Here is a 54,504-nt window from a genome sequence, read left to right on the forward strand (position 1 = left end):
AATTTGGCGGCGGTAAGTGGTGGCGGAATTTGGTGACGTAATCCGGCGTTCATTTTTGGTGGCCGATTCTGGGTGCGGTTTTCGGTGCTGAGCGTGCCAACAACAAGGGCCCCGTCAGGGGCCCTTGTTGTTGGCGCGGGAGACTCGTTGGCGCTCAGAACGGCAAGTCCGTGTCAAAGTCTTCCAGTGAATCAGTGGTCACGCGCTGCGCACGCAGCAGATCCTGGATGACCCCTCCGTAATGGGTCCAGACGCGATCGCGCAGATCATCGAGCAACTCCATCACCGCCACGGCTTGTTCCGGTGTCCAGGTGTCGTCCACCGCGAATGGCAGCCCTTGGCGCAGTCCTGAAGGCGGATGCCACGGTTTCATACGGTCTCCTTTGAAGGCTTGCGCTTTACCGTGCGCGCCCGGGCATGTTCTTGCGCCTCCTTGTGCCGGTACGAGTTGCCCTTGATGCCAACAATTTCGGCGTGGTGAACTAGGCGGTCCACGAGGGCGACCACGCAGGCCGCGTTGGGGAACACTTCGCCCCACTCGGCAAAGGACTTGTTCGTGGTGATCAGCGTGCTCTTGTGCTCGTGGCGCCGGCTGATCAACTCGAACAGCAGATCGGCATACCGGCTGGAATACGACAGATACCCGACCTCATCAATGACCAGCAGCGCGGGTCTGGCGTAGTGGCGCAGTCTTGTACGCAGTGCCGAATCGCTGTCCAGGCTGGCCAACTCGCCCAGCAGCTTGCCGGCGGTGGTGAACATGACGGTGTGCCCTTGCAGCACCGCCTGATGTGCAATGTTCTGGGCAATGGTTGTCTTGCCCACGCCAGAAGGGCCCACCAGGATGGCATTGCTGGCACTGTGCAGAAACTGCAGCGTCATCAGCTCGCTCACGCTGGCCTGGTCAATCTGCTCGGGCCAGCTCCAGTCGTAATCCACCAGGGGTTTGAAGCGCCCGATGCGCGCACTGTGCAGCCGGCGCTCCATGGAGCGGCGACTTCTCTCGTGCTCCTCCCATTCCAGCAACGTGCCCACCCAGGGCTCTGTGCAGCAGGTATCCCAGTGGGACAGCACCCCGTGTAGTTGCAGCGCCTGGGCTCGGAGTTTGAGTGTGGCCGAATCAGTTGTTGGCATCGTCACCCTCCTGCGTGAGGCGGTCATAGCCGTCCAGGCTGTGGGGGCGCACGGCGATGTCGCGCGCGCGCACCTGCGCAGACAGGGCCACGCCCAGCGGGGGCGGGGTTTGCTGCTGGCTCTTGCTCTGACGCTGGCGCTCAAGCGCCAGACGAACCGCATGGGGGTGCGGCACACCGCGGCTCATGGCGTCCGTGACGGCGGCCATCATCTGCGTGCGTCCATGCACGTCCAGGAGCTCCTGCAACTCACGGGCGATCCGCCCCAACGGCTCACCCCGCTTGGCCGCCTCTGTCAGCAAATCCTGCACCTGAGGAAGCGCGTGTACCAGGCGGTCCGTGTCGCGGTGCGCTCGCGCGCCTCGCTTGTGCTGCACCAGGTCCTGCACATGGGCCTCGATCTCGATCTGCTGAGCCTTGTCCCAGCAACGCGGGTGCGAGGCCAGCGCCTGCTGGCCGTCCAGAATACGCACCTCACGCAAGCTGGCGTGCACGGTGAGGCTGCGCTGAACGTGGGTGTGGGGGATGGAATAGTCGTTCAGATCGAACCGAACGTAGGGTGTCTTGGCCGCTGTAACGCCGCGGATCTCATCGCAACAAAACGGTGTGGCCGGGATGTCCATCAGGTGCGAGCGCTCTTGGTCAAAGGCCTGCTGCACCGACAGCTGGGAGTCCTCGGGGCAGCGCCGAGCGCTGGCAGGACCAGCCACCCAGGCATCGGCCTGGGCATTGAGATCGTCGATATCGGTGAAGCTGCGTCCCTCAAAGAAGGCGGTGCGGATATAGCGGATGGCCCGCTCCACGCGCCCCTTCTCATTGCCCCGGGCCGGGGCCACGGGCCTGGCCTCGAAACGGTAGTGCGCCGAGAGTGCCAGCAGCGTGGGATTGAAGCGGATGGCCTGCCCCTTGCGTTCGAGCACCGCGCTCTTGAGGTTGTCGTACAAGACGACCCTGGGAACGCTGTGCCAGGATTCAAAGGCCTGGACGTGCCCGCGCAGGAAGCTCTCCATGTGCGCGCCCAGGAAGAAGCGCAGGAAGATGCGTCTGGACCAGGAAAGGACCATCACGAAGGCCATCAAGGGTCGGCGGGCTTGCCCGATCTGGATGTGGCCGAAGTGGCCCCAGTCGCATTGCCCCTGTTCACCGGGCAAGGTGCGCAGGCGCAAGTAGGCCTGTGCTGGGGGGCGCGGACGGTGGCGGGCGACGATGTGGCGAAAGTGGTCGGGGCGCCCCTCGTAACCGCGCTCGGCGGCCATGGTGTGCAGCCGGCTGGCCGTGAGGTTGGGGAACTGCTTCAAGGTCTCCTGGATAAAGGGCAGGTAGGGGGTCACGCCCGAAGTGCGTTGTGCGGGCACGATTGGGGCCGCGCCGGCCTGGGTGAGCACGCGCATGACGGTCTCGCGGTGCACGCCCAGCTGGGACGAGATGGTTCCCACCGGCCAGCGCTCGGCGTGGTGGTAGCGCAGGATCTGCGCCTTGAGTTCAGGTGAAATGGCCATGTGAGTCGGTACTCCATACGGAAGGTTGGGATGGATGGCGAAAGCGGCATCGCAGAAAGTCCTGACGCACAAAAGCCGAGACCGAACGGCCGCAAAACTGGCACTTGCAGCGCTGGCTTGCGTCTGGATTCAGAGCGGTTGCGTCGCTGGATGGGAGTACATCAGCGCAGGGCGGTGGTGGGCCACCCTGATGCGTCACTATTTGTTGGCGCGCGCGCCATTGCCCCTGGCGTGTGGCGTGAGCGTGGCGGCCCTTGCGGCTGTCCTGGTAGCGTTTGGCAGCGGCGCGCTGGGCGCAACTTCTGGCCTGGAGTGAGCAGACTGCGCTGCAGTAGCGCTGGCCGCGGTCGCAGTGGCTGCAGATGAGCACAGGGCTGCGACACAGGGCGCACAGAAAACGTCTGGGCGGTGGTGACGGCGGCTGTGGTGGTGCGTGTTGGGCAGTGGGCATGGGCGGTCCATTCCCATGCGTGGGCCCACGCTGCTGGACAGCCACGCCCGCTTCGTGAATACTGACAGCGGCAACGGCGCCCTCCAAAGCGGTGGGTCTCGGGGCGCGACAGTGGGTTTACCGGAAAGTGACTGTCACTGTCGCGCCTGCTTCTTACACAGGTAGGCGATATGTAACGCAAAACACCAGCGCTGCGCCATACCCCTGCGCTGGCTCAAGCCCGCTCGCCATGGCCAAAGCAGGCACGCTCAGGACACGTCTGTGCCCTGTGCAACGGGCACCCTTCGATTCAAAGGAAATTCAAAGCAGTCAGCTGACTGCCGCGGATGACCGCCACCGACTGCTTGCCGACACCAGATTTACGCGGGTTTAGAGCGCCGCTAAGGCAACGCTGAACAAGCGGTCGATCCAGCGACCCGTTGCCTCCTGATTGCGCCATGCGAGAAGCAAGGTCAAATCAAGTGGATTTCGTACCGTTTCAGGGCCATTTCGACCTTGTGCACGCGTTTGGCGTGCGCTGCAGACGCACTCATCCCATGAGGCGCTGACGCGCCAGGTAGATGTTGGCCAATCCCAGCGCCACGAACGAGCGCGTGGCGTTCTTGGCCAGCCCCCGGTAGCGCACCTTGGCAAAGCCCCACAGCCGCTTGACCACTGCAAAGACGTGTTCGACCCGCGCCCGGATTCTGGACTTGTTGCGGTTCTTCGAGCGTTCGGCTTCATCGACTTCACCGCCCTTGCGCACGCGCTGGTTGGTGAAGTCTTTGGCCTTGGGCGCCCTGGAAGCGATCAGCGTCTTCTGGCTAGCGTAGGCGCTGTCGCCGTACACGCGCTGCTCGTTGCCGTGCAGCAAATCGGGCAGCGGGTGTTTGTCGTGCATGTTGGCCGCTGTCACCACGGCGCTGTGCGCCAGCCCGCTGCGACTGTCCACGCCGATGTGCATCTTCATCCCGAAATACCACTGCTGACCCTTCTTGGTCTGGTGCATCTCGGGGTCACGTTGCTTGTCTGCGTTTTTGGTCGAGCTCGGTGCGCCGATGATGGTGGCGTCCACGATGGTGCCGGTACCGACCTTCATGCCCTGCGCCTGCAGCACCTCTCCCACTTTGGCAAACAAGGCCTCGCCCAGTTGGTGCGTCTCCAGCAAGCGGCGAAACTTCAGCAGCGTGGTCGCATCGGGCACGCGCTCGCGCCCGAGGTCTATGCCGACAAAGCGCCGCAGCGCGGTGCTGTCGAGTAGCGCATCCTCGCAGGCCTCATCGGCCAGGTTGAACCAGTGCTGCACGAAGTACATGCGCAGCATACGCTCGAGCCCGATCGGTGGACGCCCGTTGCCGGCCTTGGGGTAGTGAGGCTCGATCACCGCGCACAACGCCTGCCAGGGCACGATCTGCTGCATCGTGGCCAGGAAGGTATCGCGCCTGGTCGGCCTGCGGTAAGGCTCAAAACCTTCAGCTTGATCGGCGGCCATGGCAAGGGTTTGCTGTTTCATCTTCATCTGCCTGTTCGTCTGTACTGCAACGGTACAGGTAAACACCACGCTCGAGCAGTACTTAATCAGCGTTGCCCTAACACGGAATCAGCTTGAGCGAGACGGCCAGGTTCACCGTCTGCGCGAGCAGCTCCTCCACGCCTTCTTCGCCGAGCAGGCGGCGGAACTTGACCAGGGTGGTGGCGTCGCATGGCAGGCGGGGTTCAAAGTAGGCCTGACCCGAGAAGAACTGGAAGTTGGGCGAATCGCTCCAGCGCTCGACCACGGCCTCGTCGCTGAGGTTGAACGCATGTTTGAGGTAGAGCAGCGCAATCATGGTGCGCAGGGGAACGCGCGGGCGCCCGGCGTTGGACTTGCGGCCCACGGGCGCTGGCGCCTCACCGAACAGGTCCAGATCGGGCAACGCCTCACCGGTGTGTGCGCGGCGGGAGAACAGATGCGCCACAGAAGCCTCGATCTGCTGCCACGGCATGCGAGAGGCCAACACCGCCAGCGAGTGGCGCAGGTCGATCATGTGGTCCAGGCGGGCGCGAAAGAAGTCGTCGGTAGCGGCATCAGCGAACATCAAAATCTCCCAGAAACTGATGCCTATTGGAATTCAAACCGGGAGTTCTGGGTATCCGTGATCACCCCGAAACACCAGCATTCATGCGGGCTGCAGGGGTATTGCAGGGGCGACTTCTTACCTCCCCCATCCACCACCACAGCAATCGGCCAGATCCGCTCGACAGTGCAGACCCTTCAACAGACCCGACGCGCCCGTTGGCCAGTCACGGCGGCGCTCTTGATGGTCGTGATCACGCTGGCACTGCTGAACATTGTCAGCATGCAGGTGCTTTCCGCCGTGAGGGCCTATGTGGGCGGGGAAAGTCTCTGGTCCAAGGGTCAGAAAGACGCCAGCTTCAGCCTCCTTCTCTACGCTGAGACCCACGACACGGCGGACTTCGCACGATTCGAAAGAGCCCTGTCGATCCCCTTGGGCGACCGCATCGCCAGAGAAGCCCTGGACGCGGCGGTTCCGGATCGTGCAGCCGCCCGGCGTGGATTCTTGCAAGGGGGCAACCAGCCCGACGATATCGAGCCGTTGATCGACCTCTTCCTGCGCTTTCGCCATGTTGGATTCATGGCCCGCACCATTGCCATCTGGGAGGAGGGTGATGTCGAACTGGATCGGCTCATGCTGATCGCCGAACAGTTGAGAGACGCAGTGCGTGCAGGATCGGACAAGAGCGAGTTTGCCGATCTGCGGGAACGCTTGCTCCAGTCCAACGCCCGTTTGACCGTTGTTGCCCAGAGGTTCTCGGACTCATTGGGTGAGGCTTCCCGTTCCACCCAGCGCATCGTTGGTTTTTTCACGGTCGGACTGTCCTTGCTGCTCGCCGGGGGCGGATCGCTGTTGGTCCACGCGATCTTCGGCCGGGTTGCCAAGGTCGAGCGGTCCCTTCGCGACAGCAATGACCGCTGGACCCTGGCGGCAAAAGCGGCCAAGGTGGAGCTCCTCGAATGGGATCTCGCGACCAATGTGGTCACCTCACATCAAGAGGGCGGCGTTCGAGCCATTGCACACGCCGACTTTCTGGCGAAACTCTCCGCAGAAGACCGCACCCGGCTGGACAGCGCACTGGCCGAAGCGCGTACGACACGAAGCCCGTTTGTCAGCAACCAGCAGGTGCGTGGGGATGACGGCGTCGAGGTGTGGATGGACTTCATCGGGCAGTTCTTGTACGACGACGAGGGAGCGCCGTATCGACTCATCGGCGTGCGGATCGACATCACCGACCGAGTCAACGCCGATGCCGTTCGCCGGGTGTTGCTTGAACAGCTGCGGCAGTCGCAAAAGATGGAGTCGCTCGGCACGCTGGCGGGGGGCATTGCGCACGACTTCAACAACATCGTCGGAGCGATTCTGGGCAACGTATCGCTGGCACGCGAGGATCTGGAGCCGGATCATCTCGCCCGCGAGAGCATCGACCAGATAAGCAAAGCCGCACTGCGCGCACGTGACCTCGTGAGCCAGATATTGGCATTCAGCCGCCGACAACCGCCCAAGCTCGTCCATCAGTCCCTGCAGCCCATTGTTCTTGAGACTTTGCAGCTGTTGCGCTCAACCTTGCCCGCCAGCGTCGTGCTGGAGTCCAGGATGCCGACCGAGCCGACGCACGTGCGCGTCGATGCGACTCAGATCGAGCAGGTATTGATGAACCTGTGCACCAACGCCTGGCATGCCTCCAAGGCAGGCGAGGCGCGGGTCGTGATCAGCGTCGATGAACATGTTGTCACGCTGGACGGACTGAACCCCACCGACGGGCTGACGCCAGGGCCCTACGCACGGCTCTCGGTGGCTGATGACGGGGCTGGAATGGACGCCGCCACCCGCGCGCGCATCTTCGAGCCCTTCTTCACCACCCGCAAGGTGGGTGAGGGCACGGGACTCGGATTGTCTGTCGTGCACGGCATCGTCATCGCGCACGCAGGGGCCATCACCGTGGAGAGCGCAGCGGGTCGCGGCACCACGATGTGCGTCTACCTTCCGCTTCAGACCGAGGACGCCGGAACCTGCGCACCAACGCCTGTGATCGCAGCGGGCGTGCCGCGCGGTCGGGGCGAGCACATTCTCTACATCGACGATGAAGACTTGATGATCCAGATGGTCAGCCGCCTGCTGCACCGAGCCGGCTACCGCGTGACGGCGGTGCAAGACCCCCAGGCCGCGATTGAAACGCTCAAGAAGGACCCGCATTGTTTCGACCTGGTGCTGTCCGACTTCAACATGCCCGACATGTCGGGCTTGCACATTGCCCGATCGGTGGTGCAACTGAGACCTGATCTGCCCGTCGTGATCATTTCCGGGGACATCTCCGAGCAACTGAGAGACGAAGCAGCGCAGGTGGGGGTGGCCAGGCTGATTCCCAAACAGGACGCTTTTGAAGGGCTTGCAAGCGTCGTGCAAAAGCTTCTGGCTGCCCAGCATGAGAAGCCTTCCCTGGATCGGGCGTAGGGCTATGAGAGGCAGGCGCTTCAACTGAAGAACCGCGCTCCTGTCAGAGCGTGTTCTTGTGGATCTTGCCGTCCTTCATGATCACGCGCAGGTTCTTCTCCGGGTCCGCCAGAAAATCGAGGTTGGCAGCGGGATTCCCATCGGCCACCAGCAGATCGGCCCAGGCGCCTGACGAGATGCGCCCCAGCGCGCCTGGGTAGGGGTTTCGCATGCCCGACAGGGCCAGCAGCTCGCCATTGGTGCCCGTGGCCTGGCCCAGCAGCGTCAGCGGGTCATAAAAGCGGGTCAGTTTGGCCAGTTGGCGGCCCTGGGAAGCGGTGTTTTTGGGGCTGAACAAAACGTCGGTGCCCCAGCCCGTCTTGACGCCGTGTTTCTGCGCCATGGCGTAGGCGTTGACTGTGCCTTCGGACACCTGCTTCTGGCTGGCCCGGCGGGCAGGGTCGGGGTAGACGTTGCTGTCCTCGTCCTGCAAGAACGGCTGCAGGCTCCACCACACACCTTCGTCGCGCATCATGCGCACGCTGGCCTCGTCGGCGAGTTGCCCGTGCTCGATGCACTTTACCCCCGAGCGAATGGAGCGCTGAATGCCTTTGGGCGTGTAGACGTGCGTCATCACATAGGTGTTCCAGTCGCTGGCCGCTTCCACGCCGGCCCGCAGTTCGCGTTCGGAAAACTGCGTGCTGTCCAGTGGGTCGTACAGGGAGGCCACACCGCCACCGGCCATCATCTTGATCTGCGTGGCGCCCAGCATCAACTGCTCGCGCACGCGGCGCAGCACCTGGGTTTCGCCGTCGGCAATCATCGCCACACCGGTGCTTTCCACCAAGCTCAGCGGAGCGTTGTCAGGGCGTGGAAGTTCGCTGCGCAGGCGGAAATCACCATGGCCCGAGGTCTGCGAAATCATGGCCCCGCTCGGGAAGATGCGCGGCCCGGCCACCAGACCTTCATCGACGGCGCGCTTGAGCGCAAACGCCGGCCCACCAGCATCGCGCACCGACGTGAAACCGCGCATCAGCGTGCGCTGCGCCTCCTGGCCCGCTGCCAGGTAGAGGTAGCCCAGATCCGACGTCATGGCGGCTACCTGGGGAATCGCGGCCAGCATCGTGTGCCAGTGAACATCGATCAGACCGGGCATCACCAACTTGCCCTGACAGTCCAGCACGCGCGCGCCTTCCACCGTGGCCGACGCGGGCAGCAGCTCCTTGATGCGTTGGCCCTGCACCAACACCTGCACGCCGTCCCTGACGGCCTTGCCGGAGCCGTCAAAGAGGCGCAAATTCGTCAGGAGCAGGGGGCGTTGATCATCCGCCTGGGCCGTTGCCGCCACTGCATTTGTGGGCAAAGCGAACGGCGCCAGCATGGCAGCCACGCCACCCAGAAAATTGCGTCGCGACAGATCGTCGGTCACACGTTGGTGCAGGCGCTGGCACATGGCGCTGTCGCATGCACACGCCTTGGCGCGGATGGGGCCGAAGCCCCAAGGAAAGGATGGAGGCGCCTGCCTGGAGGACGTCATGTGTGCAAGTCTCCTGTGTAGAACATAGCGCCAATGACAAAGAAGCCCTTCCGGGTCTTCAGCCTTGTTGCGCTCCAGCGCGACGATAGCGCCGAAGTTTGCTTCTTGAAGTCAATGCACCAGCGTTTTTGTCGTGTTAGCTGCGACATCCCACGCCCTCGCGCAACCGCCGGGAAGTGGCTCTCAGGGTTCTGGCGGAGCGGTTCACACGGATCCTGGACGTTCGTCAACGGCACCAACGGCGCAGGCTCCTAGGGTTTCCATGGGGTCACATGACCGATGTCACCCCAATGTCGCTGCAGGGACAAGGCAGGACTTGGGCGGTCGATATGATGACCCCACCACAAGGCAATCAGACGGTGATCTGAGTCCACATGGTGGCGCGCGGCAGCAAGACTGGGCGCGCAAATCTGGTCATTGATCCCTGTTGTCGTTGCACCGCAGGGCCGTGCTGGTAGTCGAAACAATCAGGAGACAAGTGATGAGACGGAACAAACTGTTGGTGAAGCTGTCGGCGGTCGCTGCGGCCATGTTGCTCGGGGCTGGCTTGTCCGCTCAGGCGCAAGCGCAGGAAACTTTCAAGGTCGGTATTGTCAGTTTCCTCTCGGGCCAGGCGGCGGACAGCTTCGGCATCCCGGCTGTGAACGGAGCCAAGCTGCTGGTTGAGGCCTTCAACAATGGCCAGGCCCCGGCGCCCTACAACAACAAGGGCTTTGGTGGAATGCGCATCGAGGCCGTCTACGTGGACGAGGCCGGTGGTGCCACCAAACAGGTGCAGGAACTGCGCAACCTGTACGACCGCGAGAAAGTGGATGCCGTGGTGGGTTATGTCGGCTCGGGCGACTGCCTGGCGGTGGCACCTGTGGCCGAGGAAATGAAACGTTTCCTGATCCTGTACGACTGCGGAACCCCCCGTATTTTCGAAGAGCGTGACTACAGCTATGTCTTCCGCACAGCCGCGCACGCCGCGATGGACAACGTCTCGCTCGGTCGCTACTTGAAAGCCAAAAACGCCAAAGTCGAGACCATCAACTACATCAACCAGGACTACGCCTGGGGTCACGATTCGCTCAAGGATTTCCAGCTGACGGCGGAGCAACTGTTCCCGCAGGCCAAGACGGGCCAGGACCTGCGTCCCAAGTTCGGTGCGGGCCAGTACGGCACGGAAATCTCCTCGCTGCTGTCTTCGCCTGCCAGCGTCACGCACTCCAGTCTCTGGGGTGGCGACCTGCAGTCGTTCATTCTGCAAGCGGGTCCGCGCGGTGTCATGCGCCGCTCGCAGCTGGTCCTGTCGGCGGGTGACCATGTGCTGCCGGGCCTGGGCGACAAGATGCCCGATGGCGTGATCCTGGGTGCTCGCGGTGCTTATGGCCTGATGTCGCCCGACACCCCGCTCAACCGCTGGTGGTTCAAGCTGTACGAGGACCGCGAGAAGGTCATCCCCGTGCAGGCTCCTTACCGCATGGCTCAAGGCCTGCTGGGCCTGAAGCTGGCGGTTGAAAAGGCCATGGCCGCCAACGGTGGCAAGAAGCCCAACCCCGAGCAGCTCGCGGCAGCCCTGCGCGGCTCCTCCTGGGAGTCCCCCGCCGGCATGATCCGCATGACCAATGGCAAGGGCCAGCAGGCCATCCAGGACACCGCCATCGGGACCACCAAGTACAACCCCGAGAAGAAGCGGGTCGATCTGGTGGACATCATGCGATTCCCCGCCGAGTGCGTGAATCCGCCCGCCGACATGAAGACCGAAGACTGGATCAAGAGCGGCTTCAAGGGCGCCAAGTGCTGACCTGAGTCGTTTCAACGACCTTGCCGATCGCCTGTGCCGTGCCCCCTCTGCTCGCAGGGGGGCACGGCCAGACGCGTGAGTTGTCCCGGCCGGCAGCGAGGGTGCTGCGTCCGGTTCCAGCGGTCCTCCACCCGGGGCGGAATCCCACATGCTTGCACTCACCATACTTTTTGACGGCATCATTTATGCCTCCTGGCTCTTCATCGTGGCCCTGGGGCTGACGCTGATTTTTGGCGTCCTGAAAATCCTGAACATTGCGCACGGCAGCTTCTACGCGGTCGGGGCTTACGTCACCGCATCCTTTGTTTCGTGGTCGGTGGGTGCCGGCATGTCACCCGTCTGGTCCCTGCTGTTCATGCTGCTGGCGGCGCTGGCCGTGGCGCTCTTGCTCGCCCCACTGGTGGAACGGGTGTTGCTGCGCTCTTTCTATGGACGCGATGAAGTGTTGCTGGTGCTGGTCACCTACGCGCTGTTCCTGATCCTGGAAGACGTGACCAAGCTGATCTGGGGCGCGGTTCCGTACTACGTGACAGAGCCCTACATGCTGTTCGGTGTGCTCGATATCGGGCTTATGTCTTACGTGGGCTACGACTTCATCCTGATCGGTTTCGCCGTCGTCTGTGGTCTGGGCGTCTGGTGGGGACTGAACCGCACCCGCACCGGCAAGATTGTGCTGGCGGTGATCCACAGCAACGAGATTGCGGCCAGCATGGGCATCAACGTGTCGCGGGTCTGCACCCTGGCGTTCATGTTCGGCATCTTTCTGGCGTCGCTGGCTGGCGCCCTGACGTCGCCCATGATTTCCGTCCAGCCGGGGCTGGCCTCCGGCGTCATCATCGTCTCGTTCGCGGTGGTGATCATTGGTGGCCTGGGCAGCATCGAGGGTGCGGCGATTGGTGCTGTGATCGTCGGGCTGGCCCGTGCACTGGCGGTGCACACCTGGCCTGCGGCCGAACTCTTCAGCATCTACATCGCCATGGCCATCGTGCTCATGTTTCGGCCTGAGGGTCTGTTTCATCGCATCCAGGCGAGGAAAATCTGATGGCCAACAGCCTGAAAAAAACGCTTCTGATCGGCTTGCTGCTGACCGTGCTGTTTCTGGCGGCCGGGCTGGTGATGCCCAAGTGGTTGCTCTTTTTGTCGACCATGGCGCTCTCGCACGGTCTGGTGTCCCTGGGCATCGTGCTGCTGATGCGCATCGGTGTGGTGTCCTTCGGTCAGGGTTTTGTGTTTGCCGTGGGCGGCTATGCCAGCGCCATGGCCGCCAACCACCTGGGCATCACCGATGCCTTTCTGATGGTCCTCATCGGTGGTGGTGCATCGGTGCTGTGTGCACTGCCGTTCGCCCCCCTGCTGTCGCGCTACCGGGGCATCTTCTTCGCCATGTTGACGCTGGCCATTTCCATGGTGCTCTACGGCATCCTGGTGAAGACGGAAGCCCTGGGTGGTTCGGATGGTTTCAACGTCAGCCGACCCACCTTGTTTGGGCAGAGCATTGCGTCCGAGCAGTCCAACTGGCTGCTTTACAGCGTTGCCGTGCTGGTGGTGGGTGTGCTGGCCACCCTGGCGCGCATTTATGTGGACTCGGTGCGCGGCCTGGTGTCGCTGGCGATTCGTGAAAACGAGTTGCGGGTGGAGTACCTGGGCGCATCGGTGTCGCAGGCGGTGGCGCTGAACTACTTGCTGGCTTCGTTCATGGGGGGTGTCGGTGGCGCACTCACACTCATGTCGCTGGGCCACATCGAACCCAACTTTGCCTACTGGACGACGTCGGGCGAGTTTGTGTTTGTCGCCATCCTGGCGGGGCACCACAGCATGCTGGCGGTGTTCGTGGGCTCGTTCGTGGTCGAGGTGGTGCGTTCGTTCTCGAACCTGTATTTCCCCAACACCTGGCAGCTGGCCATGGGGCTGTTCTTGCTGGTCGTCATCCGCTTCCTGCCCCTGGGGCTGGGAAGTCTCTGGACGAACAGACGCAAAAAGAAGACCACCGGCCAGGAAGGAGGCTCCGCATGACCACCGCCCAGACTCAGACGATGCTGTCGGCACGAGGCCTGATGAAGTCCTTTGGCGCGGTGACCGCCGCCGACAACGTCAACATTGAAATCCCCACCGGCCAGCGGGTCAGTCTGATCGGCAGCAACGGAGCCGGCAAGACCACGTTCGTCAACATGGTGACGGGCTACCTCAAACCCGACGCCGGCACGATCGAACTGGATGGTCAGCCCATCGCGGGCCTGGGACCCAGGCGGATCACCGGCATGGGTGTTGCGCGCTCGTTCCAGATTCCGCAACTGGCGCTGGACATGAGCGCCCTGGACAACATGCTGGTGGCCGCGGCCTGCAACGATGGCCACCAGTCGTTCTGGCGCCCGGCCCACGCTTCCGACCGGATCGACCGGGCCATGGCGATGCTCTCCAAGTTCAACCTCGAGGAGCACGCAGACCGCCGGGTGTCGGAATTGCCCGGCGGTGTGCGCAAGCTCCTGGACATTGCCATGGCGCTGACCGGGCGGCCCAAGTTGCTGCTGCTCGACGAGCCCACCAGCGGCGTGTCGGTGGATGAAAAATTCCCGATGATGGACACCATCAGCGCGGCCCTGGCGAGCGAGCGGGTGACGGTTCTGTTCGTCGAGCACGACATGGAGATCGTCACCCGGTATTCGGACCGTGTGATCGCGTTTTACAGCGGCCGCGTGATTGCCGACGACCCTCCCTCGACCGTGCTGGACGATCCCCAGGTCCAGCGGTATGTGACGGGTTCGCTCAAGCGGGGACATTGACATGCTGCAAATTGATTCGGTACACGTCACCATTCAGTCCGTCCAGGCGCTGCGAGGCTTCTCCCTGAACGTGCCCGTGGGCCAGATGGTGGGGCTGGTCGGGCGCAACGGGGCTGGCAAGACCACCCTGCTGCGCACGGTCATGGGCCACCTGAAGCCCACGCAGGGCCGCCTGATGTGGGACGGCAAGGACCTGGCAGCGATGCCGCCCCACGCGCGTGCAGCCATGGGCATTGGCTACATGCCCGAAGACCGTGGTCTGGTGCCCGAGCTGACGGTGGAGGAGAACATCCTGATTCCCGTCTGGGTCTCGCCCACCTTGCAGCCGCAGGCGTGTCTCGCGATGGTGTACGAGGTGCTGCCTGAGCTCAAGGAGATGAAAGACCGACGCGCCTTGCTGCTCTCGGGCGGTCAGCAAAAGCTGGTGGCGCTGGCCCGCGCACTGGCGGTCGGCACCCGCCTGCTGTTGCTGGACGAGCCGTTTGAAGGGGTGGCACCCGCCTTGTCACAACGCCTCTCGGACGTGATTTTTGGTTTGCGCGGCAAAGACATGACGGTGGTGATCGCACAGTCTGAACTCAATCACGCAGCTTCCATGCTCGACCAGGAAGTGGTGATCGAGCGGGGATCCAATGCAGCGCCTCGTCGCGCAGTGGCATGACCACAGGTGCCTCTGCACCCGAAGCTGACCCGGGCTTGCAGGGCCCCTGGGCCGGATTCGCGGTGCCGGCGCGCCGCCGGGAAGCCCATTTTGGTGACCGTGTGCTGCCGTGTTTTCCGGACCGCGTGGGCAGTGTGCACGCCATGCTGCAAACCACCGTGGCGCGCCACGGTGAGCGCCTGGCGATGGTCTTCGAAGCGCAGCGCTGGACCTGGCGTGAACTCGCCGAACTTTCAGCGCGTGCTGCCAGCGGATTTTTGAAACTGGGTCTGCAGCCCGGCGACCGGGTGGTTCTGTACCAGAGCAACCACCCGGGTTTTGTGGTTGCCCTGCTGGCATTGCAACAGTTGGGTGCGATCGCCGTGGCCGTGGGCCCGCGTGAACAAAAGGAAGGCCTGGCCTGGATCATTCAGCACTGCGGCGCTCGCGGCGTGGTCTGTGATGCCAACCTTCTCGAGCGCCTGCCCCCTGCGACCGATGCGCCCGAATTGCACTGGGCGGTCTGGGTCGACGACCAGGCTGCCGAGCAGGTCGACCACCTGCGCCCCGGGGCTGGCCAGGCCGCTGTTGACCAAAGGCTTCATTGCGGATTTGGCGCGTTGCTGCTGGAGCCACCGTGCAGCCATGTGCAGCCTGTGCAGGAGGAGGACACGGCCATCGTTCTGTACACCTCGGGCACCACCGGGCGCCCCAAAGGCGCGATGCTGACGCATTTCAACGTCTTGCACTCGGTTCAGCATTTCATCAGTTGCATGGCACTGACCGCGTCAGACCGTTCCATGCTGGCGGTGCCGGTGACCCACGTCACGGGCCTCATCGCCAACCTCATGACGGTCGTCGGGACGGGCGCCGCACTGCTGGTGTTGCCGGTCTTCAAGGCAGAGCATTTTTTGCAACTGGCCGCCAGGGAAGGGATGACCCACACCCTGATGGTGCCGGCCATGTACAAGCTCCTCTTGCTCGACCCCCATTTCACCGGGTTCGATCTGTCGAAGTGGCGCATCGGCGGCTTTGGTGGTGCACCCATGCCCACCTCGACCATCGACGACCTCGCAAAGTGCCTGCCGGCCCTCCAGTTGCTCAACGCCTACGGCGCCACCGAAACCACATCACCCACCACCTTGATGCCCATCGGCCAGACCCGTGCCCACGCCGACACGGTGGGCATTGCATTGCCCTGCGCTGCGGTGACGGTCATGGACGAGCAGGGGTGTGAGCTGCCCGCTGGCGAAGTGGGGGAGCTCTGGATCAGCGGGCCCATGGTCGTGAAAGGCTACTGGAACGATCCGGCCGCCACAGCCCGCGAATTCACCGCAGGGTGGTGGCACTCGGGCGACCTCGGTTCTGTGGATGAAGAGGGGTACGTCCGGGTTCTGGACCGCAAAAAGGACATGATCAATCGGGGCGGTTACAAGGTCTTCAGCACCGAAGTTGAGAACGTGCTGCTGCAGATGCCTGGCGTCATTGAAGCCGCAGTCGTGGGTGTGCCGTGCCCCGTCCTGGGTGAGCGCGTACACGCCTATGTTCACACGCAGCGCCATGATCTGGACGTGGTGGAGCTGAAGGCTTTCTGTGCCGAGCGTCTGGCCGATTACAAAGTGCCCGAGCACCTGACCGTGAGCCCCGCAGCCCTTCCGCGCAACGCCAACGGCAAACTGATGAAGCGGCATTTGCGAACAACGCCGACGGACGCTACTCCGTAGGCCGGGCGCATTGCCGGTGCTTCAACACCGGGCCATTTCGGGACGTATTCGGGTTGAAACCAGAGCCGCGTTGCCGCTCCTGGCCGTGGATCCGAGGCCTCCCGAACCCCGCATGTTGCCGCCGCCCGAAAACTGACCCACCCCAGGCCACTGTGCCGACTGAAAACTGACCCAGGTGTTTAACTTGCCTTGCTCAATTATTGGGCAGGGGGCAAAGAGGGTGATCACCATGGAAATGTTGGGAAGAATTCGTCGGATGTACCTGCGCGACAAGATGTCGTTGCATGAGATCGCCAAGCGCACGGGCCTGTCGCGCAACACGGTACGAAGCTGGCTGAGGACGCCAGAAGAGGTGAAGGAGCCGGTCTACAAACGCAAGCCGGGATTCAACAAGCTCGGTGCCTATGTGGCCGAGCTGGTGCTCTCGCTCAAGGCCGATGCTCAGCGGCCCAAGCAGGACCGGCGAACGGCGCGCGCGCTGTTTTCGCAAATCAAGGCCAGCGGCTATGAAGGTGGCTACACCCGCGTCACGGATTTCATTCGAGGCTGGCGTGCCGATGCAGGCAAGGGCGTCCAGGCGTTCGTGCCGCTGAGGTTTGAAATGGGCGAGGCGTTTCAGTTTGACTGGAGCGAAGAGGGGCTGGTGGTGGGCGGCATCTACCACCGCATGCAGGTGTCACACATGAAGCTGTGTGCCAGCCGTGCTTTCTGGTTGGTGGCCTACCCCAGCCAGGGGCACGAGATGCTGTTTGATGCCCATACGCGTTCGTTCGCGGCGCTGGGCGGCGTGGCCCGCCGGGGCATTTACGACAACATGAAGACAGCGGTGGACAAGGTCCAGCGAGGCAAAGGTGGACAAGGTGGTAAAGGCCGTGTCATCAACGCCCGCTTTGCCGTGATGTGTGCGCATTACCTGTTTGACGCCGACTTCTGCAACGTCGCCAGCGGCTGGGAGAAAGGCGTGGTGGAGAAGAACGTGCAGGACAGCCGCAGGCGCATCTGGCTGGACGCGCAGCAGCGCAAGTTTGGCAGCTTTGCCGAACTCAACGCCTGGCTGGGCGAGCGCTGCCGCAGCCTGTGGGATGAGGTGCGCCACCCCGAGCACAAGGCGTTCAGCGTGGCCGAGATGCTGGAGCAGGAGCGTGCAGAACTCATGCCGATGCCGACGGCCTTTGATGGCTATGTGGAACGCTCGGCCAAGGTGTCGAGTACCTGCCTGGTGGCGGTGGCGCGCAACCGGTACTCGGTGCCGTGCGAGCTGGTCGGCCAGCGCGTGAGCACCCGGCTGTACCCGGGCCGGGTGGAGATCGCGAGCTGCGACGAGGTGATTGTGGCCCGGCATGAGCGGCTGCCCAACCGGGGCCATATCTGCTATGACTGGCAGCACTACATCACGCTGATCCAGCGCAAGCCCGGCGCGCTGAGAAACGGCGCGCCCTTTGCCGACATGCCGGCTCCCCTGCAGCGCCTGCGTCAGGGCCTGATGCGGGTTGAAGGCGGTGACAAGACCATGGCCCAGGTGCTCAACTGCGTATCCAGCCACGGGCTGGACGCTGTGCTGGTGGCGGTCGAATTGGTCATCGAGTCCGGCGCGCTCAGCACCGAGCACGTACTCAACGTTTTGGCGCGTCTGAACGCCGTGGAGCCGCCGCCCAATGTGCAGAGCACTCTGGAGCTCAAGGAGGCGCCGTTGGCCGACACCGGGCGCTACGACAGACTGCGCGGTGACGCCATGGAGGAAATCAGCCATGCGTGATGTCGCTGCCGAACTGAAAGAGCTGCGCCTGAACGGCATGGCTGAGGCCTGGGCAGAGCTGATGACGCAGGAGGGGCCGCCAAGCGATGTTGGCGTTCAAACGTCGCGCTGGTTGATCGAGCACCTGCTGAAGGCTGAGCATACGCAGCGGGCCTTTGCGTCGGTGCGCCACCAGATGAAGGCAGCGAAGTTCCCGTTGCATCGCGACCTCGCAGGCTTCGACTTTGAGGTCTCCAAGGTGGACCAAAAGCTGGTGCATCAACTGGCCACGATGGCGTTCACGGAGGCGGCACAAAACGCGGTGCTCATCGGCGGCCCGGGCACAGGAAAGACGCATCTGGCCACCGCCATTGGCGTGACCGGCATTGTGGCCAAGGGCAAGCGTGTGCGCTTCTATTCCACGGTTGATCTGGTCAATGAACTGGAGCGTGAAAAGCACGAGGGCAAGGCCGGGCGCATCGCACTGGCGCTGAAGCGTCTGGACCTAGTCATCCTGGACGAATTGGGGTACCTGCCCTTCAGCCAGGCGGGCGGTGCGTTGCTGTTCCATTTGCTCTCCAAGCTGTACGAGCACACCAGCGTGGTCATCACCACCAACCTGAGCTTCTCGGAATGGTCGGCGGTGTTCGGCGACGCCAAGATGACCACGGCGCTACTGGACCGGCTGACGCACCATTGCCACATCGTGGAGACCGGAAACGAGTCCTACCGCTTCAGGCACAGCACCCTGGAGGCCAAGTCACGCATCAAGGCCCGGGAGACCTCACGCAAAGGCCGCTCGACCACACCAGTACCCCCGGGGGCGGACGAGCCGTTATGAAAGGGCCAATCGCTACACTTATCCACAATTGCTGAAAGAAAATTCAGCAGTCCGCCCTGGGTCAATATTGGATCGGCAGGGTGGGTCAATATTCAATCGGCGCCAACAACCCCGACCATCTGTATTGCTCTGCCGTTCGAATGACCTACCGCGAGTGGAGTGCCCGATCGCTGGCAGCCTGCTTGACGAAGCACTCCAAGAACACGACCGCGTCCTGCGGTCAAGATGGGATGGCCGCGCACAGGGCGGTCGTTAGTCATTGCGACTGATGTGCCGTCCCTGATGCCTTTGACATGGTGACTATGGTCATTGGCGAGCACCAGGTTTCAGAGGAAGACCGGATTTTTAGCCCGCTGAAGCTCTGAGCGACAGCTTGATGCGAGTTGCCGGCGTTCAGCAGTGGGCTATGTCCGACCGCAACCAGCCTATGACGGCCCTTCAGCGACGCCCCATGAGTAATCTATCTACGCACACAGCGCGGGTAGAACTGCCCCGAAAGATATTCGGGACTGAGGACATCTAGCAGCACCAGTCAACACATCTGGTCTAGTCACATCTGACACCCAAAGGTCACAAACGGCATGCCCCAGAAAGGAAGTGTCTACGGTGGGCTAGAAATGGGCTACAGATGGGCTACAACGAAAAAGCCCACGTTACCGTGGGCTTTTTGACAAGCTAAGTGCTTGATTTTATTGGTTGCGCGGGCAAGATTTGAACTTGCGACCTTTGGGTTATGAGCCCAACGAGCTACCAGGCTGCTCCACCGCGCGTCAAGAGTTAGATTATATCACGCTTTATCTGCTTCAGGTGCCACTGCAGCATCTTCTGCGCGATCGACGAGCTCGACCAATGCCATGGGAGCGTTGTCGCCCACGCGGTAACCCATTTTCAGAATGCGCGTGTAACCACCTGGGCGCGCTGCAAAACGAGGACCAAGTTCGTTGAACAGCTTCACCACCACGTCGCGATCGCGCAGGCGGTCAAATGCCAGACGGCGGTTGGCCACGGTAGCAACTTTGGCCAAGGTGATCATGGGTTCAACCACGCGACGCAGCTCTTTGGCCTTCGGCACCGTGGTCTTGATGACTTCGTGGGTGAGCAGCGAATTCATCATGTTGCGCAACATGGCGAGGCGGTGCTCGCTGGTGCGGTTGAGTTTACGTAGTCCGTGTCCGTGACGCATTTTCTATTCCTTTCAGTTTTTTGCCTGCAGCCGTACCAGGTACTGCAGGTTCGTCATTTGCCGACCTTTCGGTCGGCTCTCTTGGATTTCAGTGCTTGTCCAAGCCTGCAGGAGGCCAGTTCTCAAGCTTCATGCCCAAGGTCAGCCCGCGAGATGCCAGGACTTCCTTGATTTCGTTGAGTGACTTTCGACCCAGGTTAGGGGTCTTGAGCAACTCGTTCTCGGTTCGCTGAATCAGGTCACCGATGTAATAAATGTTCTCTGCCTTGAGGCAGTTTGCAGAACGGACGGTGAGTTCCAGCTCATCGACAGGGCGCAAGAGAATTGGGTCAAACTGCTGCGAGCTGCGCTGCGCGGGAGCGTCAAAGGCCGACAATTCCACGCCTTCGAGCTGTGCAAACACCGCCAACTGCTCCACCAAAATCTTGGCAGATGCACGAACAGCTTCTTCAGGGCCGATGGAACCGTTGGTCTCAATTTCCAAAACCAGCTTATCCAGATCGGTGCGCTGTTCGACCCGAGCGCTTTCGACCGTGTAGCTCACGCGCTTGACCGGAGAAAAAGATGCGTCAAGCACGATACGTCCCAGCGAGCGGGACTGATCATCGTTGCGGCGAAGGCTACCGGGCACATAACCACGGCCTTTTTCGACCTTGATCTGCATGTCCAGTTTGGCGCCTGCAGACAAAGTAGCAATCACGTGCGAAGGATTGACGATCTCGACATCATGCGGCGTCTGAATGTCAGCCGCGGTGACGAGACCTTCTCCGTCTTTGCGCAGGCTCAGCGTCACCTCGTCGCGGTTGTGGAGCTTGAACACCACGCCCTTGAGGTTCAACAGCATGTTGACGACGTCTTCTTGCACACCATCAATAGACGAGTACTCGTGTACCACGCCGGCAATGGTGACTTCAGTGGGCGCATGACCAGTCATGGAGGAGAGCAGGACCCGACGCAGGGCGTTGCCCAGCGTGTGACCGTAGCCGCGCTCGAATGGCTCAAGGGTCACTTTCGCACGGTTTGTCGAGACTTGCTCGACGTTGATGGTTTTGGGCTTCAGCAGATTGTTCAGCATTCAAACTTCCTTCAGTACCCTCGGCTCGTTACACCGATAAGGCAGACGGAGCATGGCCCGACCACCACCCTGGGGCGGTCGTCGGGAACGAAATTAACGGGAATAAAGTTCGACGATCAACGATTCGTTGACGTCGGCAGCGAATTCGTCGCGGTCAGGTGACTTCTTGAACACGCCTTCTGCCTTGTCCACAGCGACGTCCACCCATGCTGGGAAGCCGATTTGCTTGGCCAGCTCCAGAGCCTCCAAGACGCGCGCCTGCTTTTTAGACTTTTCGCGCACAGCGATCACGTCCCCAGCCTTCACGGAGTAGGAGGGAATATTGACCGACTGGCCGTTGACCAGAATCGCCTTGTGCGAAACGATTTGGCGCGCTTCGGCACGCGTCGAGGCGAAGCCCATACGGAACACGACGTTGTCGAGGCGGGCTTCCAGCAAGAACAACAAGTTCGCACCGGTGTTACCACGGCGACGATCGGCCTCTGCAAAATAGCGACGGAACTGGCGCTCCAAAACACCGTAGGTGCGTTTGACTTTTTGCTTTTCCCGGAGCTGCAGGCCGAAATCGGAGGTGCGCTGACCGGACGTGCGGCCGTGCTGACCCGGCTTGGAGTCAAATTTGGCCTTGTCGCTGATGGAGCGGCGAGCGCTCTTGAGCAACAGGTCGGAGCCTTCACGGCGGGAGAGTTTGGCCTTGGGGCCGAGGTAACGTGCCACGTTAATTTCCTAGGTTTCACTGCCGCAAGCTGCGTTGCGGGAGCCATGTCTGACGAGAGATGGCGGTGGGCTTAGCAAAAAATGCCACCGCAGGCGACTGCGGTGGCGCTCAAAAAAGCTTTCGATTGTACCGCGATGTGCGGCACCTCATCAAATGCGGCGACGCTTCTGCGGGCGGCAGCCGTTGTGAGGCACGGGCGTCACGTCGGCGATCGAATTGATGCGGATACCAAGGGCACCCAGGGCACGCACCGACGATTCGCGACCTGGGCCTGGACCCTTGATCTCGACGTCGAGGTTTTTGATGCCTTGTTCGATAGCAGCACGACCAGCCACTTCGGAAGCAACCTGGGCGGCAAAAGGCGTCGACTTGCGCGAACCCTTGAAACCCTGACCGCCAGAAGAAGCCCAAGACAACGCATTGCCTTGGCGATCGGTGATCGTGATGATGGTGTTGTTGAACGAAGCGTGCACGTGTGCAATGCCGTCAGCAATGTTCTTGCGGACTTTCTTGCGCACACGAGCTGCTGCGCTGCTGGATTGTTGCTTAGCCATGGAAATCCTTCAAACCGATTATTTCTTCAGCGACTGTGCTGCCTTGCGCGGGCCCTTGCGGGTACGTGCGTTGGTCTTGGTGCGCTGACCGCGAACTGGAAGACCACGGCGGTGACGGAAACCACGGTAGCAGCCAATGTCCATCAAACGCTTGATGTTCATGGTGGTCTCACGGCGCAGGTCACCCTCGATCGTGAAAACGCCGACCTGGTCGCGAACTTTTTCAAGTTCAGCGTCGCTGAGGTCTTTAATCTTCTTGGTGTAGTCAATGCCACAAGCTTCGCAGATCTTGCGAGCGCGGGTGCGACCGATACCGAAAATTGCCGTCAAGCCGATTTCGGCGTGCTTGTGCGGCGGAATGTTGATGCCTGCAATACGAGCCATGTTGGTCCTCTAAACTTCAATCAGCCTTGACGCTGTTTGTGACGTGGGTCGGTGCAGATAACCCGCACCACACCATGCCGCTTGATGATCTTACAGTTGCGGCACATTTTTTTGACCGAAGCCGAAACTCTCATAATCTTCTCCTAGATATTCCAAAAATATTCAACAACTGACAGATCACTTGGAGCGAAAAACAATTCTCGCCCTTGTAAGGTCGTACGGCGTGAGCTCCACTTTGACCTTGTCGCCAGGCAAGATGCGGATGTAATGCATCCGCATCTTCCCCGAAATATGCGCCAGAACCATGTGCCCGTTTTCGAGCTTGACCCTGAAAGTTGCGTTGGGTAGGTGTTCAACAACCTCACCCTGCATCTCGATCACATCGTCCTTAGACATCTCAAAACTCAACTGCCGATAGAGGTCTTAAAGTTCGCCTTTTTGAGCAGCGATTCATATTGCTGCGACATCATGTAGTTTTGCACCTGAGCCATGAAGTCCATGGTCACCACCACGATGATGAGCAGCGATGTGCCACCAAAGTAGAAGGGGACGTTGTACTTCAGAATCAGAAATTCGGGGAGCAAACATACAGCAGTGATGTAGATGGCACCTGCAAACGTCAACCGAAGCAAAATCTTGTCGATGTAGCGAGCGGTCTGATCGCCTGGGCGAATACCCGGAATGAATGCACCGCTCTTCTTCAGGTTGTCTGCCGTTTCGCGGCTGTTGAAGACCAACGCCGTGTAGAAAAAACAGAAGAAGATGATCGCGGCAGCATACATGGCAACGTAAATCGGCTGGCCAGGCGAGAGCGCCGAAGCGATGTCGCGCAACCAACGGGTGGAATCGCCCGTGCTAACCCAACTCACAATGGTCGTCGGCAACAAGATGATGCTGGAGGCAAAGATGGGTGGAATCACACCTGCCATGTTCAGCTTGAGCGGCAGGTGCGACGACTGACCGCCATACACCTTGTTGCCCACCTGACGGCGTGCGTAGTTCACGAGAATCTTCCGTTGCCCACGCTCAACAAACACCACAAAGTAAGTCACCAAGACCACCAACGCGATGATGAAGATCGACACCAGGATGTTCATGGCGCCGGTGCGAACCAGTTCGAGGAGCCCGCCGACTGCGCTGGGCAAGCCCGCAGCAATACCGGCGAAAATCAAAATGGAGATACCGTTACCCAAACCCCGCTCGGTGATCTGTTCACCCAGCCACATCAAAAACATCGTCCCTGCGACCAAGCTCACGACAGCGGTAAAGCGAAAAGCCATACCCGGATCGATGACCAAGCCGGCCTGGCTTTCGAGCGCTACCGCAATGCCGATAGACTGAAAGATGGCCAAACCCAGCGTTCCGTAACGGGTGTACGACGTGATCTTGCGACGACCAGCCTCGCCCTCTTTCTTCAGCTGCTCAAACGTGGGAACCACGTGAGTCATGAGCTGCATGATGATGGAAGCCGAGATGTACGGCATGATTCCGAGCGCGAATACGGTGAACCGTGAAAGCGCACCACCGGAAAACATGTTGAACAGGCTCAGAATACCGCCGGCCTGACCCTTGAAGAGCGCCTCCAGCTGAGCCGGGTCGATACCGGGCACAGGGATATGCGCCCCGATGCGGTAAACCACCAGTGCCAACAACAGAAATACAAGTCGACGACGAAGGTCGCCGAACTTGCCTGTTTTGGCTAGGGTCGTTGATCCAGTTGCCACAAATTGCTTCCGCTTGTTTCCGGTCAGACCAGCGAGCCGCCGGCTGCTTCAATAGCTGCTTTCGCACCCGCTGTTGCACCGATGTTCTTGAGCGTCACAGCGCGGGTGATTTCACCCGTTTTGATGACCTTGACACGCTTTGCCAAGTGCGGCACGAGACCCACTTGCTTCAGCACCAGCATGTCGATTTCAGAAGCTTCGAGTGCACTGATATCGGTCAGCGTCACTTCAGCGTTGAACTGAAGTTGAGCAGATTTGAAACCACGCTTGGGCAAACGGCGCTGCAGAGGCATTTGTCCGCCTTCGAAGCCCACCTTGTGGTAGCCACCCGAACGCGACTTTTGACCTTTGTGACCCCGGCCGGCGGTTTTACCCAGACCCGAGCCAATGCCACGACCCACGCGACGCTTGGCGTGCTTGGAGCCTTCTGAAGGCTTGATAGTATTGAGTTCCATGTCTTGCGCCTGTGGTTCAGAGTACCTTGACCAGGTAGCTGATCTTGTTGATCATGCCGCGCACTGCAGGGGTGTCCTGCAATTCACTGGTGCTGTTGAGCTTGCGCAGGCCCAGGCCGCGAACGGTGTCGCGGTGCGACTGCTTGGTACCGATTGGGCTACGCACCAACTGGACCTTGACGGTATTTTGTGTGGTCATGACTGTTCCAATCAACCCAGAATGTCTTCAACCGACTTGCCACGCTTCGCAGCAACGCTGGCAGGGGTGGTCGAGTTTTTCAGTGCGTCCAGGGTAGCGCGCACGAGGTTGTAAGGATTGCTCGAGCCATGGCTCTTGGCCACAACGTCGGTGATACCCAGAACTTCGAACACGGCACGCATCGGGCCGCCAGCAATGATGCCGGTACCCTTGGAGGCGGGCAGCATCATCACGTTGGAGGCGCCGTGCTCACCGTGCACGCTGTGGTGCAAGGAGCCGTTCTTCAGCGAAACCTTGATCATGTTGCGGCGAGCCGCTTCCATGGCTTTTTGCACAGCAACCGGCACTTCACGCGCCTTGCCCTTGCCCATGCCAACACGACCATCGCCATCGCCCACCACGGTCAGTGCAGCGAAACCGAGGATGCGACCGCCCTTGACCACTTTGGTCACGCGGTTGATCGCGATCATCTTCTCGCGCAAACCGTCGTCGTTCGCTTCGTTCTTGATGTTTGCGGTAAATTTAGCCATTTTGTGTATTCCGTTTGATCAGAACTGCAGACCAGCTTCACGTGCTGCGTCTGCCAGGGCTTTCACCCGGCCGTGGTAAGCGAAACCGGAACGGTCAAACGCGACCTTTTCGATGCCTGCTGCTTTCGCTTTTTCAGCGATACGCTTCCCAACCAACTGGGCTGCAGCGGTGTTGCCACCTTTGCCTGCACCACCGATTTGGGCGCGCACTTCGGCTTCGGCCGTGGAGGCAGATGCCAACACACGGGAGCCGTCGTCGGAAATGACGCTGGCATAGATGTGCAGGTTCGTGCGGTTCACGGTCAGGCGGACGGCGCCCTGCTGCGCAATCCGGATGCGCGTCTGACGGGCCCGGCGGAGACGTTGCTCTTTTTTCGTCAACATGATCCTGATCCTTATTTCTTCTTGGTTTCCTTGATCACGACCTTTTCATCCGAATAACGGATGCCCTTGCCCTTGTAAGGCTCGGGGGGGCGCACAGCGCGCACCTCGGAAGCAATCTGGCCCACGCGCTGGCGATCGGAACCCTTGATCAGGATTTCGGTCGGCGTCGGGGTTTCCACCTTGATACCAGCAGGCATATCCATCACCACAGGGTGCGAATAGCCCACGGTCAGGTTGAGCTTGGCGCCTTGTGCCTGGGCTTTGTAACCCACGCCAATCAGCGTCAACTTCTTTTCGAAGCCTTTGCTCACACCGTTGACCATGTTGTTCACCAGCTGACGCATGGTGCCCGACATGGCATTGGCTTCGCGAGACTCGTTTGTTGGCACAAACGTGAGCGAGCCGGCGTTGTTTTCAACTTTGACCAAGGCGTTTTGCGCCAGCGCCAGCGCACCCAGGGTGCCCTTGACATTGATCAGACCGTCGTTGACAGCCACTTCGACCCCTGCGGGGACGGTGACCGGTTGTTTTCCAATACGTGACATTCAGTAGCTCCTCAATGCCCGCATCAGGCGACGTAACACAGGACTTCACCACCGACACCGGTAGCGCGCGCCTTGCGGTCCGTCATCACACCCTGGGGCGTGGTAACGATAGCCACACCCAGACCGTTCTGGACCTGGGGGATGGCGTTGCGGCCACGGTAGACGCGCAGGCCAGGACGGCTCACGCGCTCGATGCGCTCGATCACAGGACGACCGGCGTAGTACTTGAGAGCAATCTCAAGTTCATTTTTGCCGTCGTTGCTCTTGACCTGGAACCCATCGATGTAACCTTCGTCCTTCAGGACTTGGGCAATCGCGGTTTTGACTTTGGACGCTGGCATCGTGACGCTGGCTTTTTCAACCATCTGTGCGTTACGGATGCGGGTCAACATGTCGGCAATAGGATCACTCATGCTCATGTGGGGTTCTCCTAGTGCTTACCAGCTGGCTTTGGTGATGCCGGGGATTTCACCGGCAAACGCCATCTCGCGAACCTTGGCACGGGCCAGGCCGAAGTGGGCAAAGGTACCGCGCGGACGACCGGTGATTTCGCAGCGGTTACGCTGGCGGGTCGGGTTCGCGTTGCGGGGCAGTTTTTGCAGACCCATGCGGGCTGCATCACGCTCTTCGTCGGTACGCTTCGCGTCGTTGGCGATTGCCTTCAACTCGGTGTATTTCTTGGCAAACTTGGCGGCGAGTTTCTCGCGCTTGAGTTCACGTTGCAGTAGTGCTTGTTTAGCCACGCGCCACCTCAGTTCTTGAACGGGAAACGGAAACCAGCCAGCAGAGCTTTGCACTCGGCATCGTTCTTGGCGGTCGTCGTGATGCTGATGTTGAGGCCGCGCAAGGCATCAACCTTGTCGTACTCAATCTCAGGGAAAATGATCTGCTCTTTGACGCCGATGTTGTAGTTGCCACGGCCGTCAAAAGCCTTGCCCGAAATGCCGCGGAAGTCACGGACACGCGGCAAAGCCACGGTCACGAAACGATCCAGGAATTCGTACATGCGAGCACCGCGCAGGGTGACCATGCAACCGATGGGCTGCTGCTCGCGGATTTTGAAACCCGCAATGGCCTTGCGAGCCTTGGTGACAACTGGCTTCTGGCCAGCGATCTTGGTCAGGTCGCCCACGGCGTTGTCCATGACTTTCTTATCAGCAACAGCTTCGCTCACGCCCATGTTGAGGGTGATCTTGGTGATGCGCGGGACTTCCATCGTCGACTTGTAGCCAAATTTTTCAACCAGGCTAGGGGCGATTTTGTCGCGGAAAATTTCTTGCAAGCGTGTCATGTTTATGCCGCCTTAATTTCTTCGCCGCTGGACTTGAAGACGCGCACTTTTTTGCCGTCAGCCAGGAGCTTGATGCCCACGCGATCCGCCTTGCCCGTGGCGCCATTGAAAATGGCCACGTTGGACTGGTGGATTGGCATGGTTTTTTCGATGATGCCGCCAGTGATGCCCTTCATGGGATTTGGCTTGGCATGCTTCTTGACGGTGTTCACACCCTCGACAACCAGCTTGCTGTCGTCTGCACGCAGAACAACCTTGCCGCGCTTGCCCTTGTCACGGCCTGCAATCACGATGACTTCATCGCCACTACGAATCTTGTTCATGATGATTCCTCAAAGAACCTCGGGTGCCAGCGACACGATCTTCATGAACTTTTCGGTGCGCAGCTCGCGCGTCACCGGTCCGAAGATGCGGGTGCCAATAGGCTCCAACTTGGCGTTAAGCAACACTGCTGCATTGCCGTCGAATTTGATCAGAGCACCGTCTTGGCGACGAATACCTTTGGCGGTGCGAACCACCACAGCGTTGTAAACCTCGCCTTTTTTGACGCGGCCACGGGGCGCTGCTTCTTTGACAGTGACCTTGATGACGTCGCCCACACTGGCGTAACGACGCTTGGAGCCACCGAGCACCTTGATGCACATCACGGACTTGGCGCCCGTGTTGTCAGCAACATCGAGTCGAGTTTGCGTTTGAATCATTTGATTTATGTCCCAACTTGAATCCTCTCAGCCACCACGGCCGAAAGTGATCAGTCTTGGGCCCGTCGTTGCCGGCTGCACCTGCCTGCAGATAATCTGCAGCCTTGGCGCAACCCGCGTCGGTGGGCGGATTACCCCGCTTTTTTAGAGCGAAGCCGCAAATTATGGCACCGCACACCCGGCGTGTCAACAGCTCCTTGGACTTATTTTCAAAATCGGCATGTCCCAAGTGTCGGTTTGGGCTCAGCAGAGGTTCAGATCACCCGAACCGGCAATGCGATGGACCACGCACTCGGGCCGCACTCGGGGGCTCTACACTGCGGCACATGTGGGGCCTGAGCGACCTGGTGGAGGACTTTAGGCGCCACCGCATCCCCCACCAAGACCTACCCGCGCTCGAAACTATAGTGTCAACCAACCAAGATACATGCGGCATGACCTATCTGCTCGCCCTTGACCAGGGCACATCCAGTTCGCGCAGCATCGTATTTGACCGCTGTGGCCATGTGTTGGCCATGGCACAGCGCGAGGTTCGCCAGATGTATCCGCAGCCAGGGTGGGTGGAGCACGACCCGCGCGATCTCTGGACTACCCAGCTGGAAACGGCGCGGGATGTGTTGCAAAAAGCCGGGCTGGCGGCCAGCGCCATACACGCGGTGGGCATCACCAACCAGCGCGAAACCACCGTGGTGTGGAACCGGCGCACCGGTGAGCCGGTGTACAACGCCATCGTCTGGCAAGACCGCCGCGCCGAAGCCACCTGCGCCGAACTCCGCTCGCGGGGTTTGAACGACACCGTGTTGCAGAAAACCGGCTTGCGCATTGATGCCTATTTTTCGGGCCCCAAACTCAAGTGGATCCTGGACCATTTGCCGGGCGCCCGCGCGCAAGCCGAGCGGGGTGAGCTGGCGTTTGGCACGGTGGACAGCTGGCTCATCTGGCAGCTCACCGGGGGCGCGGTGCACGCCACCGATTTCAGCAACGCCGCGCGCACGATGCTGTTCAACATCCACACCAACACCTGGGACGACGAACTGATGGCCGCGCTGGACATACCGCCCAGCCTGATGCCACATGCACGCCCTTCAGCGGCGTATTTCGGCACCCTCCAGTCCGAATGGCTGGGCGCGGCGCTTGACATTGGCGGCGTGGCGGGCGACCAGCAGAGCGCGCTGTTTGGCCAGGCCTGCTTTTCAGCCGGCATGGCGAAAAACACCTACGGCACCGGCTGTTTCATGCTGATGAACACCGGCGAACGCTTTCAACTGAGCCAGAACGGGCTGATCACCACCGCTGCGGCGCAGGCACCGGGACAGCCGCAATACGCTCTGGAAGGCAGCGTGTTCATTGGCGGCGCGGTGGTGCAGTGGCTGCGCGATGGCCTGCGGGCCATACAGTCCAGCAGCGAGGTGCAGGCGTTGGCCGAGAGCGTGCCCGACGCGGGCGGCGTGGTGATGGTGCCCGCCTTCACCGGCCTGGGTGCGCCGTACTGGCAGCCCGACAGCCGCGGCAGCATCGTGGGGCTTACAAGGGGAACCACCATGGCGCACATTGCGCGGGCGGCGCTGGAGAGCATTGCCTTCCAGAGCACCGCCCTGCTCGACGCCATGAGCCGCGACGCCGTGGCAGCGGGTGGTGTGGCGGTGAGCGAACTGCGGGTGGACGGGGGTGCCTGCGTGAACGATTTGCTGATGCAGATACAGGCCGACTTGCTGGGCATTCCGGTGGTGCGGCCAGCGGTGATTGAGACCACCGCCCTGGGCGCGGCCTACCTGGCCGGGCTGCACACGGGCCTGTATGGCGGGCTGGATGGCAGATAGTGTGGGCAAAGATCCAGAAATGATGTAAGGCCTGGGTCAACGATACCTTCTTCAGCCAGGATTGCAGCCACAGCGGGAGCCAATGCGGCTGCCAAGCGGGCATCCAGAAACAAGACCCGCCAGCGTCTCGCCAACACGTCTTCGACCGTACAGGCGTATTCGTGACGAACGGCGTAACGCACCATTGCCTCTGTCAAACCCATCCCCAACTCACGGCGGTTTCCTGGACACAGGTTCACCTGCTCTGCTTCACAGCCATACAGGTGGAGCCCCGGCGACTCATGCAAGGGCGACGAAGACCGGCCAGCCTTCGGTGCCCCCACCAGGGTGTGCTGTGCGCTGGCACTGCTGGGTCGGCGCTCCAGCAAGCCGCTGTCGAAACAGCGAGCCAGCACGTCCTCGGCCATGGCCCGGTAAGTGGTCCATTTACCACCAGTGACGGTCACGAGGCCATCGTGATCGACGACGATGGTGTGCTCGCGAGAGAGCACCTTGGTGCCACCTTGCACCGTTTCGGGCGGTGCCACCAAAGGGCGCAGGCCGACCCAGACGCTGCGAATGTCCTGTTCGCGTACCGGCCGACTGAGTGCACGGCTGGCCTCACCCAATATGAAGTCAAGCTCGGCGGCAAAGGGGGCGGGCTCTCTCGGCAGGTCCTGGCGCGGTGTGTCGGTGGTGCCGAGGATGAGCTTGCCCAGCCAGGGCACGGCAAAGAGCACGCGACCGTCTTGCGTCTTGGGCACCAGCAAGGCGTGGCTGCCCGGAAGAAATTCCCGATCAACGACAACGTGCACGCCTTGGCTCGGACTGACCATACGTGCCGGAGCGCCCTGATCGGGTCCGCCATCGGTCAAACCAGCGTGCGCCCGCAACGCGTCGACCCACACGCCCGTAGCGTTGACGACGCAGCGTGCGCGCGCCCGGTGAAAGGTGCCCGTGAGCGTGTCTGTGAAATCGAGCGTGGAGACGGCGGCGTTATCGGGCTGTCGCCGCACTGCGGTGACGGATGCGTAATTCAGCACCTGTGCGCCGGCGGCCTCTGCGGTGCGAGCCAAGGCCAGCGCCAGGCGGGCATCATCGAACTGACCATCCCAGTAGCGCACACCGCCGCGCAGGTGCAACTGATTCACACCTGGGAGGGCGGCAAGCGTCTGTTCACGCGACAGGAAATCGGTGCGTCCGAGGCCCGCCTGGCCGGCCATCAGGTCGTAGAGCTTCAGCCCAATGCCGTAGAACGGCGTTTGCCACCATCGGTAGGATGGCATCACAAAACGCAGGGGCTGAGCCAGGTGTGGAGCGATGCGCAGCACGGTGGCACGTTCAGCCAGGGCCTCTCGCACCAGGGCAATGTTGCCTTGCGCCAGGTAGCGCACGCCCCCGTGCAGCAGCTTGGTAGAGCGTGAAGAGGTGCCGCCCGCGAAGTCGTGGGACTCCAGCAGCAAAACGGAGAACCCGCGCAAGGCGGCGTCGAGCGCCACACCCAAGCCGGTGGCGCCACCGCCGACCACGGCCAGGTCAAAGAGTGGCTGAGCGGTCAGCGATTGGAGCAGGTCTGCGCGGGTCATGAAATAAGGGGGTAGTCGCTGGCGCCAGGGCGCCAGCGACGGTTTTCAGAAGTTCAGACGCGAGGCATTCAGCGCACCCGGCCGGCTTTCCAGGCATTGAGCAGCTGGTCGTAGGCGATGGTTTCGCCTTTGGGCTTCTCGTTGGCCAGTTTCTTCCACGGCGCGGCCTTGTCGCTCAGGTACTTATTGGAATCCCCTTTGGCGTTCAGCTTGGGCGCGCAACGCTCCATACCGGCGCGCTCTAGGCGGGCCATCACCTGGTCCATCTGCTCGGCCAGGTTATCCATGGCCTGCTGCGGCGTCTTTTCACCGGTCACAGCCTCGGCCACGTTCTGCCACCACAGTTGGGCCAGTCGCGGGTAGTCGGGCACGTTGGTGCCGGTGGGCGTCCAGGCCACGCGCGCCGGGCTGCGGTAGAACTCGACCAGGCCACCCAGCTTGGGCGCCATGTCGGTCATGGCCTTGCTCTGGATGTCGCTCTCGCGGATGGGCGTCAGACCGACGATGGTCTTCTTCAGGCTGGTGGTCTTGGCGGTCACGAACTGGGCGTACAGCCAGGCGGCGGCGGTGCGGTTCTCATCGTGCTTCTCGAAGAAGGTCCAGCTGCCCACGTCCTGGTAACCGTTCTGCATGCCGGGCTTCCAGTACGGGCCATTGGGACCAGGTGCCATGCGCCATTTGGGTGTGCCATCGGCGTTAACCACCGGCAGACCAGGTTTGGTCATGTCGGCTGTGAAGGCGGTGTACCAGAAGATCTGCTGGGCGATCTGACCTTGTGCGGGTACGGGCCCGGATTCGCCAAAGGTCATGCCGGTGGCTTCCCTGGGCGCGTACTTCTTCATCCAGTCGATGTACTTGGTGAGTGCATAGACAGCCGCTGGCGAATTGGTTGCTCCACCACGTGACACCGAGGCGCCCTGCGGGTTGCAGCCGTCGGCCGACGCGCGAATGCCCCACTCATCCACCGGTTTGCCGTTGGGGATGCCCACATCAGCGGTGCCAGCCATGGACAGCCAGGCATCGGTGAAGCGCCAGCCGAGCGACGGGTCTTTCTTGCCGTAATCCATATGGCCGTAGATGGGCTTGCCATCGATGGTCTTCACGTCTTCGCTGAAGAAAGCGGCAATGTCTTCGTAGGCGCTCCAGTTCAGCGGCACGCCGAGGTCGTAGCCGTACTTGGCCTTGAACTTGTCCTTCAGGTCCTGGCGTGCGAACAGGTCGGCGCGGAACCAGTACAGGTTGGCGAACTGCTGGGTGGGCAGCTGGTAGAGCTTGCCGTCGGGGCCGGTGGTGAAGCTGGTGCCGATGAAGTCCTTGATGTCCAGCCCCGGGTTGGCCCACTCCTTGCCTTTGCCGGCCATGTAATCGGTCAGGTTTCGGACCTTGCCATAGCGGTAGTGCGTGCCGATTAGATCGGAGTCGGTGACCCAGCCGTCGTAGATCGAACGACCGGACTGCATGGAGGTCTGCAGCTTCTCAACCACGTCGCCTTCCTGGATCAGGTCGTGCTTCACCTTGATGCCAGTGATCTCTTCGAAGGCCTTGGCGAGCGTCTTGCTCTCGTACTCGTGCGTGGTGATGGTTTCGGACACCACCGAAATTTCCCGCACACCCTTGGCCTTGAGCTTTACGGCCGCGTCGATGAACCACTTCATCTCTGCGGCCTGCTGCGCCTTGGTCAGCGTGGAGGGCTGGAACTCGCTGTCGATCCAGCGTTTCGCGGCGGCCTCATCGGCCCAGGCCATGGGTAAACCCAATGCAGTGGCGGCGGCCACGGCGAGCACTGTATGGCGGAACTTCATGTCTTTGTCTCCTTCATCGATACGCTTCCCCGGTTTCTCACAAACCTGCTCGGCCCCGGGGAAACAATGGGCCGAATCCATAAATATCCGATTGAGCGTGGGGTCTCAGCCCTTGCGCATAGCAAGAAAGAGCCACGCCATCGAAATCACGAAGCCGATCCAAATGCTGGGCTCCTGAGACAGCGAAAACCATTCCGTGAGCTTGCCGGCCACCCCGACAAAGCCGAGATTGACGTAAGCCGCGCCGAGCAGACCGATGAATAGGCGGTCACCACGCGTCGTCACCATGGGCAGGAAGCCCTTGCGTTCCACCGTGGGCGACTTCATTTCCCACACGGTCATGCCGATCAGCATCAACACGATGCAGGTGAAAAATATGGCCACGGGGGTGGTCCAGACCATCCAGTCAAACATTTGATTGCTCCATGAACGTTAGTCCACACAAGGGAAAATGGGCAAAGGGAGAGGCGCCGAAGGCGCATCGGGGGTGTGCCATCACACCCGCCCCATGGCAAAGCCTTTGGCGATGTAGTGCCGCACGAACCAGATCACGATCGCGCCGGGCACGATGGTGAGCACGCCGGCGGCGGCCAGCGTCGCCCAGTCCATGCCGCTGGCGCTGACCGTACGCGTCATCGTCGCCACGATGGGCTTGGCATTCACGCTAGTGAGGGTGCGGGCGAGCAGCAATTCGACCCAGCTGAACATGAAGCAGAAGAACGCCGCCACGCCCACGCCTGCCTTGATGAGGGGCAGAAAGATGGTGAAGAAGAAGCGCGGGAAGCTGTAGCCGTCCACATACGCGGTTTCGTCGATCTCGCGCGGGATGCCGCTCATGAAGCCTTCCAGGATCCACACCGCCAGCGGCACGTTGAACAGCAGGTGCGCCATGGCAACCGCAATGTGCGTGTCCATGAGACCCATGGTGGTGTAAAGTTGAAAAAATGGCAGCAGGAACACTGCGGGCGGCGTCATGCGGTTGGTGAGCAGCCAGAAGAACACGTGCTTGTCACCCAGGAAGCGGTAACGCGAGAAAGCGTAGGCAGCCGGCAGTGCCACGGTGAGCGAAATCACCGTGTTGATGCCGACGTAGATCAGGCTGTTGATGTAGCCCGAGTACCACGACGGATCGGTGAAGATGGTCTGGTAGTTGGCCCAGGTGAAGTCGGTCGGCCACAGGGTGAACGAGGACAGAATTTCCTGGTTGGTCTTGAAGCTCATGTTGACCATCCAGTAGATGGGCAACAGGGCGAAGATCAGATAAGCGAACAGAAACAGGGTGCGTTTCTTGAAACGGCGTTCGATCATGACTGGACCTCCTTCTGGGTCGTGCCCAGGCTTTGCATCCAGTTGTAGAGCACGAAGCAGAACAGCAGGATGATGAAAAAATAGATCAGGGAGAAGGCGGCGGCAGGACCCACATCGAACTGGCCCACGGCCTTGGTGGTGAGGTACTGCGACAGGAAGGTGGTGGCGTTGCCCGGCCCGCCACCGGTGAGCACAAAGGGCTCGGTGTAGATCATGAAACTGTCCATGAAGCGCAGCAGCACCGCGATCATGAGCACGCCGCGCATCTTGGGCAGCTGGATGTAGCGGAACACAGCCCACTTGCTGGCGCCGTCGATGCTGGCGGCCTGGTAGTAGGCGTCGGGGATGCTGCGCAGCCCGGCAAACGCCAGCAGGGCCACCAGCGGCGTCCAGTGCCAGACGTCCATGGCCAGCACCGTCCACCAGGCGTGCGAGGCGTTGCCGGTGTAGCTGTAGTCAAAGCCGGCCTGCTGCAGGTAGTAGCCGAGCAGGCCAATGTCGGCCCGGCCAAAGATCTGCCAGATAGTGCCCACCACGTTCCAGGGAATCAGCAACGAGAGCGCCACCAGCACCAGCACGGCCGACGAGCGCCAGCCTTGCGCCGGCATGGAGAGCGCCAGCGCGATGCCCAGCGGAATCTCGACCATCAGCACCGCGAGCGAAAACTGGATCTGACGCCACAGGGCCTGGTGCAGGTCCTGGTCGCGCATGACAGCGGCAAACCACTCGGTACCGACGAAGATGCGGCGGTCGGGCGACAGGATGTCCTGCACCGAGTAGTTGACCACCGTCATCAGCGGCAGGATGGCCGAGAAGGCTACACAAATGATGACCGGCAGCACCAGCCACCAGGCTTTCTGATTGACAGGTTTGGTGGTGGTGCTCATGTGCGGCTCCTCATGGCGGGGGTGGCATGAGCCACGGTTTCAAGGGAATGTGTGTTCATGCCACCAGCACCTCGTCGCGGTAGAAGCAGGTGTGATCGCCCAGCACGCGCAGGTGCACGCGCTCGCCCACCGCCGGTGCCGGAGTTTCGGGCTGCAGGCGGCACTTCATGCTGTGCCCGGCCTTCTCACTCATGCTGCAGGTGACCATGACGTAGGTGCCGATGTCCTGCACGCGCGTCACGGTGGCGGCGAGCGTGTTGGCCTCCCCTGCCCCACCGAACGCCAAGTACTCGGGTCGGATACCCAGGGTCAGCGCGCCGTCGGGCAAGTGCTGTCCGGGCGGCAGCGCAAGTGGCTGGTCCAGCACGCGCAGGCCTCCCGATTGATGCAAAGCCGGCAGAAAGTTCATACCCGGTGATCCAATGAAGTGGCCCACAAAAGTGTGGGCCGGCCGCTCGAACAGCGCCTCGGCCGGGCCCACCTGCACGGCGCGGCCCTTGGTCATCACCACCACTTCGTCGGCAAAGGTGAGCGCCTCCACCTGATCGTGCGTCACATAGATGAGCGTCAGCTTGAGCTCGTGGTGGATCTGCTTGAGCTTGCGCCGCAGCTGCCACTTCAGGTGCGGGTCGATCACGGTCAGCGGCTCGTCGAACAGCACGGCCGACACATCGGATCGCACCAGCCCTCGCCCCAGCGAGATCTTCTGCTTCTGGTCGGCACTCAGGCCGGCCGCGCGCATGTCGAGCTGGTGGCTCATTTCCAGCATTTCGGCAATTCGGCCAACGCGCTGCGTGATCTCAGCTGCCGGCACCTTGCGGTTCTTCAGCGGAAAGGCTAGGTTCTCCGCCACGGTCATGGTGTCGTAGATCACCGGAAACTGGAAGACCTGCGCAATGTTGCGCTGCTGCGGGCTAAGGCGGGTCACGTCGCGGCCGTCAAAGAGCACCGTGCCCTGTGAGGGCACCAGCAGGCCCGACATGACATTGAGCATGGTGGTCTTGCCGCAGCCCGAGGGGCCAAGCAAGGCGTAGGCGCCGCCGTCCTCGAAGCACATCTTCATGGGCAGCAAGGCGTAGTCGTCGTCGGCCTGGGGATTGGGTTTGTAGGCGTGTGCCAGATCCAGTTCGATGCGGGCCATGTCAGTGGGCCTTTCCGTTGCGCGCGGGCGCCAGCAGCAGGGGACCGGCAGCGTCGAACACGAACAGGCTGGCGGGGCTCAGGTAGAGGGTGATGGCTTCGCCGATGGCGCAGTTGTGCACACCGGTAAGCTGCGCGACGAGTTCGCCCACGTCGGCATGCACATGCACAAAGGTGTCGGACCCGGCGATTTCGGCCAGCTCCACGCGCCCGGTGATGGCGATATCGCCGGGGCGCTGCACCATTCGCAGGCCACCGGCGCGAAGTCCCAGCGAGAGCGCGGCCGGGGCGGCGGGTGGCAAGGCCAATGGCCAGACCGCGCCGCTCGGTACCTGCACGCCAGCGGTCACCGCAGAGGCGTCGATCAGGTTCATGGGTGGGTCGCTGAACGCCCGGGCCACGCGGATGTTCTTCGGAGCGTGGAAGACCTCAGCGGTCGGGCCGTACTGCAGCAGCTCACCAGCGTCCATCACGGCGGTGTAGCCGCCCAGCAGCAGGGCCTCGCCCGGCTCGGTGGTGGCGTACACCACGGTGGATTCGCCGGTGGCAAAGAGCTGCGTGAGCTCTTCGCGCAGTTCTTCGCGCAGCTTGTAGTCCAGGTTCACAAGAGGTTCGTCGAGCAGCATCAGCGGCGCCTGCTTGGCCAGCGCGCGGGCAAGCGCCACCCGCTGCTGCTGACCACCCGAGAGTTCGGCGGGCAGGCGATCCAGGAACATCTGGATGTGCAGGCGTTCAGCCAGTTCGCGCACCCGTTGGTCCACGTCGCGGTCCCCACGCAGACGCATCGGCGAGGCGATGTTGCGCGCCACCGTCATCGACGGGTAGTTGACGAACTGCTGGTAGACCATGGCCACGTTGCGCTGGCGAACCGAGTGGCGCGTCACGTCCACGCCGTCGACCACAACACGGCCGGTGCTGGCCGTGTCCAGACCAGCCATCAGGCGCATCAGGCTGGTCTTACCCGCCTGGGTGGCGCCCAGCAGGACCGTGACCGCACCCGGCGCCAGGGTGAGGCTCTGGGGGTAAAGATGGACCTCGGGTCCAACGGTCTTGCCCACGTTTTCCAGAGAAAGCTGCATCAGGGGGTTCCATCTAAGGTCCGGCCCACAGCGGGCTCGGATTTTTTTCGGTTGCTGGATTTTATTGTTCGTTTATGTTCTTTTCTATTCGGTATTAACCCTAAGCCTGCCGTCAATGTTTTCCGTTATGTTCGGGTTGACCCCTGTTCGCGCTCCGTCGCGGCCCATCCGCTCCTCAAAATGAACCTGAACCCCCGCCATACCCAATTGCTCGACGAAGTGCGTCATCAAGGGCCACAGACCATCGAAGCACTGGCCGAGCGTTTCGGCGTCACGTTGCAGACCGTGCGGCGCGACGTGCAGCGTCTGGCCGAAGCCGGTCTGCTGTCGCGCTTTCACGGCGGCGTACGCTTGCCCGGCTCCACCACCGAAAACATCGCCTACCGACAGCGCAAGGCCATGCTGTCGGAGGCCAAGACCGGCATCGCCCGCGCCATCGCGCAACGCGTGCCCAACGGCTGTTCGCTGATCCTGAACATCGGCACCACCATCGAGGCGGTGGCACACGAGTTGCTGGGGCATCGCGGCCTGCGTGTGATCACCAACAACCTGCACATCGCCGCCCTGCTGAGCACCAACCCCGACTTCGAGGTGATCGTCGCGGGCGGCTTGGTGCGCGGTGCCGATCAAGGCATCGTGGGCGAGGCCACGGTGGATTTCATGCGGCAGTTCAAGGTCGACATCGGCCTCATCGGCATCAGCGGCATTGAAGCCGACGGCACGCTGCGCGACTTTGACTACCGCGAGGTGAAGGTGGCGCGCACCATCATCGAGCAATCGCGCGAGGTGTGGCTGGCCGCTGACCACAGCAAGTTCAATCGTCCGGCCATGGTCGAGCTGGCGCGGCTAGACGAAATCGACGTGGTGTTCACCGACCAGGCCCCGCCCCCATCCTTTGGCGAACTGATGGTGCAGGCCCACGTGGAATGCGTGCTGGCTGGTGGCGATGCCCCCACACGTCCCCACGCCACATGAGAACCAACCAGATGACCTACTTGCTCGCCCTGGACCAGGGCACCTCCAGTTCACGCAGCATCGTGTTTGACCGCAGTGGCCGTGTGTTGGCCATGGCACAGCGCGAGTTTCGCCAGATGTATCCGCAGCCAGGGTGGGTGGAGCACGACCCGCGCGTTCTATGGACTACACAGCTGGAAACGGCGCGGGAAGTGTTGCAAAAAGCCGGGCTGGCGGCCAGCGCCATACACGCGGTGGGCATCACCAACCAGCGCGAGACCACTGTGGTGTGGAACCGTCGCACCGGTGAGCCTGTGTACAACGCCATCGTCTGGCAAGACCGCCGTGCAGAAGCCTCCTGCGCTGAACTGCGCTCTCGAGGTTTGAACGACACCGTGTTGCAGAAAACCGGCTTGCGCATTGATGCCTATTTTTCAGGGACCAAACTCAAGTGGATCCTGGACCATGTGCCGGGCGCCCGGGCGCAGGCCGATCGGGGTGAGCTGGCGTTTGGCACGGTGGACAGCTGGCTCATCTGGCAGCTCACCGGGGGCGCGGTGCACGCCACCGATTTCAGTAACGCCGCGCGCACGATGCTGTTCAACATCCACACCAACACCTGGGACGACGAACTGATGGCCGCGCTGGACATACCGTCCAGCCTGATGCCACAGGCACGGCCTTCAGCGGCGTATTTCGGCACCATCCAGTCCGAATGGCTGGGCGCGGCGCTTGACATTGGCGGCGTGGCGGGCGACCAGCAGAGCGCGCTGTTTGGCCAGGCCTGCTTTTCAGCCGGCATGGCGAAAAACACCTACGGCACCGGCTGTTTCATGCTGATGCACACCGGCGAACGCTTTCAACTGAGCCAGAACGGGCTGATCACCACCGCTGCGGCGCAGGCACCGGGACAGCCGCAATACGCTCTGGAAGGCAGCGTGTTCATTGGCGGCGCGGTGGTGCAGTGGCTGCGCGATGGCCTGCGGGCCATACAGTCCAGCAGCGAGGTGCAGGCGTTGGCCGAGAGCGTGCCCGACGCGGGCGGCGTGGTGATGGTGCCCGCCTTCACCGGCCTGGGTGCGCCGTACTGGCAGCCCGACAGCCGCGGCAGCATCGTGGGGCTTACAAGGGGAACCACCATGGCGCACATTGCGCGGGCGGCGCTGGAGAGCATTGCCTTCCAGAGCACCGCCCTGCTCGACGCCATGAGCCGCGACGCCGTGGCAGCGGGTGGTGTGGCGGTGAGCGAACTGCGGGTGGACGGGGGTGCCTGCGTGAACGATTTGCTGATGCAGATACAGGCCGACTTGCTGGGCATTCCGGTGGTGCGGCCAGCGGTGATTGAGACCACCGCCCTGGGCGCGGCCTACCTGGCCGGGCTGCACACGGGCCTGTATGGCGGGCTGGACGAGCTGTCCGCACAGTGGCGCACTGAGCGCGTCTTTCAACCCCAATGGTCGCGCGAACACGCTGCCGCGCACATGGCGCAGTGGGAACACGCGGTGCGGCAAACCGTGGCGAGGTGAAGATTCCCCCCGCGCCGCTTCGCGCCCCCCAGGGGCGGTGCGAGTGGCCCGGCCGGTTCCACCGCATCCTGGGTGGAAAGGCCCATCGCTCCGGAAGCATTGCTCCGATCCACCAAGCCACGGGCGACAATCGTGGCATGAACACATCCACCCACCCCATCATCACCTTCATCGGCGGCGGCAACATGGCCAGCGCCATCATCGGCGGCCTGGTTCGCCAGGGTCATCCAGCCAACGCCATTCAAGTGGTCGAACCCTGGGACGAGCAGCGCACCCGCCTGGCGCAGCAGTTTGCCGGCACGGCCGTGCTGGAAACGGCCAGCCCGGCGCTGCAGCCCTCGGGCCTGGTGGTGTGGGCGGTGAAACCCCAGACATTCAAGGACGCTGCGGCACAGGCACGGCTATTTCTGGGGGACACGCTGCACCTGAGCGTGGCCGCCGGCATCACCAGCGACAGCATCGCCGCCTGGCTGGGCACGCCACGCGTCGTGCGCGCCATGCCCAACACCCCCGCCCTGGTGGGGTTGGGCATGACGGGCCTGTTTGCCCGCCCCGATGTGAGCGCCGCCGAACGCTCACTGGTTGAAACCGTGGTGAAAACCACCGGCGACCTGGTGTGGGTGGACGCCGAGAAACAGCTGGACGCGGTGACCGCGCTGTCTGGCTCGGGCCCAGCCTATGTGTTTTATTTCCTGGAAGCCATGCGCGACGCAGGCACCCAGATGGGCTTGCCGCCGGAAGTGGCTCAGCAGCTGGCTGTGAGCACATTCCTGGGCGCGGCCACCTTGGCTCAGCGCTCCAGCGAGCCGCTGCAGACCCTGCGCGAACGCGTCACGTCCAAGGGTGGCACCACGTACGCGGCCATCACGTCGATGGAAGCGGCCGGGGTGAAGGCCAAGTTTGAAGACGCGATGCTGGCCGCCCAGAAACGCGCTGAAGAACTGGGCCGCGAGTTCGGCAAGTGACCCCGATCAAACACCCAGCACGACGCCGACAAACACCGTGAAGCCCAGCCAGTGGTTGAGGCGGAAGGCTTTGAAACAGCCTTCTCGGGTGCGGTCCTTGATGAGCCGGAAGTGCCCAAGCACTTGCGCGAGTGCCACCACCAACATGGCGCTCCACACCCATGGGTTGACCGTGTTCCACAGGGCTGCGGTCCAGATGGCCAGAAAGACCAGGTAAAAGGCAACCACCAGCGGCACGTCGCGGTCGCCCAGGGTGATGGCCGAGGTTTTCATGCCGATCTTCAGGTCGTCGTCGCGGTCCACCATGGCGTATTCGGTGTCATAAGCCAGCACCCAAAACAGGTTGCCCACCATCAGCAGCCAAGCCAGCGACGGCACGCTGTGCCAGACGCGGCTCCAGAAGCCGGGCGCAGCCCACGGTGTTGCTGAACCCAACAGCTCCAAAGTTGGGCCGCCGTTCACCGCCGCAAACGCCATGGGAATACCAAAGCTGAACGCGACGCCCAGCACGGCCTGCGGCATGGACACGTAGCGCTTGGCGTAGGGGTAGACCAGCGCCAGCACCAGCCCGAGGAACGACCAAACGATGGTCGCCACATTGGTGGTGAGCACCAGCAAAAACGCCACCAGCGCCAGCACGGCACCCACACCCAGCGCTTCTTTCACCCCCACGCGCCCACTGGTGACCGGACGCTGCGCGGTGCGTTTGACGTGTTTGTCAAACTCGCGGTCGGCCACGTCATTGACGCAGCAACCGGCGCTGCGCATGAGGATGGTGCCCGCCACAAACACGGCCAGCAAGTGCACACCCGGAAAACCCTCAGCCGCCAGCCAGAGTGCCGATAGCGACGGCCACAGCAGCAGCAGCCAACCGGCGGGACGGTTCCAGCGGATCAGGTCGAGATACAAAGACAAACGAGAGGACATGCGCAAACGCGGACGAGAAAGTCGGTGTGGACGCCGTTCAAACGGCGCCGGGCTGGGTCACTCTTCGAGGATCGAGCGCAACATCCACGCGGTCTGCTCGTGCACCGTCAAGCGCTGCGTCAGCAGGTCGGCGGTGGGTTCGTCACCGGCCTTGTCCACCACGGCGAACAGCTCGCGCGCGGTGCGTGCCACCGCTTCGTGGCCCTGCACCAGGATGCGCACCATCTCCATGGCTTTCGGCGGTGTGGCCGGGGCATCGGGCACCGAGCTGAGCTTGCCGAACTGGGCGTAACTGCCCGGTGCGGCGTGGCCCAGCGAGCGGATGCGCTCGGCCACCGGGTCCACGGCGGTCCACAGCTCGGTGTACTGCGCCATGAACATCGCGTGCAACGAATTGAACATGGGGCCGGTCACGTTCCAGTGGAAGTTGTGCGTGGTCAGGTACAGCGTGTAGGTGTCGGCCAGCAGCCTGGACAGGCCTTTGGCAATCGCCGCGCGGTCCTTTTCGTTGATACCGATGTTGATGGTGGGCGCGGCGACTTTGCTGGCGGTTTTGGCCATGGGGAAGCTCCTGAAATTGAAAAAACGTTAAGAGAGGCGTTTGACGCCCGGCAGCTCGCAGGCATAGATGGCGTTGCGCAATTCGGCAATGGCTTCGTAGCGGGTGAAGCTGCGGCGCCAGGCCAGCACCACGCGGCGGGTGGGCGCCTCGCCTTTGAACGGCAGATAGCGCACATAGGACGAGTCGCCAAAGTCCTGCCCCGGGGTGGCTGAGCCTTCGAGCGCCGATGACGGCACCGACAGGCGGGGCACCAGCGTCACACCCATGCCCGCGGCCACCATGTGCTTGATGGTTTCCAGCGACGAGCCCTCAAAGCTCTTGCGGATGCCTTCGGTGTCGCTGGAGAAGCGTGCAAACTCGGGGCACACCTCCAGCACGTGGTCGCGAAAGCAATGGCCGGTGCCCAGAAGCAGCATGGTCTCGCGCTTGAGCTCTTCGTTGGTGATGTCTTTGTTTTTGGCCAGCGGGTGCGTGACTGGCACGGCGGCCAGAAAAGGCTCGTCGTAGAGTGGCGCAATGGCCAGGTTGGTGTCGGGAAACGGCTCGGCCAAAATCGCGCAGTCAATCTCGCCCAGGCGCAGCTGTTCCAGCAACTTGACGGTGAAGTTCTCCAGCAACATCAGCGGCATTTGCGGCGTGCGGTCGATGACGTGGCGCACCAGGTCGGGCAGCAGGTAAGGCCCAATGGTGTAGATCACCCCCAGGCGCAGCGGGCCGGTGAGCGGATCTTTGCCGCGCTTGGCAATCTCCTTGATGCTCGCTGCCTGCTCCAGCACGGTTTGCGCCTGGCGCACGATCTCTTCACCCAGCGGCGTGACGGCGATTTCGCTGGCGTTGCGCTCGAAGATTTTCACTTCCAGCTCTTCTTCCAGCTTTTTGATGGCCACAGACAGGGTGGGCTGCGACACAAAACAGGCTTCAGCCGCCTTGCCAAAGTGCTTCTCGCGCGCCACAGCCACGATGTATTTGAGTTCGGTGAGCGTCATGGTTCTATTGTGCCCCCAAGGCACGGAATCGCCTCACACCGCCTGCGGCGCGGGGTGTCTCAAGCCTTGAGGTATTCGGCCTTGGTGCCGAGCCAGCGGGCAATGTGCTTTTCGGCCGCTTGCGGGTGCTGCGCCAGCATGTGCACGGCAGCCTGGCGCGCCCAGTCCAGCAGGTGGCCGTCGGTGGCCAGGTCGGCAAACCGCAACATAGCCGCGCCGGACTGCCGAGCCCCCAGAAACTCGCCGGGGCCGCGAATCTCCAGGTCGCGCCGGGCGATCTCGAAGCCGTCATTGGTTTCGGCCATGGCTTTGAGGCGCTCGCGGGCGGTCTCACCCAGGCGCCCGCCGTCGGGCGGGGTATAGAGCAAAACACAAGCCGACGCCGCTGCGCCGCGCCCCACCCGCCCGCGCAGCTGGTGCAACTGGCTCAGCCCAAAGCGCTCGGCGTGCTCGATCACCATCAAGGACGCGTTGGGCACGTCCACGCCCACTTCAATCACCGTGGTGGACACCAGCACCCCCATGTGGCCGGCGCTGAACAAGGCCATGACGGCTTTTTTCTCGGCCACCGGCATGCGAGAGTGCAGCAGCCCCACCAACACGCCCGCCTCCCCGGGCGGTTCTGCGGGCTGTTCAGCCGCCTCGGCCAGCAACGGCAACGGCGCGGCCACCGCCGTGTTGCGGTTCAGCGCCTCGCTCAATTCGGCGTGGGTGGCCGTGGCGTTGGACAGGTCCAGCGCCTCGCTCTCTTCAATCAGCGGGCACACCCAATACACCTGCCGCCCTTGCGCCACCTGGGCGCGGATGCGCTCAATCACTTCGTGGCGGCGCTGGTCCGACACCACTTTGGTGACGATGGGCGTGCGCCCTGGCGGCAGCTCGTCAATGGTGGACACATCCAGGTCGGCGTAGTAGCTCATGGCGAGCGTGCGCGGAATGGGGGTGGCCGTCATCATGAGCATATGAGGTTCCCCCCCGTCGCTTGCGCGCTGCGCGTCGCCGCTCCGCCCCTCAATGGGCAACGCCTGCGGCCCGGCAAAGCCGGTTCCGTGGCGTTCTGGGTTGGGATCCCCCTCCGCTGCCGGGCTCATCTTGCTTCTCAGCGCCAAGCGCTGCGCCACACCAAAGCGGTGCTGTTCGTCGATGATGGCCAGCGCCAGGTTTTTGAACACCACCTGGTCCTGGATCACGGCGTGCGTGCCTACCACCAGCGCAGCCTCACCGCTGGCAATCAGCCCCAGCATCTCGGTGCGCTGTTTTTTCTTCTGGCTACCGGTGAGCCAGGCCACCCGTTTGCCCAGCGGAGCCAGCACGGGCTCCAGCCAGCCAATGAGCTTGGCGAAATGCTGCTCAGCCAATATTTCGGTCGGTGCCATCAGCGCGCACTGCCAGCCCGAGTCGATGGCAATAGCGGCGGCCAACGCAGCCACCACGGTTTTGCCCGAACCCACGTCGCCCTGCAGCAACCGGTGCATGGGCACGGGGCGCGCCAGGTCGCGGGCAATGTCTTCGCCCACACGGCGCTGGGCTTGGGTGAGGTTGAAAGGCAGCGCACCCAGCAGTTGCTCGTGCACGCCACCCGGCACGGTGTGCAGCGCCGGGGCGCGCAAGGCATCGCGCTCGCGCTTGGCCGTCAACTGCGACAGTTGCTGTGCCAGCAACTCTTCGGCTTTCAGGCGCTGCCAGGCCGGGTGGCTGCGGTCTTCCAGCGCCTCCAGCGACACGTCGGGGCCCGGCTGGTGCAGGTAGCGCAAGGCGTCGCGCAGCGTCCACGGCGCGCGCACCACCGCTTGCAAGCTGCCCAGCAGTTCGGGCGGCAGGGTTTCGCTCAGGTCGGCCCGTGCCAGCCCACTGGCCACCACCTTGCGCAAATACACCTGGGGCAGTTGCGCGCTGGTGGGGTACACCGGCGTGAGCGCGTTGGGCAGCTCACCGCCGGCGGCATGAAAGGCGGGGTGCATGATGGTGCGGCCCATGAAGCCGCCCCGGATTTCGCCGCGCACCCGCACCCGGGCACCCACCGCCAGCGCTTTCTGGTGCGAGGGGTAGAAGCTGAAAAAGCGCAACGTGCAGGTGTCCGAACCGTCGTCCAGCGTCACCAGCAGCTGGCGGCGTGGGCGCAGGGTGATCTCGCTGTGGGTCACCGTGCCTTCCACCTGCACCGTCTGGCCCTCGCGCGCATCGGTCATCCGCACGATGCGGGTTTCGTCCTCGTAGCGCAACGGCAGGTGCAAGGCCAGGTCGATGCTGCGCACCAAGCCGAGCTTGTGCAAGGCTTTTTGCGGGGCAGAGAGCTCTTTGCGGGGGGCTGGCTTGGGCGCGTCGGCGGTCATGGGACAATTCTGCCTGTCTTTTTATCCACCTTTTTCAGTCTTGTTCTCCCACTTTTTCTTGGAACGGGCCTCGTCCGGCCCTCAAGCAACATGAACGCTTCATCCCCTGACCCGACACGCCCCTTTGTGGTGGCCGACTTCGATTTCCAGCTGCCCGAGCACCTGATCGCCCAGCACCCCGCCACCGAACGCAGCGCCTCGCGCCTGCTTGACGCCACCGGCCCGCAGGCCGTGGACCGCATCTTTCGCCACCTGCCCAGCCTGCTGCAACCCGGCGACTTGCTGGTGTTCAACGACACCCAGGTCGTCAAGGCCCGTCTGTTTGGCGAAAAAGCCAGCGGCGGCAAGTTTGAAATCCTGATCGAGCGCGTGCTGCTGCCGCACGAGGCGCTGGACGGCTCGGGACAAGAGGTGGTGGCGCACATTCGCATGAGCAAAAAGCCGCAGCCCGGCGGCTTGCTGCACCTGGCCGGTGGGCTGAAAGGCGGTGGTTTTGATGCCGTGTTCCTGGGCCGCTGGCCCGACGAAAACGGCCAGCTGTTTCGCCTGCGCCTGCTGGGGGCCGCCGACGAAACGCCTTACGACCTGATGGCGCGCCACGGCCATGTGCCGCTACCGCCTTACATCACCCACAGCGACGGCGCCGACGACGAGCGCCGCTACCAGACTGTGTTTGCCCGAGTGCCCGGTGCCGTGGCCGCGCCCACCGCTGCCTTGCACTTCGACGAAGGCGTGCTCGCCGCCCTGCAAGCGCGTGGCGTGCAGCGCGCCAGCGTGACGCTGCATGTGGGCGCGGGCACCTTTGCACCCATGAAAACCGAGCAGATCAGCGAACACGTGATGCACCACGAGCGCTACGCGATCCCCCCGGAAACCCTGCAAGCCATTGCCGACTGCCGGACCCGTGGCGGGCGTGTGGTGGCGGTGGGCACCACCACCGTGCGCACACTGGAAAGCTGGGCGCAAACCGGGCACACACAAGGCGACACCAACATTTTCATCACGCCCGGGTTTGAATTTCGGGTGGTGGACCTGCTGGTGACCAACTTTCACCTGCCCAAGTCCACGCTGATGATGCTGGTGAGCGCGTTCGCCGGCTTTGAACGGGTGATGGACCTGTACCGCCACGCAGTGGCGCACAGCTACCGTTTTTTCAGTTATGGCGACGCCATGCTGCTGCAAAAAACCGACGCACCTGCGTCCGTTTGACGACAGTGGCGCAAACAATCTGGCAAGCGCACGATTTTTTGTAACGCTTTTTACCGAATTTCAAGCAAGAGCCAGGGCTGCGGTGGGCACAATTCCCACCCATCCACCCACGCAGTCCAAAGAGCGCCAACGTGATTGAAATTTTTGTCCGCCTGGGCCTGGCCCTGCTGCTTTCGCTGAGCCTGGCCCTCTTGATGGCCTGGGGCTGGGACCGCTCAGACCCGGCCCCGTCCATGGAACGCACCGTGGTTGACGCCAGCGCCAGCACGGCCCTGCCGAACTGAAACCGCACACGCCCCCGCCACGGCTGGGCGTGACCCACCGGCCCGCGGGTCAGCGGTACAGCTGGTTGTTTTCCACCCGAACCCGATCGCCCACGCGCACATTGGGTTGCGTGGCGTAATCGAAAGTCCGCACCGCGCCATTGTCTTGCTGCACGGTCACCCGGTAGATCTGGCTCGCGGTGGCTGGCCACTGGTTCTTTTCAATGGCGTGGCCAATCAGCGCCCCGCCCACGACACCGGCCACAGTGGCTATGTCTTGCCCGCTGCCTCCACCGATCTGGTGCCCTAGCAAGCCCCCCACCAAACCACCCACCACCGCGCCCGCCCCGATGCCCGACGAAGCCGGCTGCGTGTTGACCAGCTCAACCCCGGTGACCCGCCCCCATTGGGCGACCGTGGCCGGGTAGGTGGTGACGGCGGGTTGCGGGGCCGTGGACCCGGGAAAGTTGGCACAGGCCGACACGGCGGCCACCAGGGCCAGCGTGGTTGCCGCCCTCAGCGTTTTGCAATAGCGCACGGTAAGCTCCTTGAATTCATTTGCGCCGGATCAAGTCCGGTCAACAGCCAGCGGTTAGGCTGGCCACACAGCGCTCGGTTTTCCTCAAACGCCCTCACCCACACCGCCTCATGAAACCTTTGCTCTTGACTGCCATCACCGCCCTGAGCGCCGCCTGCGCTGCCCCCTCGGTCTGGGCCGCGCCCGGTGACGACGACGCGCTGCGCATTGCCAATGCACACGGCTGCATGGCCTGCCACCACATGGAGCCGGGCGCCACCGGCCTCAACGGTGCTGCGCCCACGGCTCCGGCTTGGCGCGATGTGGCGGCGCGCTACAAAAGCGTCAAAGGCGCTCAGCAGCAACTCACCGCCACCGTCATGACCGGCTCCAGCCCCGCCAGCGCGGGCGCCAGCCCCTACAAAAACCACTGGGAAGGCAAGGTGAGCGGCCCTTTCATGCCGTCCCACCGCTCAGCCATTGCAGAAGCAGACGCCGCCCGCTTGGTGGCCTGGATCCTGGCTCTCGACGCGCCCCGGTAAAAACCAGGGCGCCGGTCAGCGCGCTTGAATGCGGCTGATGTATTCCAGCAGCGTCAAAATGCGCGCCCGCACCACCGCGGGCTCGTCGTAATGGCGCCGCGCTTCGCGCAGCCGCTGCGCCTCTTCTATGCGGTATTCGCGGCCCCACACCGGCATGTCGCGGGTGCCGTGGCTGGGCACGTTCGCGCCGTCCAGCACCTCGTACAGCCGGTTCATCGGCAACACGCCTTGGTTGTTCTTGGCCAGCAAGGTCAGGTCGGGCGGGCTGCGCTGCAGCAGGTTGCCCAGCGGGCCGTTGCCCTTGCCGTCCACCCCATGGCAACTGGCGCAGTTGTCCATGTATTCCAGCTTGCCTGCGTCGTACACGGCAGGCTGCGCCAGGGCGGCCGTACCGCTGAATACCAAGCCCATAACCAGCAACGCGGCGCGGCTGGTGGTGCTTTTGATGGGGTGACTCATGAGATGACTCCTTGGGTTTGAACGTGGAATTTCTTGATGCGCCTTGGGTAGAGGTTGCGCCCGCAAAAAAACCCCTACCGCAAGCAAATCCTAGGATCGGCATCCCCCCACCCCATTGACCGCGCTCAACGCGACCCGGTAATACCCGCAACGGTCGTGCCCCAAAGGCCTGTGGGGGTCCGTCCGTACAATGCCGCGTTGCCTGGAGCCCCCCTATGCTGAAATTTGACCTGCTGAAAACGGACACCGCCGAAGGCGCCTACCTGGGCAGCCATGCCCGCCGCGGCCGCCTCACACTCAACCACGGCGTGGTGGAAACCCCCATCTTCATGCCCGTGGGCACCTACGGCACGGTCAAAGGCGTGGCGCCGTCGAGCCTGGAAGACATGGGCGCGCAGATCATCCTGGGCAACACTTTCCACCTCTGGATGCGCCCCGGGCAAGACGTGATGAAAAGCTTCGGCGGCCTGCACGGCTTCGAGAAATGGAACAAACCCATCCTCACCGACTCGGGCGGTTTCCAGGTCTGGAGCCTGGGCGCGATGCGCAAAATCACCGAAGAAGGTGTGACGTTTGCTTCTCCCGTCAATGGCGACAAGCTGTTCATGTCGCCCGAGGTGAGCATGCAGATCCAGACCGGGCTCAACAGCGACATCGTGATGCAGCTCGACGAGTGCACGCCCTTTGAGACCAACGGCCACCTCACCACCGAGGCCGAGGCGCGCAAGAGCATGGAGATGAGCCGGCGCTGGGCCGTGCGCTCCCAAGACGAATTCGCCCGGCTCGAAAACCCCAACGCGCTGTTCGGCATCGTGCAGGGCGGCATGTTTGAGCACCTGCGCCAGGAGTCGCTGGAAGCGCTGGTGGAAATGGACTTTCCCGGCTACGCCGTGGGAGGCGTGAGCGTGGGCGAGCCGAAAGAGCAGATGCTGCAGATCATGGCGCACACGCCGCACCGCCTGCCCGCGCACAAGCCGCGTTACCTCATGGGCGTGGGCACGCCCGAAGACCTGGTGCAAGGCGTGGCCGACGGCGTGGACATGTTCGACTGCGTCATGCCCACCCGCAACGCGCGCAACGGCACGCTGTTCACCCGCTATGGAGACCTGAAGATCCGCAACGCGCGCCACAAGACCGACCACCAGCCGCTGGACACCACCTGCACCTGCTACGCCTGCGCGGGCCGCCCGGTGGACACGCCCGCCGGGCGCACCGGCGTGAGCTGGGACGCGGGCGGGCGCAACGGCTTCAGCCGCGCCTACCTGCACCACCTGGACCGCTGCGGCGAGATGCTCGGCCCCATGCTGGCCACCATCCACAACCTGCATTACTACCTGAACCTCATGCGCGAGGTGCGCGAAGCGCTGGACGCCGGGCGCTTTGGCGTGTTTCGGGCGCAATTCAAAACCGACCGCGCGCGCGGGGTGTGCGAGGCTGACGCCTTCGCGGCAGGCTCTGAGCCAGGCGCCCGTTTAAGCTGCGCGCCATGACCGCCCCCACCGTTCCCCGCCACATCCTGCCCGTGCTGGTCGTGGCGCAATTCGCCGGCACCTCGCTGTGGTTTGCGGTCAACGCGGTCATGCCCGACCTGCAGCGCGAGCTGGGCTGGCCCGCCAGCGCGGTGGGCCCGCTCACGTCGGCCCTGCAGTTCGGCTTCATTGTGGGCACGCTGGTGTTTGCCCTGCTCGCCATTGCCGACCGCTTTGCCCCACGCCGCGTTTTCCTGTTTTGTGCACTGGCGGGTGCGGCCTGCACCGTGGGCGCCTGGGCTACGGTGACGCACTACGAGGCGCTGCTGGCCTGGCGCTTTTTCACCGGCGTTTTCCTCGCGGGCATCTACCCCGTGGGCATGAAAATCGCCGCCCAGTGGTACAACCGGCCCGGCGGCAGCGGCCTGGGTGCGGCGCTCGGCCTGCTCATCGGCGCGCTGGTGCTCGGCTCGGCCAGCGCCCACGCGCTGCGCGCCCTCAGCGGCGCCCTTCCCTGGCCCACGCTCATGCTGGGGGTGGCCGCGCTGGCGGCGGCGGGCGGGCTGCTGCTGTTCTTGGGCACCAGCGACCCGCCCCACGCCCATGCCCGCGTGACCACGCTGCAGTGGCTTGCGCTGGGCACGGTCTGGACCGATGCCCGCGTGCGCGCCTCGGTGCTCGGCTACTTTGGCCACATGTGGGAGCTGTACACGGTCTGGGTCATGGTGCCGCTGGTGCTGGCCACGCGGCTGCAGGGCACCGACCTGTCGTGGGCCGCCTTCTGGGTGCTGGGCGCCGGCGCCATCGGCTGCGCTGGCGGTGGCTGGGTGGCGCTGCGCTGGGGCAGCGCGCGCGTGGCCAGCACCCAGCTGGCAATCAGCGGGCTGTGCTGCCTGGCCACGCCGTGGGTCATCGACGCACCCACGCCGCTGTTTTACAGCTGGCTGGTGCTGTGGGGCATCACCGTGGCGGGCGACTCACCCCAGTTTTCCACCCTCACCGCCCGCAACGCGCCCCCGCAGGCGGTGGGCAGCGTGCTCACGCTGACCAACAGCATGGGCTTTGCGCTGTCCATCGTCAGCATCTTGCTGTTTGTTTCGCTCGCCGAAACCGTGAGCCTGGGCGCGCTGCTGCCCTGGCTGGCGCTGGGCCCGGCGCTGGGGCTGTGGGCCATGCGCCAGCTGGTACGCGAAGAACGGCGTGCGCCGACATGATCGGCCGCGTTGGCTCGTTCAACCTATTGCTTCGGCCTTGTGAAGGCTTGACTTTCGCTCAGGCGCGGCCGTCGAAACGCTCGGACAAGCTCAAGACGAACGGGTGTGACTTCACCGGGCCAAATCAACAGGTTCAAACCACGCAGAGGAAGAGCCTGCGGCTTCCACCCGGCTGGTGGCGCATGGGCTTGCTGCCACCGAATGGCTTGCACACCGGCCCGATGCACAACGCTGGCATGATGTCGGGCTTGCCCAACCAACGTGGGCCCCTTTTTTCCTGCTTCGCACGTATCCATGAACGCCACCGCTGACAACCCATCCGCCAACGACACGCCCGACAACGCTGCCCCTGCCGCCACCGAACCCCGGGCGGCACAACCAGGCGGCCCCGCACGCGGCCAGCGCAGCAACCGAGGCCGCCGGCCCCAGCGCCCAGCCACGGAACGTGCTGCTGGGCCAGCGCCCGCGCGCCAGCACCCGGTGCTGGACCAGCTGGCCACGCTGGTGCCGGTGTTGTTTGGCGAAACGCTGCTGCCGCTCAAGCGCGGTATTTTTGAAGACCTGCTGGCCGCCCACCCCGGCGTGCTGGACAAGGAAAGCCTGAAGGCTGCGCTGGGTTTGCACGCGCGCTCCACGCGCTACCTCACGGTGGTCGCCTCGGGCCTGCAGCGCCACGACCTGAGCGGCCAGCCGGTGGAAGACCTGACGCCCGAACAAGTGCACCACGCGTTGATTGAGGTGTTTCGCCGCCGGGGCGCCCGCAGCCGCGAAGACCTGCGCCCCAAGCTGCGCCAGCGCATCTTGCAGGCTTATGAAGCCTCGGGCCTGCCGCGCGACGAGTACGCCCAGCGCGTGCACGGCCGTGACGAAGAAGTGAACCAACTGACCCACGATGCACTGACCGAAGCCGCCACCCGCGCCGCGCGCGAAGAGGCGCTGCTGCGCGCCTTTGACGCCAGCGGCAAGACCGTGGAGGCCTTTGCCGACATGTACGGCATGCATGTGCTGGACGCCAACCGCACGCTGGAGCGCGCCCGCGCACGCCTGGCTCGCCACGCTGCAGCCCCCGCCCAAGACACGGCAGCAGCCGCCAGCGAGGCCACCGACGCGGCACCCGAGACGGCCACACCGGCACCATGACCCCGAGCCCGCCCGCCGCCGCCGCCGAATCGCCTTACGCGTGGTTTCGCCTGGTGGTGTCGCTGGCGCTTATGACGCTGGGTGGCGCGGGCATGTATTCGGTCACGGTGGTGCTGCCGCGCATACAGGCCGACTTTGATGTCGCGCGCGGCGACGCCTCGCTGCCCTATACGCTGACCATGGTGGGCTTTGGGCTGGGCGGCATCCTCATGGGCCGGCTCTCAGACCGCTTCGGCGTGATGGTGCCGGTGCTTGGCGGTGCGGTGGGTCTGGGGCTGGGTTTCATTGCCGCAGGCGCAGCCCAGACCCTGTGGCAGTTCAGCCTGGCGCAGGGCATCCTGATCGGTCTGCTCGGCACCTCGGCCACGTTTGCCCCGCTGGTGGCCGACACCTCGCGCTGGTTCACCCGGCGCCGGGGCATCGCGCTGGCCATCTGCATGAGCGGCAACTACCTGGCGGGCGCCGTCTGGCCGCCGGTGATCCAGCATTTCATTGACAACGGCGGCTGGCGCCAGGCCTACACCGGCATCGGCGTGTTTTGCTTGCTGGTGATGTTGCCGCTGGCGCTGGTGCTGCGCCGGAGCCCACCCGACCTGCCGGCGCCTGAGCCGGCTGCGCCCAACCAACCCGGAGCCACCCCGCACAGTGATCGCCCGCTCGGGCTATCGCCGGGCACGCTGCAAACCCTGCTGTGTGTGGCGGGCGTGTCGTGCTGCGTGGCCATGTCGATGCCGCAGGTGCACATCGTGGCGTATTGCACCGACCTGGGCTTTGGCGCGGCGCGTGGCGCCGAAATGCTCTCAGTCATGCTGGGCATGGGTATCGCGAGTCGGCTCATCTCGGGCTGGATCTCAGACCACATTGGCGGCCTGCGCACCCTGCTGCTGGGTTCGGTGCTGCAAGGTGTGGCACTGCTGATGTTTCTGCCCTTCGACGGGCTGGTGCCGCTCTACCTCATCTCCGCGATGTTCGGCCTGTTCCAGGGCGGCATCGTGCCGAGCTACGCGCTGATCGTGCGCGAGCACTTCCCGCCCGCCCAGGCCGGCGCACGCGTGGGCACGGTGCTCATGGCCACGCTGTTTGGCATGGCGCTGGGCGGCTGGATGTCGGGCGCCATCTTCGACCTGACCGGCTCTTACCAGGCCGCGTTCATCAACGGCATTGGGTTCAACCTGCTCAACATCGGCATCGTGCTGTTTTTGCTGAAGCGGGCCCGAGCCAGCGGGATCGGCCTGGGTCGTGCCAGGCTCAAGCCTGCCCTGGTCTGATGCCAGCGCCCGGTCGGGCCGCATGAAGGGCCTTTACCAGGGCGCCGCCGGGCAGGCTCTGCCGAACGGCCAGCGCCGCCCCCTGGGGGGGTAGCGCGAAGCGCTGCGGGGGGAGCTTGTTCACATGGTGAACACGGTCAGCACGCCGGTGTAACCGTAAAGCCGGTGGTGCGCGATTTCGCCACCGGCGAAAAACCCCACCAAGGGCACGTCACCCAGCGCACGGCGCAC

The 54,504-nt window shown here is 63.0% G+C and carries 56 protein-coding genes, 1 tRNA gene and 2 pseudogenes (1 of these 59 running past the window's edge); 20 read left to right on the plus strand and 39 right to left on the minus strand.

Going from position 1 to position 54,504, the window contains the following annotated elements:
- Positions 1 to 154: 154 nt before the first annotated feature.
- The 5 genes from AC4QBL_RS15175 to AC4QBL_RS15195 form a co-directional block, all read right to left on the minus strand.
- The gene (locus AC4QBL_RS15175; RefSeq protein ID WP_492131602.1) at positions 155 to 373 is read right to left on the minus strand and encodes a hypothetical protein; all 219 of its coding nucleotides are present in this window, start codon (positions 371 to 373) and stop codon (positions 155 to 157) included.
- Positions 370 to 1,134, minus strand: coding sequence for an IS21-like element helper ATPase IstB (istB, locus tag AC4QBL_RS15180; protein WP_472906280.1), 765 nt, complete (start codon positions 1,132 to 1,134; stop codon positions 370 to 372). Before istB (AC4QBL_RS15180) ends, AC4QBL_RS15175 begins: the two co-directional genes overlap by 4 nt.
- Entirely contained in the window at positions 1,121 to 2,632 is a 1,512-nt protein-coding gene (gene istA / locus AC4QBL_RS15185) for an IS21 family transposase (protein ID WP_472906279.1), read from the minus strand. Before istA (AC4QBL_RS15185) ends, istB (AC4QBL_RS15180) begins: the two co-directional genes overlap by 14 nt.
- Before the next feature lie 980 nt (positions 2,633 to 3,612).
- The gene (locus tag AC4QBL_RS15190) at positions 3,613 to 4,575 is read right to left on the minus strand and encodes an IS5 family transposase (RefSeq protein ID WP_472900628.1); all 963 of its coding nucleotides are present in this window, start codon (positions 4,573 to 4,575) and stop codon (positions 3,613 to 3,615) included.
- A 76-nt stretch (positions 4,576 to 4,651) separates the two neighbouring features.
- Positions 4,652 to 5,140, minus strand: a complete 489-nt coding sequence (locus tag AC4QBL_RS15195; RefSeq protein ID WP_472908444.1) for a transposase — start codon at positions 5,138 to 5,140, stop codon at positions 4,652 to 4,654.
- A gap of 222 nt (positions 5,141 to 5,362) precedes the next feature.
- Here AC4QBL_RS15195 and AC4QBL_RS15200 point away from each other — a divergent pair, with 222 nt between their 5' ends.
- Positions 5,363 to 7,573, plus strand: coding sequence for a hybrid sensor histidine kinase/response regulator (locus AC4QBL_RS15200; protein WP_492131668.1), 2,211 nt, complete (start codon positions 5,363 to 5,365; stop codon positions 7,571 to 7,573).
- Positions 7,574 to 7,616: 43 nt separating this feature from the next.
- On the opposite strand, the gene AC4QBL_RS15205 is transcribed toward AC4QBL_RS15200, so the two are convergent.
- Positions 7,617 to 9,089 carry a metal-dependent hydrolase family protein gene (locus AC4QBL_RS15205; protein WP_472908442.1) on the minus strand — a complete coding sequence of 491 codons (1,473 nt, stop codon included), beginning with the start codon at positions 9,087 to 9,089 and terminating at the stop codon, positions 7,617 to 7,619.
- Between the two features lie 481 nt (positions 9,090 to 9,570).
- On the opposite strand from AC4QBL_RS15205, the gene AC4QBL_RS15210 reads away from it, so the two are divergent.
- The 8 genes from AC4QBL_RS15210 to istB (AC4QBL_RS15245) all read left to right on the plus strand — a co-directional run bounded on the left by AC4QBL_RS15210 (position 9,571) and on the right by istB (AC4QBL_RS15245) (position 18,595).
- On the plus strand, positions 9,571 to 10,875 hold the full coding sequence (locus tag AC4QBL_RS15210; protein WP_472908441.1) for an ABC transporter substrate-binding protein: 1,305 nt from the start codon (positions 9,571 to 9,573) through the stop codon (positions 10,873 to 10,875).
- A 148-nt stretch (positions 10,876 to 11,023) separates the two neighbouring features.
- A complete protein-coding gene (locus AC4QBL_RS15215; protein ID WP_472908440.1) occupies positions 11,024 to 11,917 on the plus strand; it encodes a branched-chain amino acid ABC transporter permease in 894 nt (297 codons plus the stop codon).
- Positions 11,917 to 12,888 (plus strand): branched-chain amino acid ABC transporter permease, encoded by a 972-nt coding sequence (locus AC4QBL_RS15220; RefSeq protein ID WP_472908439.1) that lies wholly within the window; start codon positions 11,917 to 11,919, stop codon positions 12,886 to 12,888. The genes AC4QBL_RS15215 and AC4QBL_RS15220 overlap by 1 nt, the downstream gene beginning before the upstream one ends.
- Complete coding sequence (locus AC4QBL_RS15225; RefSeq protein ID WP_322272534.1) at positions 12,885 to 13,655, plus strand: ABC transporter ATP-binding protein; 771 nt, start codon at positions 12,885 to 12,887, stop codon at positions 13,653 to 13,655. The genes AC4QBL_RS15220 and AC4QBL_RS15225 overlap by 4 nt, the downstream gene beginning before the upstream one ends.
- 1 nt (position 13,656) lies before the next feature.
- Positions 13,657 to 14,316: an ABC transporter ATP-binding protein gene (locus AC4QBL_RS15230; protein ID WP_472908438.1), complete on the plus strand. Its 660-nt coding sequence runs from the start codon at positions 13,657 to 13,659 to the stop codon at positions 14,314 to 14,316.
- A complete protein-coding gene (locus AC4QBL_RS15235; RefSeq protein ID WP_472908437.1) occupies positions 14,313 to 16,019 on the plus strand; it encodes a class I adenylate-forming enzyme family protein in 1,707 nt (568 codons plus the stop codon). Before AC4QBL_RS15230 ends, AC4QBL_RS15235 begins: the two co-directional genes overlap by 4 nt.
- 229 nt (positions 16,020 to 16,248) lie before the next feature.
- Positions 16,249 to 17,775, plus strand: a complete 1,527-nt coding sequence (gene istA / locus AC4QBL_RS15240) for an IS21 family transposase (protein WP_492131584.1) — start codon at positions 16,249 to 16,251, stop codon at positions 17,773 to 17,775.
- Positions 17,768 to 18,595: an IS21-like element helper ATPase IstB gene (istB, locus tag AC4QBL_RS15245; protein WP_472902295.1), complete on the plus strand. Its 828-nt coding sequence runs from the start codon at positions 17,768 to 17,770 to the stop codon at positions 18,593 to 18,595. The genes istA (AC4QBL_RS15240) and istB (AC4QBL_RS15245) overlap by 8 nt, the downstream gene beginning before the upstream one ends.
- Positions 18,596 to 19,288: 693 nt before the next feature.
- Here the strand turns inward: istB (AC4QBL_RS15245) and AC4QBL_RS15250 are convergent.
- The 19 genes from AC4QBL_RS15250 to rplN form a co-directional block, all read right to left on the minus strand.
- Positions 19,289 to 19,365, minus strand: a tRNA-Met gene (locus tag AC4QBL_RS15250).
- Between the two features lie 17 nt (positions 19,366 to 19,382).
- Positions 19,383 to 19,778, minus strand: a complete 396-nt coding sequence (gene rplQ / locus AC4QBL_RS15255) for a 50S ribosomal protein L17 (protein ID WP_472902296.1) — start codon at positions 19,776 to 19,778, stop codon at positions 19,383 to 19,385.
- Between the two features lie 88 nt (positions 19,779 to 19,866).
- Positions 19,867 to 20,853 carry a DNA-directed RNA polymerase subunit alpha gene (locus AC4QBL_RS15260; RefSeq protein WP_472902297.1) on the minus strand — a complete coding sequence of 329 codons (987 nt, stop codon included), beginning with the start codon at positions 20,851 to 20,853 and terminating at the stop codon, positions 19,867 to 19,869.
- A gap of 93 nt (positions 20,854 to 20,946) precedes the next feature.
- Positions 20,947 to 21,570 carry a 30S ribosomal protein S4 gene (gene rpsD, locus AC4QBL_RS15265; RefSeq protein ID WP_472902298.1) on the minus strand — a complete coding sequence of 208 codons (624 nt, stop codon included), beginning with the start codon at positions 21,568 to 21,570 and terminating at the stop codon, positions 20,947 to 20,949.
- Between the two features lie 150 nt (positions 21,571 to 21,720).
- Complete coding sequence (gene rpsK, locus AC4QBL_RS15270) at positions 21,721 to 22,125, minus strand: 30S ribosomal protein S11 (RefSeq protein ID WP_472902299.1); 405 nt, start codon at positions 22,123 to 22,125, stop codon at positions 21,721 to 21,723.
- A gap of 18 nt (positions 22,126 to 22,143) precedes the next feature.
- Positions 22,144 to 22,509: a 30S ribosomal protein S13 gene (gene rpsM, locus AC4QBL_RS15275; protein ID WP_068174954.1), complete on the minus strand. Its 366-nt coding sequence runs from the start codon at positions 22,507 to 22,509 to the stop codon at positions 22,144 to 22,146.
- Between the two features lie 20 nt (positions 22,510 to 22,529).
- Positions 22,530 to 22,643, minus strand: coding sequence for a 50S ribosomal protein L36 (gene rpmJ, locus AC4QBL_RS15280; protein WP_009514917.1), 114 nt, complete (start codon positions 22,641 to 22,643; stop codon positions 22,530 to 22,532).
- Positions 22,644 to 22,686: 43 nt separating this feature from the next.
- A complete protein-coding gene (gene infA, locus AC4QBL_RS15285; RefSeq protein ID WP_472902300.1) occupies positions 22,687 to 22,905 on the minus strand; it encodes a translation initiation factor IF-1 in 219 nt (72 codons plus the stop codon).
- Between the two features lie 8 nt (positions 22,906 to 22,913).
- On the minus strand, positions 22,914 to 24,233 hold the full coding sequence (secY, locus tag AC4QBL_RS15290) for a preprotein translocase subunit SecY (RefSeq protein WP_472902301.1): 1,320 nt from the start codon (positions 24,231 to 24,233) through the stop codon (positions 22,914 to 22,916).
- Positions 24,234 to 24,256: 23 nt separating this feature from the next.
- Entirely contained in the window at positions 24,257 to 24,688 is a 432-nt protein-coding gene (gene rplO, locus AC4QBL_RS15295; protein ID WP_472908456.1) for a 50S ribosomal protein L15, read from the minus strand.
- A 16-nt stretch (positions 24,689 to 24,704) separates the two neighbouring features.
- Positions 24,705 to 24,887, minus strand: a complete 183-nt coding sequence (rpmD, locus tag AC4QBL_RS15300) for a 50S ribosomal protein L30 (protein WP_056268982.1) — start codon at positions 24,885 to 24,887, stop codon at positions 24,705 to 24,707.
- A gap of 11 nt (positions 24,888 to 24,898) precedes the next feature.
- Positions 24,899 to 25,417, minus strand: a complete 519-nt coding sequence (gene rpsE / locus AC4QBL_RS15305) for a 30S ribosomal protein S5 (RefSeq protein ID WP_304831817.1) — start codon at positions 25,415 to 25,417, stop codon at positions 24,899 to 24,901.
- A gap of 18 nt (positions 25,418 to 25,435) precedes the next feature.
- Positions 25,436 to 25,801, minus strand: a complete 366-nt coding sequence (rplR, locus tag AC4QBL_RS15310) for a 50S ribosomal protein L18 (RefSeq protein WP_472902303.1) — start codon at positions 25,799 to 25,801, stop codon at positions 25,436 to 25,438.
- Between the two features lie 11 nt (positions 25,802 to 25,812).
- Positions 25,813 to 26,346 (minus strand): 50S ribosomal protein L6, encoded by a 534-nt coding sequence (gene rplF, locus AC4QBL_RS15315; protein WP_472902304.1) that lies wholly within the window; start codon positions 26,344 to 26,346, stop codon positions 25,813 to 25,815.
- Positions 26,347 to 26,369: 23 nt separating this feature from the next.
- The gene (gene rpsH / locus AC4QBL_RS15320; protein WP_068174940.1) at positions 26,370 to 26,765 is read right to left on the minus strand and encodes a 30S ribosomal protein S8; all 396 of its coding nucleotides are present in this window, start codon (positions 26,763 to 26,765) and stop codon (positions 26,370 to 26,372) included.
- An 18-nt stretch (positions 26,766 to 26,783) separates the two neighbouring features.
- Positions 26,784 to 27,089, minus strand: a complete 306-nt coding sequence (gene rpsN, locus AC4QBL_RS15325) for a 30S ribosomal protein S14 (RefSeq protein WP_472902305.1) — start codon at positions 27,087 to 27,089, stop codon at positions 26,784 to 26,786.
- An 8-nt stretch (positions 27,090 to 27,097) separates the two neighbouring features.
- Entirely contained in the window at positions 27,098 to 27,637 is a 540-nt protein-coding gene (gene rplE, locus AC4QBL_RS15330; RefSeq protein ID WP_472902306.1) for a 50S ribosomal protein L5, read from the minus strand.
- A 2-nt stretch (positions 27,638 to 27,639) separates the two neighbouring features.
- Positions 27,640 to 27,960: a 50S ribosomal protein L24 gene (gene rplX / locus AC4QBL_RS15335; RefSeq protein ID WP_304830597.1), complete on the minus strand. Its 321-nt coding sequence runs from the start codon at positions 27,958 to 27,960 to the stop codon at positions 27,640 to 27,642.
- Positions 27,961 to 27,969: 9 nt separating this feature from the next.
- The gene (gene rplN, locus AC4QBL_RS15340) at positions 27,970 to 28,338 is read right to left on the minus strand and encodes a 50S ribosomal protein L14 (protein WP_305714629.1); all 369 of its coding nucleotides are present in this window, start codon (positions 28,336 to 28,338) and stop codon (positions 27,970 to 27,972) included.
- A 434-nt stretch (positions 28,339 to 28,772) separates the two neighbouring features.
- Between rplN and glpK (AC4QBL_RS15345) the strand changes: the two are divergent.
- Positions 28,773 to 30,149, plus strand: a pseudogene (gene glpK, locus AC4QBL_RS15345) (glycerol kinase GlpK); the annotation flags it as partial.
- Here glpK (AC4QBL_RS15345) and AC4QBL_RS15350 read toward each other — a convergent pair.
- From AC4QBL_RS15350 to AC4QBL_RS15380, 7 genes are all read right to left on the minus strand, one after another.
- Complete coding sequence (locus AC4QBL_RS15350; protein ID WP_472900762.1) at positions 30,107 to 31,723, minus strand: glycerol-3-phosphate dehydrogenase/oxidase; 1,617 nt, start codon at positions 31,721 to 31,723, stop codon at positions 30,107 to 30,109. The pseudogene glpK (AC4QBL_RS15345) and the gene AC4QBL_RS15350 sit on opposite strands and share 43 nt — an antisense overlap.
- Positions 31,724 to 31,791: 68 nt before the next feature.
- The gene (locus AC4QBL_RS15355; protein ID WP_472907382.1) at positions 31,792 to 33,525 is read right to left on the minus strand and encodes an ABC transporter substrate-binding protein; all 1,734 of its coding nucleotides are present in this window, start codon (positions 33,523 to 33,525) and stop codon (positions 31,792 to 31,794) included.
- 105 nt (positions 33,526 to 33,630) lie between these two features.
- The gene (locus AC4QBL_RS15360) at positions 33,631 to 33,939 is read right to left on the minus strand and encodes a DUF2160 domain-containing protein (RefSeq protein WP_472900764.1); all 309 of its coding nucleotides are present in this window, start codon (positions 33,937 to 33,939) and stop codon (positions 33,631 to 33,633) included.
- An 81-nt stretch (positions 33,940 to 34,020) separates the two neighbouring features.
- Positions 34,021 to 34,833 (minus strand): carbohydrate ABC transporter permease, encoded by an 813-nt coding sequence (locus tag AC4QBL_RS15365; RefSeq protein WP_472900765.1) that lies wholly within the window; start codon positions 34,831 to 34,833, stop codon positions 34,021 to 34,023.
- Positions 34,830 to 35,720: a carbohydrate ABC transporter permease gene (locus AC4QBL_RS15370; RefSeq protein WP_472900766.1), complete on the minus strand. Its 891-nt coding sequence runs from the start codon at positions 35,718 to 35,720 to the stop codon at positions 34,830 to 34,832. The genes AC4QBL_RS15365 and AC4QBL_RS15370 overlap by 4 nt, the downstream gene beginning before the upstream one ends.
- Positions 35,721 to 35,775: 55 nt before the next feature.
- A complete protein-coding gene (locus AC4QBL_RS15375; protein WP_472900767.1) occupies positions 35,776 to 36,861 on the minus strand; it encodes an ABC transporter ATP-binding protein in 1,086 nt (361 codons plus the stop codon).
- 1 nt (position 36,862) lies between these two features.
- Positions 36,863 to 37,939: an ABC transporter ATP-binding protein gene (locus tag AC4QBL_RS15380; RefSeq protein WP_472900768.1), complete on the minus strand. Its 1,077-nt coding sequence runs from the start codon at positions 37,937 to 37,939 to the stop codon at positions 36,863 to 36,865.
- Positions 37,940 to 38,119: 180 nt separating this feature from the next.
- Between AC4QBL_RS15380 and AC4QBL_RS15385 the strand changes: the two genes are divergently transcribed.
- The 3 genes from AC4QBL_RS15385 to proC all read left to right on the plus strand — a co-directional run bounded on the left by AC4QBL_RS15385 (position 38,120) and on the right by proC (position 41,384).
- The gene (locus tag AC4QBL_RS15385; protein WP_472900769.1) at positions 38,120 to 38,914 is read left to right on the plus strand and encodes a DeoR/GlpR family DNA-binding transcription regulator; all 795 of its coding nucleotides are present in this window, start codon (positions 38,120 to 38,122) and stop codon (positions 38,912 to 38,914) included.
- A gap of 11 nt (positions 38,915 to 38,925) precedes the next feature.
- Positions 38,926 to 40,419 carry a glycerol kinase GlpK gene (glpK, locus tag AC4QBL_RS15390; protein WP_472900872.1) on the plus strand — a complete coding sequence of 498 codons (1,494 nt, stop codon included), beginning with the start codon at positions 38,926 to 38,928 and terminating at the stop codon, positions 40,417 to 40,419.
- A gap of 137 nt (positions 40,420 to 40,556) precedes the next feature.
- The gene (gene proC, locus AC4QBL_RS15395; protein WP_472900770.1) at positions 40,557 to 41,384 is read left to right on the plus strand and encodes a pyrroline-5-carboxylate reductase; all 828 of its coding nucleotides are present in this window, start codon (positions 40,557 to 40,559) and stop codon (positions 41,382 to 41,384) included.
- 6 nt (positions 41,385 to 41,390) lie between these two features.
- On the opposite strand, the gene AC4QBL_RS15400 is transcribed toward proC, so the two are convergent.
- From AC4QBL_RS15400 to recG, 4 genes are read right to left on the minus strand one after another with little or no spacing between them, the layout of a single operon-like run.
- Entirely contained in the window at positions 41,391 to 42,311 is a 921-nt protein-coding gene (locus AC4QBL_RS15400; protein ID WP_472900771.1) for a 4-hydroxybenzoate octaprenyltransferase, read from the minus strand.
- Positions 42,312 to 42,368: 57 nt separating this feature from the next.
- Positions 42,369 to 42,872 carry a Dps family protein gene (locus AC4QBL_RS15405; protein ID WP_304833710.1) on the minus strand — a complete coding sequence of 168 codons (504 nt, stop codon included), beginning with the start codon at positions 42,870 to 42,872 and terminating at the stop codon, positions 42,369 to 42,371.
- A gap of 27 nt (positions 42,873 to 42,899) precedes the next feature.
- Positions 42,900 to 43,859, minus strand: a complete 960-nt coding sequence (locus AC4QBL_RS15410; protein ID WP_472900772.1) for a LysR substrate-binding domain-containing protein — start codon at positions 43,857 to 43,859, stop codon at positions 42,900 to 42,902.
- 59 nt (positions 43,860 to 43,918) lie between these two features.
- A complete protein-coding gene (gene recG / locus AC4QBL_RS15415; protein WP_472900773.1) occupies positions 43,919 to 46,192 on the minus strand; it encodes an ATP-dependent DNA helicase RecG in 2,274 nt (757 codons plus the stop codon).
- Positions 46,193 to 46,282: 90 nt separating this feature from the next.
- Here recG and queA point away from each other — a divergent pair, with 90 nt between their 5' ends.
- Both queA and AC4QBL_RS15425 read left to right on the plus strand, forming a co-directional pair.
- Entirely contained in the window at positions 46,283 to 47,401 is a 1,119-nt protein-coding gene (queA, locus tag AC4QBL_RS15420) for a tRNA preQ1(34) S-adenosylmethionine ribosyltransferase-isomerase QueA (protein ID WP_472900774.1), read from the plus strand.
- Positions 47,402 to 47,532: 131 nt separating this feature from the next.
- Positions 47,533 to 47,685, plus strand: a complete 153-nt coding sequence (locus tag AC4QBL_RS15425) for a hypothetical protein (protein ID WP_472900775.1) — start codon at positions 47,533 to 47,535, stop codon at positions 47,683 to 47,685.
- 49 nt (positions 47,686 to 47,734) lie between these two features.
- Here AC4QBL_RS15425 and AC4QBL_RS15430 read toward each other — a convergent pair whose 3' ends face one another.
- The gene (locus AC4QBL_RS15430; protein ID WP_472900776.1) at positions 47,735 to 48,202 is read right to left on the minus strand and encodes an outer membrane lipoprotein; all 468 of its coding nucleotides are present in this window, start codon (positions 48,200 to 48,202) and stop codon (positions 47,735 to 47,737) included.
- Positions 48,203 to 48,312: 110 nt separating this feature from the next.
- On the opposite strand from AC4QBL_RS15430, the gene AC4QBL_RS15435 reads away from it, so the two are divergent.
- On the plus strand, positions 48,313 to 48,723 hold the full coding sequence (locus tag AC4QBL_RS15435) for a c-type cytochrome (protein ID WP_472900777.1): 411 nt from the start codon (positions 48,313 to 48,315) through the stop codon (positions 48,721 to 48,723).
- A gap of 15 nt (positions 48,724 to 48,738) precedes the next feature.
- Here the strand turns inward: AC4QBL_RS15435 and AC4QBL_RS15440 are convergent, their stop codons facing one another.
- Positions 48,739 to 49,182, minus strand: a complete 444-nt coding sequence (locus tag AC4QBL_RS15440) for a c-type cytochrome (RefSeq protein WP_472900778.1) — start codon at positions 49,180 to 49,182, stop codon at positions 48,739 to 48,741.
- 215 nt (positions 49,183 to 49,397) lie between these two features.
- Between AC4QBL_RS15440 and tgt the strand changes: the two are divergent.
- From tgt to AC4QBL_RS15460, 4 genes and pseudogenes are all read left to right on the plus strand, one after another.
- Positions 49,398 to 50,609 (plus strand): annotated as a pseudogene (tgt, locus tag AC4QBL_RS15445) (tRNA guanosine(34) transglycosylase Tgt); the annotation flags it as partial.
- 59 nt (positions 50,610 to 50,668) lie between these two features.
- Positions 50,669 to 51,865 carry an MFS transporter gene (locus tag AC4QBL_RS15450; protein ID WP_472900779.1) on the plus strand — a complete coding sequence of 399 codons (1,197 nt, stop codon included), beginning with the start codon at positions 50,669 to 50,671 and terminating at the stop codon, positions 51,863 to 51,865.
- Positions 51,866 to 52,159: 294 nt separating this feature from the next.
- Positions 52,160 to 53,005 carry a ProQ/FINO family protein gene (locus AC4QBL_RS15455; RefSeq protein ID WP_472900780.1) on the plus strand — a complete coding sequence of 282 codons (846 nt, stop codon included), beginning with the start codon at positions 52,160 to 52,162 and terminating at the stop codon, positions 53,003 to 53,005.
- Entirely contained in the window at positions 53,002 to 54,273 is a 1,272-nt protein-coding gene (locus AC4QBL_RS15460) for an MFS transporter (protein WP_472900781.1), read from the plus strand. Before AC4QBL_RS15455 ends, AC4QBL_RS15460 begins: the two co-directional genes overlap by 4 nt.
- A gap of 120 nt (positions 54,274 to 54,393) precedes the next feature.
- Here the strand turns inward: AC4QBL_RS15460 and AC4QBL_RS15465 are convergent, their stop codons facing one another.
- Positions 54,394 to 54,504: the 3' end of an FIST signal transduction protein gene (locus AC4QBL_RS15465; protein WP_472907381.1), read on the minus strand. 1,179 nt of this gene lie beyond the right edge of the window; only the last 111 of its 1,290 coding nucleotides appear in the window; its start codon lies off the right edge, out of view — the gene reads right to left on this strand; the stop codon is at positions 54,394 to 54,396.

The organism is Hydrogenophaga sp. L99, assembly GCF_058731905.1.

What these genes read in the sequence shown, in the direction of transcription:
- AC4QBL_RS15175 (WP_492131602.1), bottom strand. Translation starts at nt 373, where the DNA reads ATGAAACCGTGGCATCCGCCTTCAGGACTGCGCCAAGGGCTGCCATTC.
- istB (WP_472906280.1), bottom strand. Translation starts at nt 1,134, where the DNA reads ATGCCAACAACTGATTCGGCCACACTCAAACTCCGAGCCCAGGCGCTG.
- istA (WP_472906279.1), bottom strand. Translation starts at nt 2,632, where the DNA reads ATGGCCATTTCACCTGAACTCAAGGCGCAGATCCTGCGCTACCACCAC.
- AC4QBL_RS15190 (WP_472900628.1), bottom strand. Translation starts at nt 4,575, where the DNA reads ATGAAACAGCAAACCCTTGCCATGGCCGCCGATCAAGCTGAAGGTTTT.
- AC4QBL_RS15195 (WP_472908444.1), bottom strand. Translation starts at nt 5,140, where the DNA reads ATGTTCGCTGATGCCGCTACCGACGACTTCTTTCGCGCCCGCCTGGAC.
- AC4QBL_RS15200 (WP_492131668.1), top strand. Translation starts at nt 5,363, where the DNA reads ATGGTCGTGATCACGCTGGCACTGCTGAACATTGTCAGCATGCAGGTG.
- AC4QBL_RS15205 (WP_472908442.1), bottom strand. Translation starts at nt 9,089, where the DNA reads ATGACGTCCTCCAGGCAGGCGCCTCCATCCTTTCCTTGGGGCTTCGGC.
- AC4QBL_RS15210 (WP_472908441.1), top strand. Translation starts at nt 9,571, where the DNA reads ATGAGACGGAACAAACTGTTGGTGAAGCTGTCGGCGGTCGCTGCGGCC.
- AC4QBL_RS15215 (WP_472908440.1), top strand. Translation starts at nt 11,024, where the DNA reads ATGCTTGCACTCACCATACTTTTTGACGGCATCATTTATGCCTCCTGG.
- AC4QBL_RS15220 (WP_472908439.1), top strand. Translation starts at nt 11,917, where the DNA reads ATGGCCAACAGCCTGAAAAAAACGCTTCTGATCGGCTTGCTGCTGACC.
- AC4QBL_RS15225 (WP_322272534.1), top strand. Translation starts at nt 12,885, where the DNA reads ATGACCACCGCCCAGACTCAGACGATGCTGTCGGCACGAGGCCTGATG.
- AC4QBL_RS15230 (WP_472908438.1), top strand. Translation starts at nt 13,657, where the DNA reads ATGCTGCAAATTGATTCGGTACACGTCACCATTCAGTCCGTCCAGGCG.
- AC4QBL_RS15235 (WP_472908437.1), top strand. Translation starts at nt 14,313, where the DNA reads ATGACCACAGGTGCCTCTGCACCCGAAGCTGACCCGGGCTTGCAGGGC.
- istA (WP_492131584.1), top strand. Translation starts at nt 16,249, where the DNA reads ATGGAAATGTTGGGAAGAATTCGTCGGATGTACCTGCGCGACAAGATG.
- istB (WP_472902295.1), top strand. Translation starts at nt 17,768, where the DNA reads ATGCGTGATGTCGCTGCCGAACTGAAAGAGCTGCGCCTGAACGGCATG.
- rplQ (WP_472902296.1), bottom strand. Translation starts at nt 19,778, where the DNA reads ATGCGTCACGGACACGGACTACGTAAACTCAACCGCACCAGCGAGCAC.
- AC4QBL_RS15260 (WP_472902297.1), bottom strand. Translation starts at nt 20,853, where the DNA reads ATGCTGAACAATCTGCTGAAGCCCAAAACCATCAACGTCGAGCAAGTC.
- rpsK (WP_472902299.1), bottom strand. Translation starts at nt 22,125, where the DNA reads ATGGCTAAGCAACAATCCAGCAGCGCAGCAGCTCGTGTGCGCAAGAAA.
- rpsM (WP_068174954.1), bottom strand. Translation starts at nt 22,509, where the DNA reads ATGGCTCGTATTGCAGGCATCAACATTCCGCCGCACAAGCACGCCGAA.
- rpmJ (WP_009514917.1), bottom strand. Translation starts at nt 22,643, where the DNA reads ATGAGAGTTTCGGCTTCGGTCAAAAAAATGTGCCGCAACTGTAAGATC.
- infA (WP_472902300.1), bottom strand. Translation starts at nt 22,905, where the DNA reads ATGTCTAAGGACGATGTGATCGAGATGCAGGGTGAGGTTGTTGAACAC.
- rplO (WP_472908456.1), bottom strand. Translation starts at nt 24,688, where the DNA reads ATGGAACTCAATACTATCAAGCCTTCAGAAGGCTCCAAGCACGCCAAG.
- rpmD (WP_056268982.1), bottom strand. Translation starts at nt 24,887, where the DNA reads ATGACCACACAAAATACCGTCAAGGTCCAGTTGGTGCGTAGCCCAATC.
- rpsE (WP_304831817.1), bottom strand. Translation starts at nt 25,417, where the DNA reads ATGGCTAAATTTACCGCAAACATCAAGAACGAAGCGAACGACGACGGT.
- rplR (WP_472902303.1), bottom strand. Translation starts at nt 25,801, where the DNA reads ATGTTGACGAAAAAAGAGCAACGTCTCCGCCGGGCCCGTCAGACGCGC.
- rplF (WP_472902304.1), bottom strand. Translation starts at nt 26,346, where the DNA reads ATGTCACGTATTGGAAAACAACCGGTCACCGTCCCCGCAGGGGTCGAA.
- rpsH (WP_068174940.1), bottom strand. Translation starts at nt 26,765, where the DNA reads ATGAGCATGAGTGATCCTATTGCCGACATGTTGACCCGCATCCGTAAC.
- rplE (WP_472902306.1), bottom strand. Translation starts at nt 27,637, where the DNA reads ATGACACGCTTGCAAGAAATTTTCCGCGACAAAATCGCCCCTAGCCTG.
- rplX (WP_304830597.1), bottom strand. Translation starts at nt 27,960, where the DNA reads ATGAACAAGATTCGTAGTGGCGATGAAGTCATCGTGATTGCAGGCCGT.
- rplN (WP_305714629.1), bottom strand. Translation starts at nt 28,338, where the DNA reads ATGATTCAAACGCAAACTCGACTCGATGTTGCTGACAACACGGGCGCC.
- AC4QBL_RS15350 (WP_472900762.1), bottom strand. Translation starts at nt 31,723, where the DNA reads ATGACCCGCGCAGACCTGCTCCAATCGCTGACCGCTCAGCCACTCTTT.
- AC4QBL_RS15355 (WP_472907382.1), bottom strand. Translation starts at nt 33,525, where the DNA reads ATGAAGTTCCGCCATACAGTGCTCGCCGTGGCCGCCGCCACTGCATTG.
- AC4QBL_RS15360 (WP_472900764.1), bottom strand. Translation starts at nt 33,939, where the DNA reads ATGTTTGACTGGATGGTCTGGACCACCCCCGTGGCCATATTTTTCACC.
- AC4QBL_RS15365 (WP_472900765.1), bottom strand. Translation starts at nt 34,833, where the DNA reads ATGATCGAACGCCGTTTCAAGAAACGCACCCTGTTTCTGTTCGCTTAT.
- AC4QBL_RS15370 (WP_472900766.1), bottom strand. Translation starts at nt 35,720, where the DNA reads ATGAGCACCACCACCAAACCTGTCAATCAGAAAGCCTGGTGGCTGGTG.
- AC4QBL_RS15375 (WP_472900767.1), bottom strand. Translation starts at nt 36,861, where the DNA reads ATGGCCCGCATCGAACTGGATCTGGCACACGCCTACAAACCCAATCCC.
- AC4QBL_RS15380 (WP_472900768.1), bottom strand. Translation starts at nt 37,939, where the DNA reads ATGCAGCTTTCTCTGGAAAACGTGGGCAAGACCGTTGGACCCGAGGTC.
- AC4QBL_RS15385 (WP_472900769.1), top strand. Translation starts at nt 38,120, where the DNA reads ATGAACCTGAACCCCCGCCATACCCAATTGCTCGACGAAGTGCGTCAT.
- glpK (WP_472900872.1), top strand. Translation starts at nt 38,926, where the DNA reads ATGACCTACTTGCTCGCCCTGGACCAGGGCACCTCCAGTTCACGCAGC.
- proC (WP_472900770.1), top strand. Translation starts at nt 40,557, where the DNA reads ATGAACACATCCACCCACCCCATCATCACCTTCATCGGCGGCGGCAAC.
- AC4QBL_RS15400 (WP_472900771.1), bottom strand. Translation starts at nt 42,311, where the DNA reads ATGTCCTCTCGTTTGTCTTTGTATCTCGACCTGATCCGCTGGAACCGT.
- AC4QBL_RS15405 (WP_304833710.1), bottom strand. Translation starts at nt 42,872, where the DNA reads ATGGCCAAAACCGCCAGCAAAGTCGCCGCGCCCACCATCAACATCGGT.
- AC4QBL_RS15410 (WP_472900772.1), bottom strand. Translation starts at nt 43,859, where the DNA reads ATGACGCTCACCGAACTCAAATACATCGTGGCTGTGGCGCGCGAGAAG.
- recG (WP_472900773.1), bottom strand. Translation starts at nt 46,192, where the DNA reads ATGACCGCCGACGCGCCCAAGCCAGCCCCCCGCAAAGAGCTCTCTGCC.
- queA (WP_472900774.1), top strand. Translation starts at nt 46,283, where the DNA reads ATGAACGCTTCATCCCCTGACCCGACACGCCCCTTTGTGGTGGCCGAC.
- AC4QBL_RS15435 (WP_472900777.1), top strand. Translation starts at nt 48,313, where the DNA reads ATGAAACCTTTGCTCTTGACTGCCATCACCGCCCTGAGCGCCGCCTGC.
- AC4QBL_RS15440 (WP_472900778.1), bottom strand. Translation starts at nt 49,182, where the DNA reads ATGAGTCACCCCATCAAAAGCACCACCAGCCGCGCCGCGTTGCTGGTT.
- AC4QBL_RS15450 (WP_472900779.1), top strand. Translation starts at nt 50,669, where the DNA reads ATGACCGCCCCCACCGTTCCCCGCCACATCCTGCCCGTGCTGGTCGTG.
- AC4QBL_RS15455 (WP_472900780.1), top strand. Translation starts at nt 52,160, where the DNA reads ATGAACGCCACCGCTGACAACCCATCCGCCAACGACACGCCCGACAAC.
- AC4QBL_RS15460 (WP_472900781.1), top strand. Translation starts at nt 53,002, where the DNA reads ATGACCCCGAGCCCGCCCGCCGCCGCCGCCGAATCGCCTTACGCGTGG.